At 57.4% G+C, this 57,671-nt stretch carries 47 protein-coding genes and 2 pseudogenes (2 of these 49 cut by a window edge); 24 read left to right on the plus strand and 25 right to left on the minus strand.

What is annotated here, in order from left to right:
* The 9 genes from QY049_RS22520 to QY049_RS22560 form a co-directional block, all read right to left on the minus strand.
* A protein-coding gene (locus QY049_RS22520; protein WP_128955136.1) for a fumarylacetoacetate hydrolase family protein crosses the window boundary here: on the minus strand, positions 1–250 show its start. The gene continues 599 nt to the left of window position 1, outside the view; the window shows 250 of its 849 coding nt (coding positions 1–250); it begins with the start codon at positions 248–250; its stop codon lies beyond the left edge, outside the window.
* A 40-nt stretch (positions 251–290) separates the two neighbouring features.
* Positions 291–1,562, minus strand: coding sequence for an MFS transporter (locus tag QY049_RS22525; RefSeq protein ID WP_128930004.1), 1,272 nt, complete (start codon positions 1,560–1,562; stop codon positions 291–293).
* A gap of 25 nt (positions 1,563–1,587) precedes the next feature.
* On the minus strand, positions 1,588–2,025 hold the full coding sequence (locus QY049_RS22530; RefSeq protein ID WP_128930003.1) for a nuclear transport factor 2 family protein: 438 nt from the start codon (positions 2,023–2,025) through the stop codon (positions 1,588–1,590).
* 6 nt (positions 2,026–2,031) lie between these two features.
* A complete protein-coding gene (locus QY049_RS22535) occupies positions 2,032–2,664 on the minus strand; it encodes a VOC family protein (RefSeq protein ID WP_128930002.1) in 633 nt (210 codons plus the stop codon).
* Between the two features lie 311 nt (positions 2,665–2,975).
* Positions 2,976–4,301, minus strand: a complete 1,326-nt coding sequence (locus QY049_RS22540; RefSeq protein ID WP_206733113.1) for a carotenoid oxygenase family protein — start codon at positions 4,299–4,301, stop codon at positions 2,976–2,978.
* A 13-nt stretch (positions 4,302–4,314) separates the two neighbouring features.
* A complete protein-coding gene (locus tag QY049_RS22545; RefSeq protein WP_276575769.1) occupies positions 4,315–4,446 on the minus strand; it encodes a hypothetical protein in 132 nt (43 codons plus the stop codon).
* Positions 4,447–4,461: 15 nt separating this feature from the next.
* Positions 4,462–7,917 carry an indolepyruvate ferredoxin oxidoreductase family protein gene (locus QY049_RS22550; protein WP_164933586.1) on the minus strand — a complete coding sequence of 1,152 codons (3,456 nt, stop codon included), beginning with the start codon at positions 7,915–7,917 and terminating at the stop codon, positions 4,462–4,464.
* A gap of 51 nt (positions 7,918–7,968) precedes the next feature.
* Positions 7,969–8,850, minus strand: a complete 882-nt coding sequence (locus QY049_RS22555; RefSeq protein WP_128930000.1) for an NAD(P)-dependent oxidoreductase — start codon at positions 8,848–8,850, stop codon at positions 7,969–7,971.
* Complete coding sequence (locus tag QY049_RS22560; protein WP_164933585.1) at positions 8,847–10,529, minus strand: FAD-dependent oxidoreductase; 1,683 nt, start codon at positions 10,527–10,529, stop codon at positions 8,847–8,849. The genes QY049_RS22555 and QY049_RS22560 overlap by 4 nt, the downstream gene beginning before the upstream one ends.
* A gap of 440 nt (positions 10,530–10,969) precedes the next feature.
* Here QY049_RS22560 and QY049_RS22565 point away from each other — a divergent pair, with 440 nt between their 5' ends.
* The 4 genes from QY049_RS22565 to QY049_RS22580 all read left to right on the plus strand — a co-directional run bounded on the left by QY049_RS22565 (position 10,970) and on the right by QY049_RS22580 (position 15,856).
* A complete protein-coding gene (locus tag QY049_RS22565; RefSeq protein ID WP_128929998.1) occupies positions 10,970–11,617 on the plus strand; it encodes a PadR family transcriptional regulator in 648 nt (215 codons plus the stop codon).
* 166 nt (positions 11,618–11,783) lie between these two features.
* Positions 11,784–13,124: a Na+/H+ antiporter NhaA gene (gene nhaA / locus QY049_RS22570; protein ID WP_128929997.1), complete on the plus strand. Its 1,341-nt coding sequence runs from the start codon at positions 11,784–11,786 to the stop codon at positions 13,122–13,124.
* Positions 13,125–13,436: 312 nt separating this feature from the next.
* On the plus strand, positions 13,437–14,441 hold the full coding sequence (locus QY049_RS22575) for an IclR family transcriptional regulator (protein ID WP_128929996.1): 1,005 nt from the start codon (positions 13,437–13,439) through the stop codon (positions 14,439–14,441).
* 458 nt (positions 14,442–14,899) lie between these two features.
* Positions 14,900–15,856 carry a fumarylacetoacetate hydrolase family protein gene (locus tag QY049_RS22580; RefSeq protein WP_164933584.1) on the plus strand — a complete coding sequence of 319 codons (957 nt, stop codon included), beginning with the start codon at positions 14,900–14,902 and terminating at the stop codon, positions 15,854–15,856.
* A gap of 233 nt (positions 15,857–16,089) precedes the next feature.
* Here QY049_RS22580 and QY049_RS22585 read toward each other — a convergent pair whose 3' ends face one another.
* Positions 16,090–16,833 carry an SDR family NAD(P)-dependent oxidoreductase gene (locus tag QY049_RS22585; RefSeq protein WP_128929994.1) on the minus strand — a complete coding sequence of 248 codons (744 nt, stop codon included), beginning with the start codon at positions 16,831–16,833 and terminating at the stop codon, positions 16,090–16,092.
* Between the two features lie 495 nt (positions 16,834–17,328).
* Between QY049_RS22585 and QY049_RS22590 the strand changes: the two genes are divergently transcribed.
* The 5 genes from QY049_RS22590 to leuD (QY049_RS22610) all read left to right on the plus strand — a co-directional run bounded on the left by QY049_RS22590 (position 17,329) and on the right by leuD (QY049_RS22610) (position 23,955).
* Positions 17,329–19,440, plus strand: coding sequence for an alpha/beta hydrolase fold domain-containing protein (locus tag QY049_RS22590; protein WP_164933583.1), 2,112 nt, complete (start codon positions 17,329–17,331; stop codon positions 19,438–19,440).
* 63 nt (positions 19,441–19,503) lie between these two features.
* Positions 19,504–20,412, plus strand: a complete 909-nt coding sequence (locus QY049_RS22595) for a fumarylacetoacetate hydrolase family protein (RefSeq protein ID WP_128929992.1) — start codon at positions 19,504–19,506, stop codon at positions 20,410–20,412.
* Positions 20,413–20,508: 96 nt separating this feature from the next.
* A complete protein-coding gene (locus QY049_RS22600) occupies positions 20,509–21,579 on the plus strand; it encodes a cupin domain-containing protein (RefSeq protein WP_128929991.1) in 1,071 nt (356 codons plus the stop codon).
* A gap of 316 nt (positions 21,580–21,895) precedes the next feature.
* Positions 21,896–23,305 carry a 3-isopropylmalate dehydratase large subunit gene (gene leuC, locus QY049_RS22605; protein ID WP_128929990.1) on the plus strand — a complete coding sequence of 470 codons (1,410 nt, stop codon included), beginning with the start codon at positions 21,896–21,898 and terminating at the stop codon, positions 23,303–23,305.
* 17 nt (positions 23,306–23,322) lie between these two features.
* Positions 23,323–23,955 (plus strand): 3-isopropylmalate dehydratase small subunit, encoded by a 633-nt coding sequence (gene leuD / locus QY049_RS22610; protein ID WP_128929989.1) that lies wholly within the window; start codon positions 23,323–23,325, stop codon positions 23,953–23,955.
* Between the two features lie 38 nt (positions 23,956–23,993).
* Here leuD (QY049_RS22610) and QY049_RS22615 read toward each other — a convergent pair whose 3' ends face one another.
* Positions 23,994–24,818, minus strand: coding sequence for an SDR family NAD(P)-dependent oxidoreductase (locus tag QY049_RS22615; RefSeq protein WP_128929988.1), 825 nt, complete (start codon positions 24,816–24,818; stop codon positions 23,994–23,996).
* A 594-nt stretch (positions 24,819–25,412) separates the two neighbouring features.
* Between QY049_RS22615 and QY049_RS22620 the strand changes: the two genes are divergently transcribed.
* Positions 25,413–26,315 (plus strand): oxaloacetate decarboxylase, encoded by a 903-nt coding sequence (locus QY049_RS22620; RefSeq protein ID WP_128929987.1) that lies wholly within the window; start codon positions 25,413–25,415, stop codon positions 26,313–26,315.
* A 72-nt stretch (positions 26,316–26,387) separates the two neighbouring features.
* The gene (locus QY049_RS22625) at positions 26,388–27,167 is read left to right on the plus strand and encodes an SDR family NAD(P)-dependent oxidoreductase (RefSeq protein ID WP_128955134.1); all 780 of its coding nucleotides are present in this window, start codon (positions 26,388–26,390) and stop codon (positions 27,165–27,167) included.
* A 54-nt stretch (positions 27,168–27,221) separates the two neighbouring features.
* Here the strand turns inward: QY049_RS22625 and QY049_RS22630 are convergent, their stop codons facing one another.
* From QY049_RS22630 to gcvA, 6 genes are all read right to left on the minus strand, one after another.
* Entirely contained in the window at positions 27,222–27,929 is a 708-nt protein-coding gene (locus QY049_RS22630) for an ABC transporter ATP-binding protein (RefSeq protein ID WP_128929985.1), read from the minus strand.
* Positions 27,922–28,677: an ABC transporter ATP-binding protein gene (locus QY049_RS22635; protein WP_128929984.1), complete on the minus strand. Its 756-nt coding sequence runs from the start codon at positions 28,675–28,677 to the stop codon at positions 27,922–27,924. The genes QY049_RS22630 and QY049_RS22635 overlap by 8 nt, the downstream gene beginning before the upstream one ends.
* Positions 28,674–29,618 (minus strand): branched-chain amino acid ABC transporter permease, encoded by a 945-nt coding sequence (locus QY049_RS22640; protein WP_206733114.1) that lies wholly within the window; start codon positions 29,616–29,618, stop codon positions 28,674–28,676. Before QY049_RS22640 ends, QY049_RS22635 begins: the two co-directional genes overlap by 4 nt.
* A gap of 61 nt (positions 29,619–29,679) precedes the next feature.
* Positions 29,680–30,552, minus strand: a complete 873-nt coding sequence (locus QY049_RS22645; RefSeq protein ID WP_128955133.1) for a branched-chain amino acid ABC transporter permease — start codon at positions 30,550–30,552, stop codon at positions 29,680–29,682.
* Between the two features lie 240 nt (positions 30,553–30,792).
* The gene (locus QY049_RS22650; RefSeq protein ID WP_237864941.1) at positions 30,793–31,863 is read right to left on the minus strand and encodes an ABC transporter substrate-binding protein; all 1,071 of its coding nucleotides are present in this window, start codon (positions 31,861–31,863) and stop codon (positions 30,793–30,795) included.
* Between the two features lie 270 nt (positions 31,864–32,133).
* Positions 32,134–33,009, minus strand: coding sequence for a transcriptional regulator GcvA (gene gcvA / locus QY049_RS22655; RefSeq protein WP_128929980.1), 876 nt, complete (start codon positions 33,007–33,009; stop codon positions 32,134–32,136).
* Between the two features lie 151 nt (positions 33,010–33,160).
* Here gcvA and QY049_RS39140 point away from each other — a divergent pair, with 151 nt between their 5' ends.
* The 4 genes and pseudogenes from QY049_RS39140 to leuD (QY049_RS22675) all read left to right on the plus strand — a co-directional run bounded on the left by QY049_RS39140 (position 33,161) and on the right by leuD (QY049_RS22675) (position 36,824).
* On the plus strand, positions 33,161–33,535 hold the full coding sequence (locus QY049_RS39140; protein WP_164933582.1) for an AraC family transcriptional regulator: 375 nt from the start codon (positions 33,161–33,163) through the stop codon (positions 33,533–33,535).
* A gap of 281 nt (positions 33,536–33,816) precedes the next feature.
* Positions 33,817–34,596 carry an HpcH/HpaI aldolase/citrate lyase family protein gene (locus tag QY049_RS22665; protein ID WP_206733115.1) on the plus strand — a complete coding sequence of 260 codons (780 nt, stop codon included), beginning with the start codon at positions 33,817–33,819 and terminating at the stop codon, positions 34,594–34,596.
* Between the two features lie 171 nt (positions 34,597–34,767).
* Complete coding sequence (gene leuC / locus QY049_RS22670; RefSeq protein ID WP_128929977.1) at positions 34,768–36,180, plus strand: 3-isopropylmalate dehydratase large subunit; 1,413 nt, start codon at positions 34,768–34,770, stop codon at positions 36,178–36,180.
* 9 nt (positions 36,181–36,189) lie between these two features.
* Positions 36,190–36,824, plus strand: a pseudogene (leuD, locus tag QY049_RS22675) (3-isopropylmalate dehydratase small subunit).
* Between the two features lie 647 nt (positions 36,825–37,471).
* Here the strand turns inward: leuD (QY049_RS22675) and QY049_RS22680 are convergent.
* The 7 genes and pseudogenes from QY049_RS22680 to QY049_RS22710 form a co-directional block, all read right to left on the minus strand.
* Entirely contained in the window at positions 37,472–37,798 is a 327-nt protein-coding gene (locus QY049_RS22680) for a helix-turn-helix domain-containing protein (protein ID WP_128929976.1), read from the minus strand.
* Between the two features lie 9 nt (positions 37,799–37,807).
* A complete protein-coding gene (locus QY049_RS22685; protein ID WP_128929975.1) occupies positions 37,808–39,139 on the minus strand; it encodes a type II toxin-antitoxin system HipA family toxin in 1,332 nt (443 codons plus the stop codon).
* Positions 39,140–39,749: 610 nt separating this feature from the next.
* Positions 39,750–40,855, minus strand: a pseudogene (locus tag QY049_RS22690) (IS630 family transposase).
* A gap of 63 nt (positions 40,856–40,918) precedes the next feature.
* A complete protein-coding gene (locus tag QY049_RS22695) occupies positions 40,919–42,268 on the minus strand; it encodes an alpha/beta hydrolase (protein ID WP_128929974.1) in 1,350 nt (449 codons plus the stop codon).
* A gap of 12 nt (positions 42,269–42,280) precedes the next feature.
* Entirely contained in the window at positions 42,281–43,447 is a 1,167-nt protein-coding gene (locus QY049_RS22700; protein WP_232995545.1) for a serine protease, read from the minus strand.
* Positions 43,448–43,455: 8 nt separating this feature from the next.
* Positions 43,456–44,031, minus strand: a complete 576-nt coding sequence (locus tag QY049_RS22705) for a M12 family metallopeptidase (protein ID WP_237864942.1) — start codon at positions 44,029–44,031, stop codon at positions 43,456–43,458.
* Positions 44,032–44,133: 102 nt separating this feature from the next.
* The gene (locus QY049_RS22710) at positions 44,134–45,222 is read right to left on the minus strand and encodes a hypothetical protein (protein ID WP_128955132.1); all 1,089 of its coding nucleotides are present in this window, start codon (positions 45,220–45,222) and stop codon (positions 44,134–44,136) included.
* 279 nt (positions 45,223–45,501) lie between these two features.
* On the opposite strand from QY049_RS22710, the gene QY049_RS22715 reads away from it, so the two are divergent.
* The 8 genes from QY049_RS22715 (at position 45,502) to QY049_RS22750 (ending at position 54,122) form a co-directional block, all read left to right on the plus strand.
* The gene (locus QY049_RS22715) at positions 45,502–46,827 is read left to right on the plus strand and encodes a hypothetical protein (protein ID WP_128929971.1); all 1,326 of its coding nucleotides are present in this window, start codon (positions 45,502–45,504) and stop codon (positions 46,825–46,827) included.
* A 76-nt stretch (positions 46,828–46,903) separates the two neighbouring features.
* Positions 46,904–47,866, plus strand: coding sequence for a helix-turn-helix domain-containing protein (locus QY049_RS22720; protein ID WP_128955131.1), 963 nt, complete (start codon positions 46,904–46,906; stop codon positions 47,864–47,866).
* The gene (locus QY049_RS22725; RefSeq protein WP_128929969.1) at positions 47,856–48,317 is read left to right on the plus strand and encodes a hypothetical protein; all 462 of its coding nucleotides are present in this window, start codon (positions 47,856–47,858) and stop codon (positions 48,315–48,317) included. The genes QY049_RS22720 and QY049_RS22725 overlap by 11 nt, the downstream gene beginning before the upstream one ends.
* Before the next feature lie 297 nt (positions 48,318–48,614).
* Positions 48,615–48,926 carry a type II toxin-antitoxin system HigB family toxin gene (locus QY049_RS22730; protein ID WP_128929968.1) on the plus strand — a complete coding sequence of 104 codons (312 nt, stop codon included), beginning with the start codon at positions 48,615–48,617 and terminating at the stop codon, positions 48,924–48,926.
* On the plus strand, positions 48,926–49,300 hold the full coding sequence (locus tag QY049_RS22735; protein ID WP_074274398.1) for a type II toxin-antitoxin system HigA family antitoxin: 375 nt from the start codon (positions 48,926–48,928) through the stop codon (positions 49,298–49,300). Before QY049_RS22730 ends, QY049_RS22735 begins: the two co-directional genes overlap by 1 nt.
* A 615-nt stretch (positions 49,301–49,915) precedes the next feature.
* A complete protein-coding gene (locus QY049_RS22740; RefSeq protein WP_128929967.1) occupies positions 49,916–50,992 on the plus strand; it encodes an AAA family ATPase in 1,077 nt (358 codons plus the stop codon).
* Complete coding sequence (locus QY049_RS22745) at positions 50,895–53,429, plus strand: S8 family serine peptidase (RefSeq protein WP_128929966.1); 2,535 nt, start codon at positions 50,895–50,897, stop codon at positions 53,427–53,429. Before QY049_RS22740 ends, QY049_RS22745 begins: the two co-directional genes overlap by 98 nt.
* A gap of 549 nt (positions 53,430–53,978) precedes the next feature.
* A complete protein-coding gene (locus QY049_RS22750; RefSeq protein ID WP_232995543.1) occupies positions 53,979–54,122 on the plus strand; it encodes a hypothetical protein in 144 nt (47 codons plus the stop codon).
* Positions 54,123–54,554: 432 nt separating this feature from the next.
* Here QY049_RS22750 and QY049_RS22755 read toward each other — a convergent pair whose 3' ends face one another.
* Complete coding sequence (locus QY049_RS22755; protein ID WP_128929965.1) at positions 54,555–55,811, minus strand: diguanylate cyclase; 1,257 nt, start codon at positions 55,809–55,811, stop codon at positions 54,555–54,557.
* A gap of 1,096 nt (positions 55,812–56,907) precedes the next feature.
* On the opposite strand from QY049_RS22755, the gene QY049_RS22760 reads away from it, so the two are divergent.
* Positions 56,908–57,671, plus strand: the 5' portion of a protein-coding gene (locus QY049_RS22760) for a GntR family transcriptional regulator (protein ID WP_232995542.1). 46 nt of this gene lie beyond the right edge of the window; 764 of the gene's 810 nt are visible here — the first part of the coding sequence; it begins with the start codon at positions 56,908–56,910; the stop codon falls past the right edge of the window.

The following is a 57,671-nucleotide window of genomic DNA, read 5'->3' on the forward strand; positions in this document are numbered from 1 at the left end:
GAGCTTTATAGTTGAAGCCAACGCAGAACACCCTGGCCCTAGCAGACAGGGGAGGAAGAAACTCAACGTCACCAATCTTCAGGTCAGGCTCGCGTGTCATAAGCTTTTCTGCGCGAGCCCAGCCTTCCGCAGCCACTACTTCATCGATATCAGATAGGCCTTTATCAAACGGCGACAGGGAGATGATGCCGTCGCCCTTCACAAGGCCGATGCTGACCGAGCCATTCCGAGCAAATCGAGCTACTTTCATTGAGATACCTTCTTTTTTTGAGGCGCTGATGAAGGCTGACTCAGCCGCTCTTTTCGCCGTTTTGGCTTAACGAGGCGGATGGGATCAAAGCAAAGATGACTGACGCCGCCAGCATCAGGGCGCTACTGGCGATGAGCGCGATGTCGTAGTTTCCCCGCAAGGCTTGAACCGCGGAAAACATCAGCGGGCCAATGGCTACGCCAATGGCGAACACGACGATAAACAGCCCGATCTTTTGCCCCAGCTGGGCAACGCCGAATTGCCGTGCGACAGTGTATGGGATGAGATCCGACTCTGCTCCCGCTCCAAGCGCAAGAAGAGCTGCGGCCAAATAAACCATAGAAGTCTGCCGTGTCGAGACCAACAGCAGTCCGGCAGCCACAGGACCGAGGCAACCAACGACCGCTACCAACCGTGGAGACCATCGATCAAGCATGGACCCGAGCAAGAAGCGGGCTACCAGCATCGTCATGCCGTATGTCGCCATCACAGCCGCCGCATCGACGGGCCGAAAGCCGCGATCGATCAACAACGGTGTCATGTGGACAATCATACCTTGAATGGCGAGCGTCATCAGTAGGAATGCCAACGCAAGCATCCAAAAAATTGGAGCAGACAAAAGCTCACCGAAGACAAGCTTGGAGGATTGCGCGGAAGCGGCGGACTTCTGAAAGCGCTCCTTGCCGGGAATGAGCCAGATGACGGCTACTGCGCCAAGGATTGCGACCCCAGCGCCGATCGCTGCGTAGCTGTTGCGCCAGCCGTATTCTGCAATGGAAAAGGTGGCGATCGCGGGCATTAACATGATGCCGGCGGCCGAGGCTGCATTAATGATGCCGAGCGCAAACCCACGAAAGGTCGAAAAAGTCCGAGTGACTATGTAGGTGAAAGCCGTGATCCCTTGCCCCGCGCCAAGGAGTCCGAGCAGGCCCATAAAGATTGCAAAACTTAAGGGATCACGTGGAAGTTGACCGAGTGCAATCAGGCCGAGCGCAAACAAAGCGAAAGAAAAGCCTGCAAAGACGCGCGGCCCATATCGGTCGACCAGCCACCCGACGATTGGCTGCGAGAAGCCGGAGCAGAGAGCAGCTGGCGCAAGAGCGGCAGCCACGCTGGCCCTCGACCAGCCCGTATCGTTGACAATTGGCAGCAGGAATGTTCCGAAAGTATAGATTACGATCGGCCCGAAATTGGTCAACATGCCAATTCCGGAACCGAGCACGACCTTTGTTGCCTCTATTCCACGTAGCTGAACCTGCGGCGACAGGTCGCCAACGGCCGGCAGCGCAGGCGTATTAACGCTCGTCATCATCTTCCTCCCCTTTTCAGCTCATGTTTTATTTTTTCTTGAGTTCGGTCACCGTTTTCTTTCTTGCGATCAACCAGCGCCCGTCGCTCCGATGCAGCTCGTCTTCGTAACGGCCAAATCCTGCTACGCCATCAAATGGCAGAGGAAACTGTTGAGGAGTGGTCTCACTGCGCTGGCTGAGCAGAGTTACGTACGCGTGAATAAGAATGCGATCTTCGTTCAGCCATTCCGATCTGATGTTGGAGATCAGGTGTCGGACGACCAGGTTGCGATCGCGGCGATTGATAAGATCAACAAGCATGCCCTTGCCGCGTACAAGGCCATCGCCGCGGTGCCAGACACCATCTTCTGTGAAGAGCCCTGCAGCGGCCTCGGCATTGCCATAGTCAAAATGCTCCATGAAGCTCAAGACCGTCGCTTGAGCCTCGAGGATATCCGCCGCTCGTTCTAGCCTATCCCGCTGCATGGGCCCTCAGATCTTAAGCAGCTGGTCTAATGGCTCGCCGGCGCGGAAGCGCGCCAAGAAATCCTTCGGGTCGACATCAATGCCAGAGGGATTGTTCTTGAAAGCGTCAGAGTCGATGAAGGCCTTGAGTTTCTCGGCGTCGTCAAAATTGTTGCAGCAAAGCTCAACGACGTTCTGGTCTGGATCTGAGAAATAATAGCTTGTCACTGGACCGTGGTTGGAAGCGCGGTGGGCTTGCAGACCAGCGCCGAGCAACAATTCCACGCGATCCAGCAGCGCCGCCAGATTTGCGTGACGAAATTGAAAGTGATTCAAGCCGGGATCGCGGCTGGGCGAGTCGGATAGCTCTGGCAGCTCGAATAGCGCCAGGACCTGCCCATGAACCGGCGAGCGGTCCAAGAACATGAAACAGGATCGCACGTCGCTAGCTCGGGTCTGTTTGGGCGAGCCGGCGAAACGGCGCCGGTTTTCCGGGGCACCGCCAGGATTTGTGATGCTCCAGCTCAATCCCAGCACAGATGAGTACCAGTCGCGCATCAGCTCGTACTGTGCAGTTTGCAGAACGATCTCCGAAACGCGCGGCGAAGGCAGCGCGGAGGTTGCCTTGTGCAGGTCGGCGGGTAGCGATTGGACGCTCATGGGGACAGATTCCTCATATGACACTTTTGACTTATAGTTCTAGGTTATCAGGGCTCGACGATATGTCAACTATTACATATGGCGCCATGCAGCATTTGTCTGGAGTTGAGCGCGGGCGCTTGTTCGTGAATGATCAAACGCCCGTCATGCTGAAGCGGCAACATGCAAGGCCGTCCAAGATCGCCGTCCCTGGCGCGACGGTCGCCTCACGAGCGAAATCAGCCACAGGCAGGTCACCACAAGAGATGTTACATCCTCTTGTGGTTGCCTGTGGCTGAGGTCAGCTGGTTGCTGTCCGTAGTGGAGCCGTGTCAGTTTGGTGCAGTGAGCTCGCTTGAAGGCACCGAGTTGCCGTGCAAGCCGTTGCGTAGCCGCAGCGGTAAGTGAGCGACTGCGACCGGGCCATCTGCAAAATGTTGAGTGTCCAAGATGACGAGGCCGCTCCGCCTTTCGTCGAGCCTGTTGACGAGCGCAATGACGTAGCCGTCTCCCTCCGGCGCATTAGGGGATCGGGGAGCAAACACCGGTTCTTGGACAGACGAGGTGGGACCGGGTAGCCAGCGCTCGCTCTTTCCGGTCGCTATATCCAGGTGAGCGAGGCCGTTGAGGAAAGCGTTGACCGAGGGCGGGCCACAGCGATCCGCGTCATACGGAGCGAAGGGGTCGATAAGGGCGAGAAAGGCATGACGATAGGGCCGCGTGGCGTAACGCTCGTCCACATGGGGGAACTCGCCCATCGTTTGGGTAAAGATCTCGGCCTGAGGAACGGGGCTGTTGCTAGATAGATCAAATGTCCATCTCGTCATGGCTTGACGCAGGGACCGGGGATCAGGCACGTGCCCACTATATTCTGGGAAGAACCAGAACACGTTGTCATTGACGACGGGCAGGTCGAGATAGACTTTGTGTCCTTCGTCCCATGCATTGATGGTGTGGCCCTGGAAGCCGTTCGTCGGCACTGTAAACCAACGAATATCTTTTCCGCTGCCGCGGCGGGGCAGAACCCCATAGATTTGGTCCACATTCGGCTGCCAGGCAAAGGCCGGTTCGCCCTGCTTCAGGCGTTCGATGTCCGACGTCAGCGAGCTCACGGGAAAGACGACATAGTTTTCCGTCACGGCGAAGTCGTGTATCATCGCTGCCCGCGGCGCATTAAACCAAGCTTCATGCACCACGTGTCCGCCGCGATCGATGACGTAATAGGCGATATCGGTGGTCGTCACACCCTTGGCGGCATAACCAAAGCCAATCAGCTCGCCATTGGTCGGATCGATCTTGGGGTGAGCCGTAAATGTCTGACTGGTCATCTTTCCGTCAAAACGGTAGTTACCGATCGTTTCAAGCGTATCTGGCCGCATCGCGACCGGCGGTCCGTCCTCCTTCAGCGCGAGCAACAGCCCATGGTGAACGACGACGTTGGTATTGGCCGTGCTTCGGATAGTACCGGCAACCGATGGATCGTCAGTGAACGGATTGCGGTAGGCGCCGTAGAGGGCGCGGCGCGCCGCCCGCTCCGCAACGAACTTGTCGGTCAGGACATATTTCGACGTAAAGTCGACATGACCATCCTTGAAACGGAAGGCGCCAACCATGCCATCGCCGTTAAAAAAGATGTCACGGCCAAGCTCGGCGGCCATTGTGGTTCGGGAGCTACACGAAAAAGGTGCCGTCGAGATCGGTTGGAATGCGTCCTTCAACGTCAAGATCGAACACGTGTGCCTCTACACGGCCAGGAGCGTCGAAGCCATGATAAATCGGATCGTCAGGGAAACGCTTCGTCATTTGTCACCTCGGTTTTCATGCCTTTAGCGTAGTGCGCGCGCTAGCGTCCAAGTGAGGCGCCGCATTTTCGTAACCTGCGAGCGCCTCCCCAAGGCGCCGCCGGAACAATTCGATCGCCTTTTGCTTCACGTGGCCGAAGCCACGCACCTCGAGCGGTAGCTCAGCAATGGCGACAGCCTGTGGAAGCGATGCCGCTGACAATCGACGGGGTAAGCGGTTCAAGGCATCGATGAATTCGGCGATCAGAGCACGCTCGGTGCGGCGCTCGGCGCTCCTTCCGAAGACGTCGAAGGGTGTTCCGCGCAAGATCTTCAAGGCCGCCAAGATTCTGAAGACGGGCAAGATCCAAGCTCCGAACCGGATCTTGCGCGGCTCTCCCGTTGTCTTGTCGCGGCGAGACAGAAAAGGCGGTGCAAGATAGATTGACAGCTTTGCGAAGCTATCAAACTGAGATCGGACTGCCCGCTCGAACTCTCCGCTCGTATAGAGTCTGGCAACCTCGTACTCATCCTTGTAGGCCATCAGCTTGAACAGGGATCGCGCAGCAGCCAGCGTTAGCGAATGGCCAGTATGAACCTTAGTCTCCGCCTCACGGATGTGGTTGATGACATCAAGGAAACGCTGGCTGTAGTCATTGCTCTGATAGTTGCGAAGAAATGTCGTAAGATCTTGGATCTCCGCCTCAGGGGTGCGCTGCTCAGTCTTTTCGGCCAGGCCTGCTGCAACAAAGACGAATTGAGGGTCGGAAGCTAACCGACGCCCCCACTCAAGCGCAGCGAGATTTGCCTCCTTGGCGGCGCCATTGAGTTCGATCGCCTGGTGGAGGTCCTCAAGGTTAAGGCCAAGCCAGCCTTTCTGATAAGCGCACCCGATCATCATGAAATTGGCGGCGATCGAATCGCCGAACAAAGATTGTGCCAAAGCCGTGAAGGGAAACACCGCGAAATGTTCCGGTTCAACTTGTGTGCTCAGCCGTCTCGTCAGCAAACTCGAATTCACGACGGCCTGACGATTAGTGACGAAATCTCCAGTGATGGACACGTCAGCATTGGCGAGGACGCGGCTCCGCCCTCGGTTGAGAGATGCCATCACGTCCGATGCATTGCCGACGATCTGGTCGCAAGCCAGGAGAAGGTCACAGTGCTCCGCTGGAATCCGCAAAGCATGAATGGGGCCGCCAAGATGAACGTGACTTGTAACCGCCCCGCCCTTCTGAGCCATTCCGATCTGGTCCAGCACCGCGGCCCCTCGACCTGCCAGGTGTCCGGCCATTGCCAGCACCGCGCTCGTCGTCACGATTCCGGTCCCACCTACGCCGGCAAGAAGAATGCGGCTGTGTTGCGGCGGCGCAGCGCTCACCAGGGGCAGCAATGGTTGGTCGATCGTAAGCTGCGGTTTTGGCCCGCGGTTCACACGGGCACCCTCGACAGTTACGAAACTGGGACAGAAGCCTCGAATGCAACTGAGATCGGTGTTGCAGCTCGATTGATTGATTCTTCGCTTCGTACCTAGTGGAGTGTCGACCGGCTCCACGGATAGGCAGTTTGACTTGATCGAGCAATCGCCGCAGCCTTCGCAGACCAGCTGATTGATGAAGACGCGGCGGCTGGTTTCCTTCAGTTGGCCACGTTTGCGTTTCCGCCGGCGCTCGGTAGCACACATCTGGTCATATACGATGATGCTTACACCCGGTTGGGCTCGCAATTTGAGCTGTACGGCATCAAGTTCGTCGCGATCCACCACCTCTCCCGCCAGGGAGTGGACCTCGGCATGCTCACGATAGGACGCCAGATCATCGGTGACCAAAATTATTGTGCTGACGCCCTCGGCCCGGAGCTGGCGCAGAAGCCGCTCGAGGGAAAGGTCGCCATCGACTGCTTGACCGCCTGTCATCGCGACAGCACTGTTGTAGAGCAGCTTGTAGGTGATGTTCAGCTTAGCAGAGACCGCCTGGCGGATTGCGAGCAGGCCTGAATGGAAATACGTGCCATCGCCCATATTCGAAAACACATGCGATTCGTCGGTGAACGGAGCGAGGCCGAGCCAGTGGATTCCCTCGCCGCCCATCTGGGAATAGCTGAACGTGTCAGGGCGATTGCGCGCGGCTAAACCGTGGCAGCCAATCCCAGCGAGAGCTCGACTGCCATCTGGCACGGCTGTCGACCGGTTATGCGGACACCCGGAACAGAAGAATGGACGCCGGGATGCGGGCACATCTGCAAATCCGCGTTGGTTCGTGTGCCGGCGCAAGCGTTCGCCTCGTGCTGCTACGACCTGATCACCGGATATCCTTGCGATGACCGCCGCGATCTGGACAGCAATCTGCTCGGGCGTTAGATCGCCCGTTGCAGAAAACATCGGGTGTTGCTCCGGTCCACATTTGCCCCAAACCGAGGGAGCCTGTGACCGGCCGTAGAGTATAGACTTTACTTGGCGCTCGATCAGCGGCGCCTTCTCCTCCACGATGACGAGCTCCTGCAGGCCTTCGGCAAAGGCTGTGAGGCCCTGAGGCTCTAGCGGCCAGATCATCGCCGGCTTGTAGAGAGCCAGCCCGAGCTCGATCAGCCGTGAATCGTGAAGGCCCAGCAGGTCGAGTGCTTCGCGCAAATCATTCCAAGATTTGCCGGCCGCGACGAAACCGACCCGCGCGTCCTTAGGCCTCACCGCGACGCGATCGAGACCGTTTGCCCGGACATAAGCAAGCGCAGCCGGCAAACGGAATTCATGCTGCCGCCGTTCCTGATCGAGCGGCAAGTCAGGCCAGCGGTTATGCAGGCCAATGTCCGGCACAGTGACGTCGGGCCGAACGGGCAAATTACCTAATTCTGCGGCCGGCACGGTGCGTGTACTGTCGGCCACTTCCGTCAGCACTTTTAGCGCAACCCAAGATCCCGTCAGCCGCGACATGGCAAAGCCGTGGAGTCCATAGCTGACGATCTCGCCGGGATCAGCCGGGTAGAGCAGCGGGAGGAGGAGACTGGCGACAGTCTCGTCGCTGTAGCAGGCGACCGTTGAGGATTTTGCCAGATGATCGTCACCCACGGCGACGACCACCCCGCCGTTCGGCGAAGAACCTTGCGAGTTGCCGTGCCTAATCGCGTCCGCCGCGCGATCCAGTCCAGGGCCCTTGCCGTACCACAACGCAAAAACACCATCGACCCGGGCGCCGGGTGATTGATGGATCTGCTGCGTACCGGCCACGGCGGTGGCCGCGAGTTCTTCATTGACCGCCGGCTGCACCACAATCTTTTGGTCGCTCGTTAGCCGCTTCGCAGAGGCAAACGCGGCATCGAGCGTACCAAGGGGTGAACCCCGATAACCGCTGACGAAACCCGCGCTCGACAAGCCATTCATCCGATCTCGCTCGGCCTGTAATAGCATCAGGCGGACGAGCGCCTGCACTCCGCCGAGGAGAACTGTTCCGCCGCGCTTGGAATAACGATCATCGAGCGAGATAGAGGAATTACTCATTCGCAACTCCATTGGATGCGCTGGCGCAAAAGACTTTCCGGCACGCCGGCATTAGCTCCGTGCGGTATCGATAGCGGAGCTGATCTGCACGCCGGGTGGGGCCGGCAAGTCGCCCGGAACGAACATGTCTCCCATCAAAGGCAGCGCCGGATCCACGCTATAATGCGTAAACTCGCGCACCCCCTCGTCATAGAGCACCGTGTCGTCAATCAGAAAGTTGCCCGTGAAGGCGCGCGCAGGCTTTGAGAGGATGGCATGGGCTGCGTCGGCCATGCTCTCCGGCTTGCGGCAATGACGCATTCCGTTCTCTCCGAGCAATGCAAATTGGATGGCAGCCGTCGCAATGGCGGTTCGGGGCCAGAGAGCATTGACAGCAATACCGCGATCGGCAAATTCCGCGCTCATGCCGAGCACGCACATGCTCATGCCGAACTTCGCCATGGTGTAGGCGGTGTGCGGCGCGAACCACTTGGGCGTCATGTCAAGCGGCGGAGATATCATCAAGACATGCGGATTAGCTGCCTTCATCAGGTGCGGAAGGCATGCCTTGGTAGTGATGAAGGTCCCGCGTGCGTTGACTTGAGCCATCAAGTCGAAGCGCCGGATATCCGTTTGTAGGGTGCCGGCCAGATGGATCGCTGATGCATTATTGATGCAAATGTCGATGCCGCCGAACGTCTTTGCCGCTTGGGCAACGCCGGCCTCGACGGAGGATTCATCACGGACGTCGACGGCCAGCGGCAACGCCCTGCCCCCAGCTCGCTCGATGGCTTCGGCGGCAGAATAGATCGTGCCGGGAAGATGCCGGTGCGCCTCGACAGTCTTGGCTGCAATTGCAACGTTGGCGCCGTCTTGCGCGGCTCGCAGCGCAATGGCGAGCCCAATGCCTCGGCTTGCGCCGGTAATGAACAGGGTTTTGCCGGTCAGACTCATGAGGCCACGCTGCCCATGCTCAAGGGAAGCGTTCTTAATGCCGACGTGCCCTGCACGCCGCCCGCGCCGCGGATGCGATCAATGAGCCGCGCCGGCTCTTCAGGAATAGCGTCCCCAATCCAGCTGATGTGTCCGTCCGGGCGGACCAAAGCGTAGCGGCGCCCGTAGACGGCGATGGTGTTTGGCTCCGGGATGAGCTGATGACGGATTGGCAGCCCAACCGCGTGCGCCGCACGGGTCAGACCGCCCACAGCAGCACCCACCTCCGATGCGAACTCCAGCAGCACGAACCCACGACCGAATAAGTCTAACGTGGAGTGGCCCGGCGAGAGCCAAACATGAGGTGCGCGGCCGCCGGCCTCGGCTACTTGCACGAAGTTCGCGACATCGGGCTCGGCTCGTTCGAACGATTCAGCGACGACGATCGGCGAATTGCGATAGACCGCCCCAAGATGAATTCCGAACGACCTCCATTCCCGCTGCATGGCCTGCTGGGTATAGGCTCCTGTTGCGCGCCGCGCCGTCTCGCCCGCAGGGCCTTGGTCGAGCAGCATCGGCTCTGGAGGAACCGAGCGCATCGCGGCTAGGTTCGCGGACGCCTGCGACACGTTGCGCATGGCGATCGGGCGCCGCTCTGTGTCGTAGCTTTCCAGGAGTGTGGGGCCGCCCCACCCCTCCAACACAGCTGCGATCTTCCATGACAGATCAACCGCCTCGGCAATGCCCGTATTCATGCCGTATCCGCCGGTCGGAGAGAGCTGATGGGCCGAATCGCCGACGAGGAAGCAGCGCCCGGAGCTGAACTTCGGCGCAGTGATCTCACGACGGGACCACGGCAACCAAGAGAGCACCTCGTAGTCAACATCGGCTCCGATTCCTCGTCGCACAAAAGTGTTGATCTGCGCCTCGCTCCAATTGGGCCAGGTCTCGTCGCCGAGCAGTTGAAGCCGCCAGGTATCGCGCCCGTCTATATTGACGAAGCTTCCCCAAACCCCCTCAGGCCCGACTAACACGTACCGATACGCCCGTTGGGCGAGCGTCTTCTGCGCCAGAGCCGGACACCGAACGAAGATGTTCGTGCTACAACTCAATACCTTGCTGTTTGTCGGACCAAGCGAGAGTCGCTGTGCGACTGTGCTGCTTGCCCCATCGCAGGCGGCAAGGTACTGCGCACGCACGCATAGTGGTTCGCCACCAAGCAGCGGGCGCACGTGAGCGATGACGTGGTCGCCCTTGTCCTCGAATTCCTCTAGGCGGTGCTGATACAGCAACTGGTTGGTCGAGTAGCTCGAAGCTGCGTTCTGGAGTACGGGGTCGAAAAAATTTTGAGGGCATAGCTCGTGCTTTTGCGGGCTAAACGGTGGCGGGACCGCGTGCGCTTTATCAGGGTAGACATCGCGCGCCAGTTCGTGGCCGAGGACCCCCGTCGCATAGACGATGCTGACCGGCAGATCGCGAGGAAACCCGGCCATTTCGATGGCCTCGACAATTCCCCAGCGTCGGCAGAATTCCATAGTGCGAATGCCGACATTGTCCATGCGAGGATGAACCATCCGGGCCGTCGGCCGCTCCTGCTCTATGAGCAGCGCTTCGACACCGCGCCAACCGAGATCGATTGCAAGCGACAAGCCGACCGGCCCTCCGCCGACTATCAAGACGGGCGTATCGATCGTTTCCACGGACATTCCTCCTGAATTGAACTGCTCGCCGGAGACCGTCTGGCCGCACCGGTCAATGGGCTGCGGCGCTAGAGGTGGTGTTTCGGCAGCGACCGAGGCTTTCCAAGAGGCATGCCCCTGCCCTGCATTTTTGAGAATTGGCCGGGCGCGCTGCTCTCCGGAACGTCCCTCTGCGGGCATGCCACTCATTCTTCAGAGGCCCTCGCAATAACCCGAACGCCGGCTGCGCAACGGGGCTTAGTGGGCATTCGACGCCGGGAAGCATCGATTTCCTCCATATGTCATATATTACATATGTGAGTAACAGGCGAATGTGCATATGTCAAATGTTGCCGATGGTAAAAGCTCGCCCTCCAGACTATGCAGGGTCAGGGCAAGGTCACTGAATGCTCCGTAAGAGCGTGATTGTGCTTGGAGATTAGGCGAGCTTGGAACTAGCGATGGCGAAGAAGAAGACGACCGTAAAACGGAAGGCCCCTGCGGCAACTCCTCCAGCAATTCCGACGCTTGGTTATGTCATTCTGACGAGCTTGGCCCACCATCCTCATACCGGTTATGAGCTGACTCAATTGATGGGCCCCCCGCGCAATTACATGTGGGAGGCCAAGCACAGCCAAGTCTATCCGACGCTGCAGCTGCTAGCGGAACACGGCTATGTCACGTTCGAGGACATTGCGCAGGAAAGCAAACCGGACAAGAAGGTCTACGAGGTTACGGAGCGCGGCCTCGAAGCTCTCAAGGAGTGGGCGAGAAAAGGTCCGACCCATGTGCCTGTCCGGGACGAGTTCAGCGTAAAGATGGCGGCATTGCGGTTGCTTCCGCCCAGTGAAGCTGTGGCCGTGCTCAACCGGCAAATCGAGCTCGTTGAAGGAGAGATAGCGGCCATCAACCTACACTTGGTCGATTTTGTTGATCGTTTCCGTTTGCCGGAGCCGGCACAGAGCAATCATCGCCAATTCTGCCTGCTATCTGCCATTCGACTCTCGCGCGACCTGAAGCTGACGGCTATGGAAGCCTATCGAAAATTGGCCGGCGAATTGTCGCGCGCCACTGAGCCAGCCAAGGCATCTAGAGCACAGTCAAAATGAAGACCCTCGGCAGTTTACAGCCATCTGCCGCTGGCCCTTGTTCCAGGGTCTCGTCCCGACGTTGAATTGCCACCATTACCCTGTATAGGGACGCATGGGTGTTCGCTGCATTGGGGCGGCGTCAGGTAACGCGATGGTCGGGCCGCCACGCGGACGATCTGCGCCTATGAACCACGATCCTAAATTCGGCGATCTTCCGACAGCTCAGCGATTGGCAGAACAGGCTGCGAACACACTTAACCGATTTCTGCATATTGAGGCAGTAAGCGGCGCGGTGCTTCTCGTTGCAGCAGCCGCGGCCTTGATCTGGGCGAATTCGACCGCGGCCCCGAGTTACCACCTCTTTTGGACTCTCCCTGTCACCATTGGCCTTGGTGAGTACGTCTTTTCCCAGTCGCTGCATTTCTGGGTGAATGACGCATTGATGACCGTCTTCTTCCTTGTTGTGGGCATGGAGATTCGGCGGGAGGTTCATGAGGGCGCACTGAGCCGCTTTGACCAGGCCGTTCTGCCGCTGATTGCTTCGGCCGGTGGCGTCCTCGTTCCCGCGCTTATCTATCTAAGCCTCAACAATGATGCTGCTCGGGGACACGGCTGGGCCGTGCCGACCGCGACGGACATCGCCTTTGCTGTTGGCGTCCTCGCCCTGCTTGGACGAAGAATCCCGGTCAATGTGCGAGTGTTCCTACTCGCTCTAGCGATCATCGACGACATCATTGCGATTTTGATCATCGCCGTCTTTTACACCGAAACTCTGCAATTAGGCGGCCTTGCTATCGCAGCCGTTGGCGTTCTCGGGGTCTTGGGATTCCAGCGGATGGGGATCGGTGCGGCATCGCCATATGTGGTGCCAGGTTTGTTGGTTTGGGTCGGATTGTTCGTTGCCGGGGTCCACCCAACACTTGCTGGAGTGGTGCTCGGGTTGATGACTCCGGCTCGCCCCATAGCGATGCGAGAACCTCCGCTGGAGGTGGCGTCGCAAGCGCTCGGACAGTTGAAAACTGGCGATGCGATGAAAACAGGAGATCTGCATTTGTTGCAGCAGCCGTTGCGCGACCTTCGCATAGCTCACCGTGAGATTTTGCCGCCCGCGTCGCGCGTGCAGATGGTACTTCATCCGTGGGTAGCTTACGGAGTGATGCCAATGTTTGCGCTGGCGAATTCGGGGGTCAGCATAAAGGGCGCGGATCTACCCGCTGCCGGCCTGCTGGTGACGATGGGCACCGCACTTGCTTTGATAGTGGGAAAGCCGCTTGGCATTTTCGGAGCGGCCTGGATCGCCGTACGATCGGGGTTCTGCTGCCTTGCTCCCGGGGTTTCTTGGGGCGGCGTCTTTCTCGTCGGACTGCTAGCGGGCATCGGCTTCACCATGTCCATCTTCATCTCGATGCTGGCCTTCTCCAGTGAAGGTTTTTTAAGGGCAGCAAAATTGGGCGTGTTGTTGGGCTCGGCCATAGCCGTGACGCTCGGCCTTGGCTGGGGCGCCTTCTACGTGCGACGTTCGTGACGTCGGTTCGTGTCCTTCCAGGCTCGGCACGGCCCGCGATATCGTCGCTGTCACGATCATCGGTCCGGTTTGTTGATCCGACGTAGCCTAGCAAAACCTGCCACCGCGCAGGGCGACATCGGCTCTTTTGCGCTTCCAGATCGGCTACTCCAGCAGAGGAGCTACCAAAGTTTGCGCTCTCACACGGCCATTCAGCCGGCAGTAATCTTGATAGGCTGCCCAGTTGTGCCTGGCGCTTGAAACAGCCCAGCGGCCGGTTAGTTTCTCTCGGGCTTTTAGCCACTCGCTCCCCAAGTCTCAACCGACCGCCGCTTGAAGCACGGCACGGAACCGAATAACGATCTTGATCCGAACCACGGCGCAGCCACCGCTATCAAAGACATGGCCCGAAAAAAGAACCTCCGCTCGGATCCGAAAAAAGCTAAGGGCCTTCCAGCTGGCGGCAGGCTCCGGTCAAAGGGAATGCCGCTGCGTGAACGGGAGGACGGGGAAGAGGCCGGCAACGGCATCCGTGCCATGCTCGTTGGTCTATCAATGCTACAGGCGATCGCGAAGGAGCGCCGGCCGCTTCCGCTTAAGGATGTTGCCACCGTCAGCGGACTCAGCCCGAGCCGGGCTCATAGGTATTTGTCAAGCCTGCTCGCGGCGGGCTTTATGGAGCAGGACGTCAGATCAGGCCATTACGCTTTGGGGCAAGCCGTTGTCGAATTAGGATTGGTTGCCCTCGGTCAATTGGATCACATTCGGATCGGCGTGGATGCGCTCGTCGCCTTCAGTGAGGAGACCGGCTTTGACGGACATCTCTCCGTTTGGGGCTCATTTGGTCCGACGGTGGTGCGTTGGCAATCCGGACGCTTGGGCTATCATTTCCGGATCGACGAAGGCCGCGTGCTCCCGCTCTTATGGTCGGCAACCGGGCGCGTGCTCATGGCCTATCGCGAGGGAGGGGAAATTGCCCCGCTGGTGAAGCAAGAGCTTGCCGTGTGGAATCGCGAGAACCCCGAACAGCAGATTCGGCGCCAGGACGTGACGCGCATGTGTGCGGCGGTTCGCGAGTTCGGTCTCTCAGCATCGGTTCCATCGCAGCAACGCAATGGTCTGCTCGACCCCGTATTTCCCACAGTCATCAGACTAGGATTGGAAACCACAGCAGCGCCGATTTTCGATCATCGCGGCCGTGTGCCAATGGCCCTCACGTTTTTTGGGTCAGTCCATGGTTCGTCCATCAATAGCGAACCTGCACTTCAAAAGAAGCTCCGCGCCGCCGCGCAAGCAGCTTCGCGGCGCCTGGGCGGCCTAGCCGAGCCGCCAACTTAGGAGCATTGGTCTCGCAAGAGCCAGCAGTTGGACGAATGTTGTGGAAGTCCAATCATTGGCTTGCCGCTCGACACGCCGCGCCGCAGCGTCCACATTCGGTCATGGAAGCCAATGGCCGCAGACGAGGTGAAGCCGAGCGCAGGTGGCGGGCTCGCTCCTTCACTCCCCTCCCGTCAGAGACTTGGCCGCGAGCTACGGTCCGGTCGCCTTTCCGAGGCCGCTCTCCTTACCGTCATGCAAGCCCCGACCTGCCATGCTTTACATCAGAGTATTCGGTGCTTCGCTGTGCAATTCGAGTAAAAAATTGCGCTGTTCCAGCGCTTGCAAAATTCCATACTATTTTGATTGGTGGGTTTGACGCCTAGTGACATTGCGTCGGTCGCGACGTGCAGCGTCGGATGCGCCTTGGTTTATGCACCTTAGGCGGCGGCTTTCAGCGGGATGCGAGGAGTACTTCGATGAAACTAGCTTTGTTCAACGAGTTCATACCCGGGGCAATCAAAGAGAATGAAATTGTCGACATCACAAAGCCGGTTTCCGCGCTCGCGAAATGCGGGCCTCAATACCTGATGGAAGGTCTGATGACTAACTGGGCGACCTACCGGCCGCTCTTGGAGGATTACGTGTCGCGCACGAAGGGCCGCCCAGTCTCCGAAGTGCGGCTGAGAGCGCCGCTGCCGCGACCATCTAAAATTCTGTGCGCCGCAGCGAACTATAAAGAGGGGATCGAAGGCAATATCAGCGATCTTGAGTTCTTTCACAAATCGCCATCTGCGATCATTGGCGATGGCGACACAATGATTCTTCCTAAGGTCGAAGTGACCATCGTCCATCACGAATTGGAACTAGGCGTGGTCATAGGCAAGACCTGCAAGGACGTCTCGGAGAGCGAAGCGTTGGATTATGTTTTTGGATACACGATCGTTCAAGACGGGTCCGCACGCGGCATATTGTCGAACGGTCAGATGTCATTTTTCACGCAAAAGAATTGGGATACGTTTGCGCCTCTTGGTCCCTTGGTCGTGACAAAGGATGAAGTGCGGGACCCTCACGATCTGCAGGTCCGGCTTTGGGCCAACGGCGAGCTACGGCAGGACTACCACACAAGTGACATGGCCCATCGAATCCCGGCGCTCATTCACAAGGCCTCGATGTTCAATACGTTCTTCCCAGGCGATATAATCGCGACAGGCTGCAACCGTCAGGGTTTAGGTCCGATGCAGCATGGCGATACCATCGTTCAGGAAATAACGGGGCTCGGTCGGCTGACGACGTTAGTGGAGGACCCTCTCAAGCGCAGCTGGCCATACGGCGTCGATGCCGAGTTTGCAGACTTCGTGAAGAAGCCGCGCACCCAGCGTGGCGCTCTGGGGCCGCCGCGGATCGTCCCCGCGAATTCGCGGCTGCCGACCTAGTTCAAGCGGTCCGACCCGCGGTTCGCACTGTCAGATCTTTCAAAAGGGCTGAGCGGGCTTGGCAGCGCGCCATGCCTGCTCTGTCGACACCGAGCCATCGCGGGCCTGTCTAGGCCCGATCTCATCTGCAAATTAGGCTGGTCGCCTTATCCAAGCGTGCCAGCCTTAGCCTAGCCGTCATGATCCAGTGTCGACTGGACAGGTGACAAGTTCCGTTCGGTAGGACCTCCCTATCACTGATAGGCCCGACCTCCGTCGCAGACATAGTTGCTGCCTGTGATGTACTGAGCCTCCGAACTGACCAGGAACAGCAAGAGATTTGCTATTTCTAGGGGAATTGCCAGCCGCCTCAGCGCGTACCTCGCCAGAAAAGCGTCTTGTTGCGAGGCTGACTTTCCGGCCAAAAATCGGTCCATCATCTCAGTATCGACGGCCCCCGGGCAGACGCAGTTCACTCGTATATCGGGCGCCAACTGGGCAGCAAGTGTCTTGGTAAATTGGATGACGCCGGCCTTTGCGGCTCCGTACGCCGCGCTGCTTACACCGGGTCGTATACCTGCCAGTGCCGACACGTTGACGATGGCTGCTGCTCGAGTCTTTCGAAGATGTGGCAATGCTGCTCTGCAGACCAGGTAGTGAGACGTAAGGTTGGTGCGAAGACTCGCGTCCCAACGAGCTAAGTCGATATCTTCTAGAACAGCGGCCTCGGCATTGCCGACGCAATTGATGATACCATCGAGACAGCCCATAAGGGCCGCGGCGTCGTTCACCGCGGCAAATGCTTGCGCCTCGTCGGTAAGATCCGCCGCAATAGCGTGTCCTCGCGTCAACCTGGCGACCTCTTTCAAGCAATCGAGCCGCCGTCCGACAACAGTCACCACCGCTCCTTCCTCGGCGCATCGCATGGCGGTGGCATGGCCGATTCCGCTTCCGCCGCCCGAGATCAAAATGTGACGTCCAGCCAGACGGCCAGCCATTATTGTTTAACCTCGCTCGCAGCAGGGTCGCATCGATTGGTGCACGTCGCACTGCTATGTGGCGGCGGTGCGCTTTGAACGGCCCCGCATAGTGGAAAGCTGCACCGAACAGGAGAGATCAGCTGTTTCATAGGTCAGCAAAAGTTGTGTAGCGGCGGGCGTATGCATGCCGCAGGGCTTGAGGGTATCGCCGGAACTTACAATCGGTGCGACTAGCGGAATAGGACAATACTGCGCCGCATACTTGTGCGACGGAAAGAGTTTGGCTTGGGGTTTGCCGCCAGGACTGGGCGCTGCTTGACAAACGACAGAATAGGAAACACGTTTACCAAAATGACAAGGCGGCAGCGCGACGTAGGTCGATGATTGACCGGGCAGTGAGTAGCCCGGAAAGCTCGCCTTAACCCGCAGCGCTCTGGTCGGTTCGACGACTGGTGAGCTTAACCTGCGAATAAAGGATATCGGTCACAGATGTCCAACTACGGGAGGATGGCTATGCGTGCCCTGATTGTCGGAGCCGGAGTGGCCGGACTGGCTACGGCGGTTGCTTTGCGTCGTAACGGCATCGACGTGACCGTCATCGAGCGAGCGGCGGAGTTAAGCGAGGTTGGAGCAGGTGTTGTCCTTGGACCTCATGCTATGCGCGTTCTTGAATCGCTGGGCATTGCGGCGGAGATAAAGCGCTCGGATGAGCCGCCCGAGACGATTACATTTTATGATATGGTGAGCGGTGAGGTACGCAATCGCACCCAACTGGGCGAAGCGGGAGCCAAGCTGTATGGCGCCCCGCTTTACAAGACGCATCGCCGCGATTTGATCGACGCTCTTGCAAGACATTTGGACGGAACGGAGATCCGGCTCAACTGCTCTGTTGTCGATGTGAAGCAAGATGATCGAAGTGTTACCGTCATTCTCGAGAGGGGTGAGGCTGTTCTTGGCGATCTCCTAATCGGAGCCGATGGCCTGCGTTCCAAGGTGCGAAGCGCAATTTTTGGAGAAAGCGAGTCGATATCTACGGGCCTCCTCGCCTGGCGGACCGTTCTACCAACGACGCTTCTCAGCAAAGCGCTAACATTGGATACCAATGTGTGGAGCGGTGCGGGTCGCCACGTGGTTTGCTATCCGATTCGTCGCGGCAAACAGTTTTATGCAGCCTTCTACGTACCTGCCGATGAGATCCATCGTGAGGACTGGGCCACAGCTGGGGATGTCGCGGATTTGCGCGCCTCATTTAAGGACGCCTGCAAAGACGTCCGAGAGATCACTGAGGCTGTAACCGAAGCTTTCATCACGGCGATCAATTATCGTTATCCCCTGCCAGAATGGCATCGCGGGCGAATAGTTCTGATTGGCGACGCGGCCCACCCGGTGCTGCCGACATCCGGCTCCGGTGCGGCGATGGCGCTCGAAGATTCGGTGGCGTTGGCGGCTTGTTTGCACCGGAGCGGGAGCAACTTGGAAGCCGCTTTTTCCGAGTTTCAAGCGCGGCGGAAGCCGCGGACCACTCGGTTGCTTCACCAAAGTCGCGGCGATCTTACGGCATTTCATGAAAAGGCACCCGAGCGTCAGGCGGCTTACGGACGGATGGGGCGGGGCATGCTGAAGCTCGACCAAGCTGGGTATGAGCGGTTTGCGTGGCTCTATGGCTATGATGAAGTCGCCGAATCAAACAAGCCATTCGACCTGTTTAACGCCAGTCCATTGGTGCGGCCGTCGCGGCCGGCCGCCGCCCGCGCGTTCGATCTTTGGTCGAATGCTCTCAAGTTCGAAGATGAAGACTGGATGAGCGAACGGGCTGCTTACGAGCGGTTCATGTCGAGTCTATGTGCGTTGCCAGAGGATGTGTCGGTAGAAACCGTCGACTGCGACGGGGTGCCTGCGTTATGCGTCATTCCCCCCGGCGGGAAAAGTGGTCCTGCCGTTCTTCATCTTCATGGGGGAGGATATGTGTTTGGTTCGGCTAAGAGCTCGGTTTTGCTTGCAGCTGGTCTAGCGCGCGCGATCGGTGGCTGGGCGTTGGTACCCGAGTTCCGACTTGTCCCGGAACATACGCCAATGCAAATGCAGGAGGATGTGCGAGCGGCCTTTGCGTGGCTTTCGCGGCGCGCAGACCCAGTTGCAGTCAGTGGCGAATGCTCGGGCGGTGGTCTTGCTTTAAGTCTCGCCGCAAAGCTCCGTCACGAGAATGTCACTCGGCCCGCCGCCCTTTATCTCCTGTCGCCCTTTGCCGATCTCACGCTGACGGCGGCCAGTATCGACGGCAATAGACGAACCGAGCCCTGGATGACCCGGCGGCGACTACTGACTTTGGCTGGTGCGTTCATCCAAGACCGAGAGCCCGATGATCCCGCCATTTCGCCGCTTCGCGGAAATCTTGCCGGGCTACCACCGATGCGCGTCTTTGCGGCGCGTGGAGAAGCCCTCGCTGACGACGCTCGTGCATTGGTCGCTGCTGCTAAATCGGCGGGCGGAGATGCCGAACTGCACTTGTTCGACGATAGCATTCATAGTTTTGCGCTGTTCGAGTTTCTGCCGGAGACGGACGAGTTCTTTCGCGCGATTCGGCGCCACGCCCACTCCAACACTTACGTCGGGGCGACGCCATAGGGTTAGGGCATAAGCCGGCGGCTTGGCTGCCCTAACCGCTCTATCTGGATAGGAGAGAATAATATGCGGCTCTGTCGTTTCGATGGAAATCAGCTTGGTATCGTGCGAGATGGCGAAATTCTCGTCGTTACCGAGGCGCTGGACGTGCTGCCCAGCCTCAAGTGGCCGTTTCCGCAGCACGACATCATGATCGAGCATTTGGACCGCGTCATCGCCAAGGCACAGGAGCTGGCCGGGCGCGCTCGACGCATTCCCGTGAGCTCGGTTCGGCTTGATAGCCCCGTCGCTAATCCGTCTAAGATCATCGCTGCCCCTGTCAACTATCAGCTCCATCTCGACGAGGGGACGAACAATCAAGAATTGCGGCAGGGCCGATCGGAGGTTCAGACGATCGACAGAGCCGGTCTTTTTTTGAAGGCCAATAGTTCGCTAGTGGGCCCGGGATCGCTGATCAGACTGGGCGATCCGACGCGAAGGCACGACCCCGAAGCCGAGTTGGGTGTTGTTATAGGTCGACGGGGTCGCAACATCCCGCAGGCAGACGCCTTGCAGTATGTCGCTGGGTACGCCGTTGCTGTCGACGCGGTTGTCCGTGGTCCCGAAGAGCGGAGCCTGCGGAAATCAATCGACACCTATTCCGTCTTGGGACCCTGGTTGGTTACGCGAGATGAGATTCCCGATCCCGGGGTTCTTGACCTTTATCTGAGCATAAACGGCAAGGAGAAGCAGCGATCGAATACGCGACACCTCATATGGTCGGTTCCCAAGCTGATCGCGTTCGCGTCCGCCTATTATACACTTCATCCCGGCGACATCATCATGAGCGGCACTCCCGAAGGAGTATCCGAAATTGTACCGGGCGACCGCGTCGTCGTTGGCGTACAGGATATTGGCGAAATGACGCTCCTGATCGAGGCCGGCGATTGGTCGGCGGACGAAATGCTCCGATCACCGCGCATAGCCAAAAATTAGAGGAGGCGCAGTCCTCGTCCTGCAATTTCATGCTAGCCGGCAGGTCTAATCAACCGCAGCGTGGCGGCAAGCTCGAACTAAAGTTGAGGAACCAAAATGTCGAACAGCACGGCTCAGCCAGATCCGAAACATGCCGATCCCACAGCCGAGCGGGCCGATCGTATGAAGCGGCTGAGTATCATTCCCATCTGGAATACCAGCGGGGTCGCCGAAGAGATGGGCTACAAGGCGCGCGGCCATGTATGGCGGTGGCGCGACTTGCACGCTGAGTTCGAGGAAGCTGTTAAGACATCATTGGCCGGGCCGGGCACTGAGCGCCGAATTCTTCTGTTTGAGAATCCCGGGATGCCACGGTCCGCAGCAGCAACGCCTACGCTCAATGGCGCGTTGCAGATGATCCTACCTGGCGAAGTCGCACCGGCGCACCGGCACACCTATTCAGCGCTGCGCTTCATCTTGTCGGGAAGTGGTGCGTTCACGGTCGTCGATGGCACGCGCGCGGATATGCACGAGCTTGATCTTTTGCTCACGCCTGGAGGGTGCTGGCATAGTCACGCGCACAATGGCGGGACGGAGCCAATGGTTTGGTTCGATGCGCTCGATACCCCATTCGTTTCATACATGCGAGCCGATTGTTTCGAGATGCATCCTAGCAAATCCTTAGAACCCTATACCAATACTGTGGGCTCTTACGAAGATATTGGCGCGCTCGGAATGCTACAAGGTCGGACGCGCGCGCAACCGCCGGCCTCGCCCCAGTTGGTGTACAAATGGGCTGCCGCCGAAGCAATGATACAAGCCGGACTGGACCGCGACGATGATGACCCGTACGAGGGTGTCGTTTACGAATACGTAAATCCTATCACGGGTGGGCATGTCATGCCGACAATCGCCTGTCACGTGAACGGATTCCGTAAAGGCTTCCACTCGAAGGCACGACGACGCACATCGAGTAGTCTTTGTGTTGTTGCGAAGGGAAGCGGTGCCACCATTATCGATGGCGTCAAGCACGAATGGTCAGAGCGCGATGTGATCGCAGAGCCGGCTTGGTCGTGGTGCGAATATATTGCGTATGAGAAATCGATTCTGTTCCGGACAAGCGATCAGCCTATATTGGAACCTTTCGGTTTGGCTCGCCAAGAAGATCATCCGAACGGACGTCAATAGGCAGCTTTCGCCTCTTGCAATCGTTGTGCCCGGCGTAGTTGTTTGCGCAGGCAATACCCGTTGGCTCGCTCCGCGTTTCCAGAAAGTTGCTCTTGTAGATAGCGCAGGCCTGATGCAGGCCGATCGTTCTATTTTGCGTGGACCGCGAGTACTTAAGCGCATCTGACGCACAGCATCGATTTGCTAGCCGGGCAAAAGGGGTGTTTGCAATTTTCTCCTATTGGGCAATGTCCGAGGTTCTTAACTTCCCAAAGCTCGTGTACGGCTCGCTCACCTCGTGAGAATTCAAGCCCCTTGGGACAAGTCGATTAGCGCCATGGCAAACAGCGAAACTCTGTTCGACAAGATCTGGCTGTCGCATGTTATCCGGGAGATTGAAGATGGCGTGTTTCTTCTTCATGTGGACCGGCACATGGTTCATGAATGCACATCGGCTGCCGCCTTCGAGGGCTTGAAGCGTGCTGGCCGCAAGACCCGTAATCCCGAACTGACCTATGCTGTTGTCGATCACATCCTTTCCACGGCGAAAGGTCGTACGGGAGAGACGTTCGCTGGTGGTCGGGAATTCGTGCAGCTGTTACGTGAAAATTGTCAGGCTCATAAGATTGAACTCATTGATGTTGACGATCCTCGGCAAGGCATTGTCCATGTAATCGCACCTGAGCTCGGCATCGTCTTGCCCGGCACAACACTGGTATGCGGCGACAGCCATACGGCAACGTGTGGAGGACTTGGTTGTTGGGCTTGGGGCATTGGCACCAGCGAGGTGGAGCATGTGCTCGCGACCCAGACAATCGTCCAGCGGCGGCCGAAACGCATGCGTATCAATTTCGAAGGCAAGCTCAACCGAGGGGTATACGCCAAGGATCTCATTTTGAGATTGATTGGTCAGATCGGCGTTGCGGCGGGACGTGGCTACGCTGTGGAATATGCCGGCAGCGTCATACGGTCTTTGTCGATAGAAGAACGCCAAACCATCTGCAATATGTCGATCGAGTTCGGTGCGAGAGCTGGACTTATAGCTGCCGATGACGTCACATTCGAATATCTCCACGATCTGCCTTATTCGCCCAAGGGAGAAATGTGGGAACAGTCATTGGCTTACTGGCGTTCGCTCCCGACCGACCCAGAAGCGGTTTTCGATCGAGAGGTCGATGTTGATTGCACGAGCATCGGCCCGCAGGTCACCTGGGGGACGACCCCCGAGGATGTTGGCAGCGTCAGCGATCCGATTCCTGATCCCGCGGCGGTTAACGACCTTGCGCGTCGCGCCGCAATGGACCGTTCGCTGACTTATCTCGGTCTTGAGGCCGGTCAGTCTCTCGAAGGGCTCACCGTCGACGTGGCGTTTATCGGTTCATGCACCAACAGCCGCCTTTCCGATATAGAGGCTGCCGCCGAAGTCGTGCGGGGGCGCAAGGTCGCTTCGCATGTACGCGCGCTTGTGGTACCCGGCTCAGCGCAGGTTAAACATGCCGCTGAATCTCTGGGGCTCGACAAAGTCTTCCTGGAAGCTGGGTTTGAGTGGCGGGAGGCCGGATGTTCCATGTGCGTCGCCATCAATGATGACTTTGTAGGACCCGGTAAGCGTTGCATCTCTACGTCGAACCGCAATTTCGAGGGGCGCCAAGGCCAAAAGAGTCGCACCCACCTAGCCAGTCCCGCCTCGGTGGCCGCCGCTGCGATTGCCGGGGCGGTAACGGACGTCAGAAGGTACTTAACCTAGGCCGCCGGAGAATTCGTATGGAGAAATACACACGTGTCGAGGGTGTCGCGGCCAGTTTCCCGCGCCCTAACATCGATACAGACGCGATCATTTCGGTCGCTTGGCAACGCAGCTTGAAGAGCAATCCGGGGGAAGGCCTGTTTGCGATCTGGCGGTATGATCTGCAAGGCCAAGAGGTGCCGGACTTTATCTTGAACCGCGCCCCCTTTCGCAAGAGCAAAGTTATTGTTGCGGGAGCCAATTTTGGTTGTGGCAGCTCCCGCGAGTTCGCGGTTTGGGCCCTGGTACGGTTCGGTATTCGCTGCGTGATTGCACCCACCTTTGGCGACATTTTTTACGAAAACTCGTTCAAGAACGGGCTGCTACTCGTCACGTTACCGCAGGCAGAGGTTGATGAGATCCATCACCACCTGGCGACCACGAACGATCCGACGATGTCGGTGGATCTCGAAAGCTGCACCATCGAATTACCGAACGACAGGACAATCGCTTTTAACATTCCAACTGCCCGTCGCGCAACGCTGCTAGAGGGCCTCGACGAGATTGGTCAAACGCTAAGATTCGTCGCCGACATTGAGGACTTCCAGCAGAAGAGCCGAGCGTGCCAGCCCTGGTTATACGCGCGACCTGAACCTCGGCATTCTCCCTGAGTGGGGCCGACGAACCAGAGTTGCGCGGTTAGGCGAATCTAAAGCGTTTTTGTCAGACCTGCATCCGCATCGATAGCAGCCCCTTGCAGGAGACGACCGCGATCTGACAAGACAAATCTAACCAGCGCCGCGATATCCTCAGGCTCGCCGATTCGCGCAATGCGCAACTCGCGGCTGAGCTGATATTCCATTTCGGCAGGGTCGATGCGTCGTTCGCGGCTCTCCAGCGTCAGGCGCTTTGTCAATCTGTCTGTCCTCACCAAGCCGGGATTGATACAATTGACCCTCACGCCGTCCCTAATGCCAAGCTCGGCGAGGAATTTGCTGAAACTATTGAGTGCGGCATTCACTGGCGAACCGATAGCGAAATAGATGTCGGGTGTTCGGCCGCCTGCACCGGCGATATTCACGACGGATCCACTCGTCTGAACAAGTGTAGGCCAGGCCGCCCGACAGAGGCGCATTGCACCAAAGAATTTTAGGCCGAAACCATCCTCCCAATCACTATCGGGCAGCTCCAGGAAGTGCCCCCGCGTGGTCGCACCGGCGTTGTTGACAAGAATATCAATCTTCTGAAAAGCGGCCAAGGCCCGGTCGATCGTCCAGGAAACGGTTTCCACGTTTCGCAGGTCGCCAGCAACGACCTCTACCCTTGTTCCAAATGATCGTGCGCGTTCGGCAACGCTGTTGAGCATGGCCTCATCCCGGGCGACGATAACGGAATCGACGCCTGCTTGCGCGAGCTCGAGCGCAATGGCAGCACCGATGCCTCGGCTTGCGCCCGTTACGATCGCAACCTTGCCCCGGAGGGACGCATCTTCGCCTCCCGCCAGGCGAGGCTCCTGTTTGGTGTGTCCTGTCATCGTGGAAGTCTCCGTGTCTGGTCGATTGAATGGGATTGTTGACAGAACCGGCCACACGCATCGGGACGCAACATTAGTCTGAGCTGCCCAGATGTGTGCCTTGCGAGCTCGGTTGAGTAAAAGGCCAGGCTCGACCGGCCTTGGCGCCTGTCGAGATCTACTCCATGTCGTCACGTCGGACACTGACCCAGCGAACCAAGAGACCACGCGCTTGGCTGAGTGCACTATGGCATGGCGCACCCTTTGGCTAGCTAAGGTGGCCACTCGTCATGCGACCTCGTCCATGAAAGAAGAGTGCGACGTTCTCCTCTGGCTTGAGCAGTACTAGCCCTGAGGCCCGCCGTGTCGCCACAGGATTTTGCGCGAGTACAGGGTTTTAGGCGCTGATCCGCTAGCAAGAAATTGCAATGCTATCGGGGCAGCCCATCGTGCAATTTTCTCCTAGTGATGCCGGCGCCTGTCGGTTGATAGTACACGTGCTTTATGAAACGTGCTGAGTCCAACGATGGTCTTCTGCACTGGAGCGACCTTCACTAACCGCTTTCACGGTTGTCGGACTCGCGTCGTTGCCGTACTCGCATCATTGGGTGTCTTTTGAAAGCTCGTATTCCTCTGCGCAAGGTCATGGAAGCCGGACGACCGCTCGTCCTTCCGGTTGCTCAAGATGCTTTTGCCGCCCGGCTGATAGGGCGGGCTGGGTTCAAAGCGTTTGCAATTGGTGGGTCGGCAATGCTTGCTGCCCGTTACGGGTTGCCGGACCTAGGCATTGCGGCGCTTGGCGAGATGGTCGCCGGTATTCAGGATATTGCGGCGGCCTCCGATCTACCCTTCATCACCGATGGCGATGACGGCTACGGTGACATCAAGAGCGTTGTTCGCATGATCCGCGCGTACGAGGCGCTTGGTGTTGGCGCCGTGATCCTGGAGGACCAGGCTCGCCCGAGCAAGCAACCCGGCGATAATCCTGCTCCTGCTGTTGTCGCGATGGCAGAATTCGAAACAAAGCTTCGGGCAGCTGTTGATGCCCGCAGTTCAGGCGACATGTTGATTATCGCCCGCACGGACTCCTTAACAACGCTTGGCCTAGATGGCGCCCTAAAGCGAGCGGAGCGCAGCTTAGCCGCGGGCGCGGATGGTGTATTTATTCCAGGATTGAAAGCACATGACGATCTCGTGACGGTTGGGAGTGCCTTCCGGGGGAAACACCAGCTGCTTGCCCTAACTGAAGATGGGAAAGCGCAACTGCCGCGGGCACAAGATCTCTTTGTGATGGGCTACGATCTTATCGCTTATCCGAGTTATTTGATGCTGCGGACCACAGAAGCGATGGCGAGCGCGCTCGCAGGGTTGTTGTTGTCCACGGCCGACGGGTCCCCTCTCCCGGCACTGGCCGATTTTCCGGCGGCTCGCGCGGCCTTTGCTGAGGCGGTCGGACTTCGAGACTGGCAGGCGCTCGACAAAGTTGCCCGGTCCCAGGCCTCTGCGCCCGCCACGTAACTCGTCCGCGGTTCCGCATTTTCGGACTGCTGCGATGGAAATCTCGGTGCTAGAGCAAGCAAGGATAGTTTAGTGCAGATTTCGCTGAAAAGCCGAACCGCAATCGTAACGGGCGGAAGCCGAGGCATTGGCCGAGCGATAGCTCTGGCGTTCGCCGAGGCCGGCGCTTCTGTTGCAATTCTCGCCCGAGATAAACAACAAGTGAGTGATACCGCCGACCAGATAAGTAGCACAACCGGTCAGCGCGTGATTGGAATCTCATGTGATCTCGGAAACAAATTGCAGATTGACCAGGCCTGGTCGAGGCTCTCCCCCGACTTCAGTCATGTTGACGTCCTCGTTAACAACGCAGGCAACGCTGCCCACGAGCCAATATCGGGAGTTGAGTGGGACGCACTCCAGTCCGATTTCATGCTGAAAGTCGGAGGGGCACTTTACTTAACTCAGCGTTGCCTCTCTGGAATGCGAGCAAGACGCTGGGGACGAGTTGTCAATATTCTCAGCATTGCGGCAAAGGCCGGTACCGGCGCCGCTCCGTCGGCGCTGAGCCGGGCGGCCGGCCTATCCATGACGAAGCTGCTGGCTAACGAATGCGCGCCGGATAACGTCCTTATCAACGCCATCTGCCTTGGATCGATCGAAACCGACCAGTGGAAACGAATGCACCGGTCCACCGCACCGCAAGCGAGCTACGAAGACTTCGTTTTGCAGAAAGGAAAGAGCGTGCGTCTCGGTCGGCTTGGAACTGTGACCGAGGTTGCGAATGTGGCCTGCTTTCTAGCCTCGGACCTAGCCTCGTTCGTAACGGGAACAGCCATTAATGTCGATGGAGGCAATTGTCCCGTACCGTAACCTCGGCACTGGTATCGTTGCCGGTAGGTATGTAATCGGAGGTCGTCTACCTCCCTAGCTGATGCCAACGAGGCTCGATAGAACGGACTTATTGCCCGCCAGATCGTTGCTTTTGCCGTTCCAAACCACTTGGCCTCGATCCAGAATTAGGGCCTGGACCGTTAGTGACAGCGCTAGATCAACATGGTGTTCTACGAGGATAAACGTCATATCGCTTTCTTTTCTGATGCGTTTGAGCGCTTCCACAAGCTGGTCAACAATGACCGGAGCCAATCCTTCGAACGGCTCGTCGAGAATAAGCAAAGCGGGATTGCTGACGAGCGCTCGGCCGACAGCCAGCATCTGCTGCTCTCCACCCGACAAATGATTTCCGAAGTTCTGCCGTCGCTCAGCAAGCCGGGGGAATAGCTCAAACACGGATTCAATGTTCCACTTTCCCCGATCAACCCTTGCAACGGAAAGGTTTTCCTCTACCGTCAGGGAAGGAAAGATCTCTCGTTCCTGAGGCACGTAACCGAGGCCCAGGCGAGCCCGCTCGTAGGTATCGATGCCTCCGATCTCGCCGCCGTCAAATGTGATCTTGCCGGAGGCCATTTGCGTTAGGCCCATAATGGTCGCAAGCAGGGACGTCTTGCCGACACCATTGCGTCCCAACACGGCCAATGACGACCCTCTCGGGAGCGAAAGAGCCACGTTTTCAATAGCCGCGGCGCCATAGCCATATCCTGCGGTGACAGCTTCCAGTCTCAGCAAATCAGTCATTGCGCGCCTGTCCGAGGTAAACCTCTCGTACCTTAGCATCTGCTCGAATCTCGGACGGGGTTCCCTGCGTCAGCACGCTTCCCTCTGCCAACACCGTGATACGGTCAGCGAAACCAAAAACGATCTGCATGTCGTGCTCGATGACGATGACTGCGAGGTCGGCGGGCAACCGCCGCAGCAATTCCGAAAGTTTTCCGCTGTCTTCTTTCGGCAAGCCAGCAGCAGGTTCGTCGAGAATGAGCACCTTTGGCTTGAGAGCCAGCGCCAGCGCGAGCTCAACGAGCCGCCGTTGACCATATGCGAGATTGGAAATCAATTGGCATGCCGAACCACTGAGGTTAAAAACGTCTAGGAGCCGCTCGAGTTCGATCAGAACCTGCTTGCGCCTATTGAGCGCGCCCCACAGTTTTGCGTCGATATGCATATTTGCAACGACCGCGAGGGCAATATTTTCGACCACCGTCATGGACGGGAATAGCGAGTTTATTTGAAACGTTCGCGCGAGCCCCAGAGAGACTCGGCGTTGCGGCGAATACCGTGTGATGTCACGTCCTTCAAGTCGGATCGACCCAGAGGATGGAGCCAACGCTCCCGTGATGAGATTTACAAGGGTGGTCTTTCCTGCGCCATTCGGACCAATCAGAGCGTGTCTTGCACCAATCTCAAGGCGGAAGTTGATATTACGCGTGACGGCGAGAGCACCGAAGCTTTTGTGCAGACCGACGATTTCGAGGACCGTATCATTCATGGTTTCCGCCTGCGATCGAGGAGATAGCCACCCATACGATCAATCCAGGGACCAACGCCTTGAGGTGTAAACCTGACGGCGAGAATGAGGAGTCCACCCAGCATAAACAACCAATTGAAGGGGTCTATCGCCGCGGCCCGATCAGAAAAAATGACGAAAATAATGCCCCCAATGAATGCGCCGGTCAGGCGCCCCATCCCGCCGATTAGCAACATGATGAGGACGTTTCCGGATAGCAGGAATGAGAGTGAGTCGGTTGCGACAAGCCCGGTGACTTGTGCGGAAATTGCACCGGCCACACCCGCTATTGCTGCCGAAATCGAATAGATGAGAAGCAACCGTGCGGCGACCGGTACGCCTAGCATGCGCATGCGTTGGTCGTTGTCGCGTATCCCACGCAGAACATATCCAAATGGCGAGTTTACCAAGATCCGGGCAAGGGCAAACACGAAGGCCAGCACGCAAAGCGAATAGAGATAGGCAGTATGGCCATAGAGGTCGAACGAGTAACGTCCCAAGATGGGTGCGACCTGATACCCCGCAAGGCCATCATCTCCGCCCGTTACTGATTTCCAGGTTGTCGCAACTTGGAGGACGACGGCACCAATGGCGATCGTGAGGATGACTTGAGTCAAGCCGCGAACACGAAGAACCAGCAAACCCGTGACGAAGCCGAACGCGCCGGCAGCTAGCCCTCCTACCACAAGGCCGGTCAAGGGTTCAGATAAAACATTGAGCGCAAAAAGGGCGGCGGCGTAGGCTCCGATACCAAAAAAGACGGCATGACCTAAACTTTCGATTCCAGAGTAACCGATGGCGAGATCGAGCGACAGAGCCAAGATGATCATGATGATGACTTGGGTGCCGAGCTGGTGATAGGCGCCCAAGAAGAAATAAGCGAAAATTGCAAGCGCCCACACCAGCGCATCGCTAAGTCCCAAGCGGTGGGATCCAAAGGACGCGGCGATGTCCCGTTTAGGTGTGTCCTTTGAGGGAGTTACCTTAAGCACGGCCATAAAGCCCAAAAGGTCGAATGGACAGAATGAGGGCCAGAAGAATGTAGATGCCGAAAGCGCCGGCCGCCGGAAAGAGATAGCGAAAATAGGTATCGAAGATGCTATAGCCGAGCGCGGCGATAAGCGATCCTTTGAGACTGCCAAAGCCGCCAACCGCAACGACGATCAAAACCATGACCATATAGTTCGTGGCATAGTATGGCTGCAGCGGCAGCATCTGCGTTCCAAGTACGCCGGCTATGGCCGCTAACGCGCACCCAGCAACGAAGGTCTGAGCGAACACCCGCCGCACATTGATCCCGACACAGCGAGCCATGCGCGGATTATCGACGGAGGCGCGCAAGCGGGCGCCAAAATCGGTCTGTTCGATGACGTACCAAATCAGGCCTGCGATTGTCAGGCTGACGATTGAAAGAAAGCTACGGTAAGCAGAAATCGATATCTCTTCAAAATGCCATGCTCCCGCCAGGAATTCAGGCGTTGGTAATGTATGCGTCAGCGAGCCATAACCGGCGTTGATCGAGGCGATCATTATGAATGTGAGGCCAATTGTCATCAGGATTTGACCGAGAGCACTCGTCTCATAGATCCATCGATATACGGTCCGTTCAAGAATGGCCCCGAGTATCGCCGTGATTGCAACAGCAATCGGAAGCGCGGCGAGCAAACCCAGGCCAAAATGATTGACGAGCGAGAGTGCAGTGTAACCGCCGATCATGGCGAAACCACAATGTGCAATGTTTAGAAGACGCATCACGCCGAGCGTGATCGTCAGGCCAGAGGAGATCAGAAAGAGGATCATCCCGAAGGACAGGCCGTCGATCAAAAGCGATATACCCGTCGTCCAGTAGCTATTCACTTGATCCCTCAAACACCGCCTGCATCACAAGCATGCTGCCAATGGCCATTACGTCCCGCCGCATTGGCCTGGAGTCATGCGGCCTGATTCTACTCCCCTATTTTCGCGCGCCTAAACGTCGTCAGCGCGAGGCAGGATTGGCCTCCTTCCAGGGATCTTTGAGATTCGGAATTACGGCGACCTGTTTATTTACGAGGACGCCGTCGATCTTCTCGACCTTTCGGATATAGACGTTTTGGATCAGGTCCCGTTCGACCGGATCGATCCGCGCGGGCTCTCCCAGGAGTACCCTTTGGCGGCCGCCAAGGCGTTTTCACCATCAAGTTTCCCGTCGGTTGCTTCGGTCATATGGGCGATCAGGTGTATGCCGTCCCACGCCTCAACGGTCCCGATATTAGGTATGGCGCCCTTCCCGTATTTTGCTTCCAGCGCATTGACGAACTCCTTATTCGCGGTGCTTTCTGGCGAATGAGGACCATAAAAGAGAGAGGAATATACACCGATGGCCAGTTCGCCGGTTTGTCCCAATGCCGCGAGGGGTGCCTCCTCGGTTTCACCGAGGCCAAAGTACTGCAAGCCCCGTTGTGCCAAGCCGCGCTCGAAATACCCTTTGAACAGTGCAACGGAGATGGGCCCGTTCGGGACGAACGTAAATAGAACGTCAGCGTTCGCGTCCTGCAGCCGCTGGAAGTAGCTGGAGAAGTCAGTTGTATCCAAAGGCACCTTTACGACATCGACGATCTTGCCGCCGAGCTTGCCGTAATTGGCATCATAAGCTGCAATTGCGTCGTGACCGGGGGCGTAGTCGACGGCAAAGACAACAGCTTTCTTCTTGCCCTGATCAATAGCATAGCGCGTGATGCCATACGCCAATTGCCAGATGGTGCAGCCCACTCTTAAAAAATATGGCGATTTACGTGTGGTATCTGCGGTATTTGCGTTGAAAATGACGAAGGGAATTTTCGCTTGCGTCACAACATCGGCAACGGCTACCGCGTTAGGCGTGAAGTCCATACCGCCGAGAAATTGTACCCCCTCTCGGGTGATCAGCTCTTGAGCGAGTTGTTTCGCTCGAGCGGGATTTGGGCCGCCAGAATCACGATAGAGGACCTCAACGGTGTGGCCTCCAAGCTTTCCTCCGTGCTTCTCGACATAGAGGTCAACGGCTCGTTTGAATTGGACGCCCCACTCGGCATAGGGGCCGCTAAAAGAGCCGATGATGCCGATCTTGACCTCGGCAGAATGCGCATCTGTAGAAATGGACAGTGAGGCAAGAACCGCCGCGAAGGCCAGCAAGCTGAAGCGCTTCATTGTTTCCGTCCCCCTATTTGTGCACCGCCATGCGCCGCAAGCAAGGCGACGACTGCGCCCATCGTTCGGCCCAGATAGAGGGCATTAGAGGAGTGCATTCTTGTATAATCTTGCGGGACGCCGGGACTGTTAGTCGCAGGTCGCGGAGGGCAGACCAGTTAAGGGCTGCTCACGCTATATTACGCGGATGTCACAAGGTCCATGTCCGGGGCTGAGAGTCGCTTCTTTCCCGTCCATTTCAGATCGATGGATCTGACGGTTGCCGCCGCCTCACCGAGCAGCCATTGCGCGGAACGCGACAAGTGCCGGCAAATCGCTCTTTTCGGTTGGATAAGCGAGATAGAATGCCATCTGGTTGCGGACAATGAGATTGAACGGTGCGATCAGTCGGCCGGTTTCGAGATCCCTTTCAATCAAGGGAAGATGCACAATTGCAATACCAAGGCCGTCGATAGCTGCTTGGCACGCGAGCCCCGAGTTTTCAAATCGTAGGCCCGTGTTGGCCGGGACCTGCGGCGCGCCTGCAGTCTGGAGCCATTGCCGCCAAAAATCCGGGCGCTGCAAGGAATGGAGAAGAACGTGATGATCGAGTTCGTGCGGATAGCGCGGGACCGGCATTCCATTCGCAAGCTTGGGGCCGCATACGACGATGAGCAGTTCGTCGAACAGATGTTTGGCCTCGAGCCCAGGCCACTGGCCCAATCCGTACTCGATCGAGGCATCGATGCCTTGCGCTTCAAAATTGGCAGGGGATTGTTGTGAGGTTGAGACCTGAATTTCCACCTGCGGATATTGCTCGCGAAACCTCGCGAGGCGAGGGATCAACCAGCGCATGGCAAAGGTGGGTAAACACCTAAGCTTTAGGACATTGTGTTTTGACGACGCGCAGATCTCGGACGTCGCGGACCTTATCTCGTCAAACGCAACCTGAAGCCGCTTATGATATCGTCGAGCCTCTTCCGTCAGTTCGATGCGACGATGCTTACGAACAAATAACTTTATTCCGAGGTGGGTCTCAAGTACCGCGATATGCCTGCTGACGGCCCCTTGGGTAATGCAAAGCTCTTCCGCCGCTCGACTGAAATTGCCATGACGCGCCGCAGCATCGAAGGCTCGTAGCGCATTCATGGGCAAGTATTGGCCCATAACCCATTATTCTCCCTAGGTTTTCGCTTATATCGCAAAAACTCATGCAAGTCATCAGTTAACTTGCTTTGCGCGGCATGCTGATCGCCTTCATCCTCAGCCCCGCGATGAAACTCGTCCACTGCAGCAAGAGTTGGACATGACTTGTGGGATGGAAACGGCAGTCGTATCGGCAGACGCATTCTCTGCTCCGCCCGGCGACCCTGACGGAAGCATTACAGAAGTTGCGCTCGCGTTTATTAAGAAGAGCCCTGAGATCAGGATTACGCTTCGCGATCTTGAGCGTCAGACGGGCGCAAGTATCTTTCAACTGATTAGGGCATTCCGAAGAGATTTGGGAGTAACGCCCCATGCCTATCTGATAAAACGGCGCGTCGCGCGCGGCGCTGATCTTCTTCTTCAGGGAGAGCCAGCGGCACAAGTAGCTTACGAGGTCGGTTTCGTTGACCAAAGTCACTTCACGAAGCACTTCAAGCGTGTCCACGGCGTGACGCCAAAGCGCTATGTTGCGGTAGCCACCAGCTAGCTGGCAAATCGAGCGCATGAGAAGTTCGCCACTGGCGACAGACCTTTTGCAAAAGCTTGTCTAGAGTTCTTGAGGGTCTAATCCGCTCCGGCGCACAACAAGGCGCGGTTGCCGGCGCAATCGGAGCAGTCAAGTGATCACGCGGTCAGTGGTGTACTTGTTGCGCGCGGCGTCGACGACATTCCGATGCCAGCAGCCGTCAACAGGATATCGAGGCCAGTCGTCATATTCACAGCAAAGAAAGCTTCCTTATGGCCCCCTTTCGAGGACTAAATCGCCGCATGGCCGAAAATGGCCATTTACTGAACGGCTATTGCGCGATCCCCGATGCGTTTTCGGCAGAACTTTATGCTCGACAAGGCTTCGACGTAATCACGCTTGACCTGCAGCATGGTCTCATCGGGTACGATGCCGCCGTCGCGATGCTACAAGCCATTACGGCCGTGGACGTGCTCCCGTTGGTACGCATCCCCTGGCTCGACCCGGCAATCATCATGAAAGCGCTTGATGCAGGTGCTCTTGGTGTGACATGCCCTATGGTCAACACGGCAGCGGACGCTGAGCGCCTCGTCCAATATTGCAAATATCCACCGATGGGCCAGCGCAGCTTAGGCCCCGTCCGTGCGGCGACGGCCTATGGCGAGGACTATGCTGCGCATGCGAACCGGGAGCTCAGCGTCATCGCTATGATTGAAACCGCTGAAGCCGTCGCCAACATCGAGAGTATTCTTGATGTGCCAGGTCTGGATGGTGTCTATATCGGACCAGGCGATCTCTCGCTGTCCCTGAACAGGAAGCCGCAGCTGGAGGAGTTTGATACCGAGGTGGACGCTGCCATCGATCGCGTTTTGAAGGGGTGCATTAAGAAGGGTCTGATTGCAGGCATTTTCGCACCTGGTCCCGAACAAGCGTGGCGCATGGTCACGCGTGGCTTTCGATTCGTCACGCTTTCCACTGACGCTCGCGCATTGGCGTTCCAGGCCAAGTCTTGGGTTGAGAAGTTTCGACTGCTCAGTCGAGAGCCGTCCCGTGTTACCGGTGCATCGGGCCTGAAGGGGTAAGGACTAAATATCAAAAAGTGGGCGACCGGACCATAAGCCCTCATCCGCTCGAAATTGCAATTTCTTACTAGTCGACGAGCTCCTCCTGCATCAAGACCGGTGTCGCCGATCACGCAATTGGCGTGAAGCCTACCCGCTCTTAGCGTGGGAGCAACTCGGCCATGGTGTAACATGATCCAACCGCGGTCTATCTTTGAAAAGATCTGGAACAGTCATGTCATCCGGGAAATGGGTGACGGCGTCTTCTTGCTCTATGTCGATCGCCACATCATCCAGGAATCGGCGAGCGGACAAGCATTTGATGGGCTACGGCGCGCCTCGCGATCTGTGCGTCGACCTGATCTCACTTTCGGTGTCACGGATCACATCGTTTCGACACGTCCTGGGCGCACGGTCGATTCGAACCCCGAGGGGCGCGAGCTAATCACCTTGATGGAACGGAACTGCAGCGAACACGGAATTGAGCTGTTTGACTTGGCTGATGCCAGGCAGGGTATCGAACACGTCGTGGCGCCGGAGCTCGGGCTTATCACGCCAGGGATGACTGTTGTTTGCGCAGACAGCCATACACCAACAAATGGCGCGCTCGGTGCCTATGCGTGGGGTTTTGGCACAAGCGATGTCGAGCACGTTCTAGCAACCCAAACCGTACTTCAGCGCAAGCCAAAGGCGCTACGGGTGACGTTCGCCGGACGTCTGGGAAAGGATGTCTGTGCCAAGGACCTCATACTTTACTTGATCGGCAAAGAGGGAACACAGGCGGCGCGCGGATATGCCATCGAATATTGCGGACCCGTCATTCGTGCGATGTCCATGGAAGGCAGGATGACGATCTGCAACATGTCCATTGAATTTGGTGGACGTGCTGGCATGATCGGGCCGGACGATACCACGTATGAATATATCGCTGGCCGCGACTATGCTCCCAAAGGTGCGCATTGGCAGGCCGCATTAGATCAGTGGCGCACTCTTAACACAGACGAGCAAGCTCTCTTCGACAAGGAAATCAGGGTTAACTGTAGCGAGATTGCCCCCCAGGTGACGTGGGGGACAACACCTGGCGATGTCGTAGGTATCGACGAAAACATCCCAGATCCCGTGTTGATTGGCGATCCTGTCCGTCGCGCCATGGCGGAGCAGGCGCTGCACTATATCGGCCTCAAACCTAATCAGCCTCTTGAAGGCATTCCGATCAACGTCGCCTTCATTGGATCCTGCACCAACAGCCGCCTATCGGACCTTCAGGCGGCAGCGGCCATCGTCAAGGGGCGCAAGGTCGCCAAAGGCGTGCGGGCGCTGGTTGTGCCTGGATCGACGTCGGTCAAGCGCGCGGCTGAGGCCCTCGGTCTAAACAAAGTATTTCTCGATGCAGGCTTCGACTGGAGAGAGGCCGGGTGTTCAATGTGTCTGGGGATCAACGACGACCAAGTCGCGCCAGGTGAGCGCTGCATGGCGACCTCTAATCGCAACTTCGAGCATCGCCAAGGACCAAATAGCCGCACGCATCTTGCAAGTCCGGCATCGGTGGCGGCGGCCGCCGTGACGGGTGTCATCACCGACGTTCGCAAGCTCGCGCACGCATAGAGGCGGCAAATGGAAAAGTTTGTGACGTTGGAAGGTGTCGCCGCAGTGCTGGCGGACCCGAATATTGATACAGATGCAATTATCCCTGCCCGCTTCATGCGTTCTGCGAACGCTAATTTGGGTAAGGCCCTGTTCGCCAACAGCCGATTTCAGGACGACGGATCCGAACGCGCCGACTTTGTGCTGAATATTCCGCCATTTCGGAGCAGCTCGATCCTCGTGGCAGGCGATAACTTTGGCTGCGGCAGCTCGCGAGAAGCAGCAGTCTGGGCGCTGAAGCAATTTGGTATTCGCTGCGTTATCGCGAGAGCTTCGGGGAAATATTCTTCGAGAACTGCTTCAAGAATGGCGTTCTTCCGATCACATTGCCCAAAGCCGACTATGAGCAAATCCTAGGCGCGCTTGCGAAAGACCCCGGGCGTGAAATTAAGGTCGATCTTGAGCGATGTGAGATCAGGATGTCGTGTTCGCTATCGATACCGTTTGTCGTGTCGCCTTCGCGTCGGACAGCATTGCTTGAAGGGCTCGACGATATCCAGCTGACGCTGCGTTATGTCAGCGATATCGACGCATTCGAGGCCTTCGACGGGGTCGCGCGGCCATGGATGCGTCGCCCCACGTCATCTTTTGGCCGATCGCCGTAGAGCTGATGACGTCAGTTTCGTGGTGGGAGCCTTGGCAATTCAAGGCTCTGTCGTCCGGTGAACGCTAGCGGAAACGAAAAGACGCAAATGGTTACGCATTCCACGACATTTGATGATACGAATCTCTTGGAGCGAGCTTGGGTTTAACGCGCATCCAGCCCGGGCTCGGCTTCTCTCCTATGCGAAAAGCCTCGCGACTTTCGCTGGGGATATGGAGCGCTGTCTTTGTTTGTGAACCCCACGGCTCAAGATTATGACATTGTCCTCCTGGGTACGAGGTCAGTTCTTCAGTTCAAGACATTCGTCCTCCAGTCAAGTTTGAACGAAGATCTTGCAGCAACGCCACGGGGAAGCCGACCGGCCGAAGATGTTCGAAGGCGACCAAGGTGGATGAAAAGAGGCCAAGATCTCGCAGAATTGCACTTCGACGCAACCTCTTGCCGCTGTTTTTTGCGATCAGCGTCGCTCCTTTGGTCGGCCAAGGGCTCGCCCGGCACACCGGCAGTGTCATCTTGAAATAGACCAGCGTACCGGATTTGCGCCTCCTCAAAACTCCAGAGCATTACGGACCGTTTGCGAACACGCCAAAGAGATTCCTCACGAATGGCCATTCGGAAGAATCTATTCGGTTCGAGACGCGCTCATCATCAATGTGGCCCGGCAGATTTCTCATCTTCGCGAGAGGCCGTTGTCGCCCCAGCAGCGATCGGAATAAAGCCGATTTGGAAACCGAATGCGCGACCTATTTTGTCTAGCGTTTGCGCAGTAGGATTGGCCGCTCCTCTTTCAATGTCGGCGACTTGGCGCGGTGTCAGCTTAAACAGTCGGGCGAACTCAATCTGGGTGAGCCCGAGGGCTTGACGCATCTCGGCGACAGCCTCCGGCAAGCGGAGAGTACCCGCGCGCGCTTTGGCTGCAATTGCGGCGCGACGATCTCGGATCTCCTCTTTCGTAGGTTTACGCCATCTGGCCATGAGGCTCGCCTAATCTGTCACATTGCGCAGTTTGGCAACACCGTTCGCCATATCTTCGTTGCGAATGATTGCATTCGTCACGACGGAGACCGGCACGCCGCACTTTCTTGCAATCTCTGGAAGGGCCCGGAGAAGATCTTCCTTAGCTGCCAAAGCGGACATCAATTTGTGGGCGGGCACCTTGGGGCTAGAAACTGTCTCACAGACGAGCCTCCAATCAGGATTGGTGTCCTGTCCTCCACCATCGAGCATGCACCCCCACCTTGTGGAACGGACGATGCCCGCTGTCGCGATCTTCATTGGTGCGAAATCGAACAAGGGGGCGAGACGTATGCTTCCATCCGGGAATTTTCTAAGCGCGGCGTTTCGACCATGATTATCGGGATTGCCCATAGCCAGGTTCAAGACATCTCGCAGCAGATACTCCGTCGTGTCCTCCAGCGGACACGACGAGACCTGTTGGATTGTTTTCAGATAAGTTTCGTGCCTGCTCTGAAATGCAAACTCCGCAACGCCAATCGCAGAGACCAGACTCTCTTGTCCGTAGCGGATTAGACCACCCGACGTCACCCTGCGGTCAAACCGTGGAATGACAAGCACACCATTGCCGTAGGTGCTCGTGCGTTCGACGTTGACGCCAAACTCTTTTGCGACCACCGAATAGCCCGATTCAGACTCCAGGATCCGCTGATCCACCGGCTCATCACTACGCAGAAGCTTTACGATGATAAATTCGAGGGCGTCCGCGTCCGGGACCATCGAATTCGGATACCAAAGTCCGTCTCGGGAGCGAGTCAGTGACACCTTGGGCCAGTCACCTTGCAGCCCACTCGAACCCGAGGCAAGCAAGGAAAAGCGATCAGCAACTTCGAGAAACGCATCGCTCCGATCGAGAATTTCTTCCATAGTGATTCCCGCGACCGATATGTCCTGAAGACGTTCGACCTCCTGATCATATGCTTCTTTGATGCGAATATTGCCGACGGGAGAACTCGCAGCTCTCATGAGAAGATGGACTTGGGTAGAAGGCGCCTCGACCGGAAGGTTCAGAAATCGCGCGATCCTCTCGGCGTGGTGACCTTGAGGAATTAGGTCCAGTAGAAAAGCTGGCCAGGTGCTTGCTGCGCGATCCACCAGATCGACTGGGGCGTTGATCGAGTAAGCATGTACGCCTTTAAGGGGACGGTCTTCCGCAAATGGAATGGCGCCGAACTTGGCAAAATAGCCCATTTCGTAGCTAGTTCTGGAAGGCGTCGTGTAGCCCTTTTCGGGGGCTTCCAAGTTGACAATGGCCGCCTCGTGCCACGTGCCTTCTATGAAAGTTTCTACAGTCAGGTCCATTTACAAATCCCTTTAGGGATGTATATGGCAGGTGAGCTCAAGAATCAACCCATTATAATGGAAGTATTAATAGCGGAGGATCCGTTCGGACACTGCAGTCGTTGCCCATCATGCTTTTGGCCTGCCGGATCTTTGCGCCGCCACCACGGACTGAGCGGCCCCTCAGAGATGCTCGCCCCGCGATCAAGTGCGGTGACGGCGCAGCCCTGTATTCAGCTCTCATTCTGATGGGCTTCATGCTGAAGAGCGGACCCGGCCAGAGGACCCAGAGGGCGCCTCCTTCGGCAAGACCTAAAAAGCGCAAAGGCTGGCTGTTATGATGGAGCGTCGCACGCTCAAACATCAAAAGCCCGAACGGACTTTTACCATCAACTGAGTAAGCGGCACTCGTACGACGAGATGCGCGCTATCCCGATCCAAACTGTGGTCTTCCCGGGCGCATGCATGTACGGTCCCCGATCTCACCACGGCCCGCTTCTCACTATCGTGCAAGACTGCTCGATTCCGCGAAAGCTGCGCGACATTTGCTGCCGTTACATAAAGGCTTCGAAATAGGAACGAGCCGCACATCAACGAGGATTAATGCGCACGCCCCCCTAGTCACGTGAATCTAAAGTTCGCCGCATAAAGTCTGCTGGGCTTTGTGGCAGAAGCGTTTGACGGAAGCCAAGATCTGGTCTGCAGACTTGGTCCATTTGAAGGGCCTCGGGTTATTGTTGTGCAGTTCGATGAAGGTACGGATGTCGGCCTCGAGCTGTCTGACGGAGGTGTGAACACCTCGCTGGATCTGCTTTCTGGTGAGTTCAGCGAACCAGCGCTCGTTCTGATTGATCCATGACGCGGAAGTCGGCGTAAAGTGGACATGGTTGTGCGGCCGGCGAGCGAGCCACGCCTTGATCTTAGGTGTCTTGTGGGTGGCGTAGTTGTCCATGACGATGTGGACCGCAAGCCCCTCGGGGATTTGAGCGTCGATTTCCTTGAGGAACTTCAAGAACTCGACCGCCCGATGACGCTTGTAGCATTTGCCAATGACAAAGCCGGAAGCGACATCGAGCGCGGCAAACAGTGTGGTCGTGCCATGTCGCACATAACTGTGCGTGCGACGTTCTGGCATCCCAGGCATCATCGGCAAGACCGGCTGCTCGCGATCGAGTGCCAGGATCTGGCTTTCTCATCAACGCTGAGGACAACGGCTCGGTTCGGTGGGGATAGATAAAGGCCGACAATGTACCTTGTCGACGAACAGTGGATCGCTCGACAACTTGAATGTCTGGCTACGGTGCGGTTGCAAGCTGAACGCCGACCACATTCGGCGGATCGTGGTGTGGGAAAAGCCAGTTTCCGCAGCCATCGAGCGGATCAACCAGTGCGTCGCGTCGGCCGGCGTCGTACGCAATGTCCGCTCGATTACCTCAGCAACCTGATCGTCGTCGATGGTGCGAGGGCGGCTCGGGCGGGCTTCATCAAGCAGGCCATCACAGCGATCCTTCTAAAAAAACCGACGGCGCCACTTGCCAACGGTGTGTTCATGGATGCCGAGTTCAGCAGCCACAGACTTGCTTGGCAGGCCATCCGCACATCGCAGGATCGCGCGGCATCGCTCAGATAGCACCGCGCGACACGATGACGACGAACTTGCCTCTCTAGGTACGTGCGCTCCTGCGGACTGAGCACTAACGGCGCGATCGGCCGGCCTCTCACACCTGCATTCCCCACAAGCGCTCTCCTCTACAAAGATTCGAGCCATCAACTAATGTGATGAACTTGCGTTCCAGATGACTAGTAAGGATACATCCAATAGGTCGCGTTGAGCTCGTTAGGCATCGAGCGCAAAGTTGGGGTCCGCTGCGGTGGCTTGAGGTGGCTAGATGAGGAGATGATCCGGCCGATATCGTCGAGGACCGCCCGGCTCGTTGAATAGGTACTATGATTGAGCGCGAACATTTCGCTTCCGACCGCAGAGACATCGATCGTCTCGATGCCCGAGACGAGAGTTGGACCGCTCTTAGTCACATAGCCCATTCGCGATTTCGACTGCGCCTTCTTCATCGAGGCGAGCAGAGCCAGATCAGTTGACGAGGCGTACACGGTCACCGCACCCGCGGCCGCTTTGATCTGGTTAGCCCGCTCCAGATAGAGGTCACGGTCGACGTCGGGTGCTGCGAAAATCAGCTCGGTAATGCCAAGCGCTGTTTGGCTCAGCGCTGCCTGCTGCAAGGCGCCCAATACCACTTCGCTGCCAAGGCTGTGTGCGATCAGGATGATCCGCGAAACGTTCCCCTCCGTCTTGATGAGCTTGAGAAGATCGAACAATCCATCGGTGGCATGCAAAGCACTTTCGCGGTCGTAATCGTAATCCGCCAACCCGCCTTTCGAGGGCCAGGAATAAATCATGACGCGGCCCTTGTAATTTGCATCGAAGGCAATCTGAGCGGCCTTGAACGCTGCATCCGAGAAAGGAACATTGTAGCCATGGACGAACAGCATCAGGCTGTCGGCAGGATTGGCGATCGCGGAGGCAAACTCCTCTCGTGAGAGCTTCGATAGAGTCTGGATTCGAAAGTGCTTTCCGTCCTGCTCGGCCTCTGTCCAAATGCCGTACAGATATGTCTTTGGCGTTTCGACTTCGCCCATCTTGTGAACGATCGGTATGCTCACAGTCACGCAGCCATAGGTATTCGTGGCCGAACGATCATAGGTGATCTGTTTCAGCTGCAGATTCGGGCCTCCCATCACCTCGCGGTTGGTCGCAAAATAAACGGGCACCAAGCCCTTGATGGCGGGCTTGTTGGGAGCCTCGGCGCCAGTTGGCGTCGGTTTCTCGGGAGGTGCTTCCTCACTTGCCTCACCCGTTGTGGGGCGATGATAGCCATAATCATGGCGTCTCGGACCATAATACCTCGGGCCGTAATACCTTGCGGCATGATGGTGATATCCTGTCAATGCACGCCCGTGGTGCTGATGCGTGTTTTGGGCTTGGGGCTTTGACGGTCTCGAGATAGGTGCTTGATGAGCGCAGCCGACGACAAACATGCAGACCAGAGCAATTAAAGCCGCGCGGAGCTGCCGGAACGACGAGAGCCAGTGCAGCGCATTTGAAGAATCGGCTCGCAATGTCGAGACGACCATGGCCCCTCCTCCTTACTTCGCAAGAACTTGAGATAGATTGACGGTAGCACCGAGCCATCCACGGTACCGATCGACGGCGGGTCCACTGGTCAGCTTGTAGGTGAAGCGCGCCTCTGCACCGCCATCGTTGATGGCGCAAGCAATGTTGCCGGCTCCGTTTGCCGTCTCGACATGCCAGGAGCAGCCGGTGATACGGTAGCCCGGCTCGGCTGGGAACGTCTCGGCGTAGTCGGCCGAATGCTCGGCAAACACGACGGGATGATCATCCTTGGTCTTGTCGACGGTGTATGAGCGCTCGATCTGCTTGAGCTCGACGAGTTGCGATAGCGGAACATTGACGATGAGCCGCCGGTCTTCTGGAAGCAACGTGTGAAGCGCGCCGGCCAGGATCTCGGGAATTTTCACGCCCTGATTGGCTTGCGTCTGCACATGGGTCGAGTTGAGCTTGCTCCAGTTCTCGAATGAGATTGTAGTGTCGACCCATTTGGTCCAGCAGACGGATGGTTGGGGGATAGCCGCAATCAGCTTGTAGAGCGGACTCGCGGCTATGACCGTGGCAGGAATGATGAAATTCACTCCGTTGACCTGGGCATCGTTCCATTTGACGATGCCGCCGACAGCGATACCGAGGAGCGCGCCGAACTCGTTGAACGCGGGACCTCCGCTGTTGCCGACGTTCATGACAGTATCGGTTTGCCAGCGCCCATTTGGGCTGGTTTGATTGCTGATCAGGCCGCTCGATATGCTCAGATCCAGGTCGAGGGGATAGCCGAGCAGATAGAGTTGGGTTCCCATTGGGGCCTGCTGGCTTTCATTGATGACCGGCATTGGGCAGCGCGATGCTCCGCCGCTGTTGCTGGCCGGCTGGGCCAACTCGAGAAGGGCAAGATCGTTGGCGTCGTCGCGGTGAATCGCGCTGACTTTGATTGGGTTTGCGTTGCGCGAGCCAAGGCGAGCATCGACCTCAAAGCTCTTGTAGTTTTCCTCGCGTCCGACCACATGGCTGTTGGTGAGCACGAGGTTGTCGCCGATCAGAAGGCCGGAGCCGCCTCCGACTTCCTGCTTGCCGTTGTACATAACGCCGACAAACTGGACATGAACAGTCCTGACGTTATAGCGCGCGGCGATCTGCACCGCGGCGCGATCGGCTAGCGCCTGCCCGGAGATGACAAAGAGCAAGGCGAGGGTCAGGACGGATAAAACGTTCTGACGGCTGCGATATCGAGTGGGCTGAGTTGTCCGCTTCCGTTCCATGCTGGATTACAATAGTTCATGATGGAATTGGGGTCGTATTTAGTGACTTTGTAGTCGCCGACCGATCCTGAAAATTTCTCGTTGCGGCACTGTTCCGGAGCATCGTCGCGGTTCTGCTCGTGAGTAAAGCCGAGCGCGTGCCCGAATTCGTGGACAGCGACCGCACGAATGCAGAATTCGCGCTTATTGATGCATCCTTTACTCCAATGATTGAAGCTGAAATTCAAGGTCATGCCCGAAGACTTGCCATCGAGATACTTGCCGACGACGTCGGTGTGCGCGCCCTCGTCGGCGATGCGCACATGGACGCCGGCTGCGCCCTCTTTACAGGCAGGCCAGGTCTTGGCGAACCAAACGCCTCCTTGTGCTGCGCTTTCCCAGGTCTCGGCCACGGCTTTTCGGACGAGTTCTGCATATTTCTGGTCATGAGGATTGAGGTTTTCCCAGCAGACCGGGATTTCCTTCACGTCCCATTTGGAGCTGCGGATCACAGTTCCGAAGAGCTCCATCTCCGACACCCCTGAGGGAAGCGCAGGCTGAGCCTTCGCGCTGCTGCAGGGGAGGAGCACGAGAAGAACCAGCAATCCGAGCAGGCAGTAACGAGTCATGTTTTATTGAGTAGGCGTTGGAGATGGCGGGAAGACTGGCACCGGCGCGAAGATAAAGCCGTTCGTCCGCGGGCCACCACCAGCCCTTGGCCGGCGGGCTGCGGCCCCCCCGCTCTCCGGCAACTCCTGCGACTTTTCCCCTCCCGGGATTGGTGTCGTGTAAATCGGATTGTCCTTTGATCCGAGCGCCGGCTGTTTGGCTGCATAGCTGGCCGAGCCAGACTTTGCTCCGTTGGCCAAGACGGCATTCGGCCCATTGATGTAGATACCGAGATTGCTGAATTGCTGCGCAGATGCGGAGGCTTGGATGGCGGCCGGTGTCCAGCGCGCCGATGTAAGGGAGTATTTGGCCTCGATGCCTCCGGTCACTTGGATCGAAAAAGTATAGGTCATCTGCGCTGGCTCAGCTATTTCCGATGGCATAGCCGGCGTCAGGTTGTTGGCGGCGATCAAAATTGCATTGTCGCGCAGCCAGGCCGCCAATGGCTTGGAGGCATCGACGGTGATGCGCTTGAAAGCGGCCCGTTCCGGATATTTGTTTTCGGCGAGAGCTTCGAGCTCGAGGAGCTCGGTCGGCGTTCCCCGGTAGCAGCCGCGCTCATATGTTGCCGGGCTAGATGCCAGCGGCAAGGTATCAGACGCAAGCTCGGCATTCTGTTTCAAGAGAAATGACCAGATCAGGTCGTAGGTGTCCTGCGCCGAAGCCGTGGGGCCGACATGGGTCACTTCGGCGGTGGTGGCACTTAGAACGCGCTTATAGTCGAAGGCGGTGCCGGACCCGACACCGCCGGTATCGGTTACTTTCAGTTCCAGGAAGAAGGTGCCGTATAGGAACGGGTCGATGTCGAAATGGGCGAAGCGGTCGAACGCCTCTTCCGGCCTGGTCTTGTAGATCTTGAGGTAGTGCTTCCGCCTTTCGCGCTCGATCTGATAAAAGGTGACGACCTCGCACCGGATCGATTTGAGAAAATATGGCAGTTCGCCGGCTGTGATCACGCCAGTCTGCGGATCGTGCACATAGTACAGGCTGGTGCATCCGCCCATCGCAAAGCAGGCGCCAAGGCAAGCCGCGGCCCGGCTGATCTTCCACATCGATTGTGCCCCCTGTCCGCTTCGCGTCGCTCGCGCGCGGATCTCCCGCCCAGATTGAAATGCTTTGCTCGTGCTTCGTCAAGAGTATCGGAAGCCATATGCAGCTTTTCGTTGCCATCGTATAATTCGATGCAGAGTTTCTGCGCGTTCTGACATTCAGAGCAACTGCGCCCGCAGCTAGATGATGAGACGCGCGTAAGTCACAGTCGGGCCGATTGCAAATAGCGAACCGTACGCCTATCAATGGCACATATTGGCGAAGTCGTTTGGACGAGTCGTTTGCCTGGGCCTGCGGACAGCCGCCTGAAGACAACGGAGTTCGGCAAGTGGAAGAAGGCAGCTGGTGAGCTTGCTCAATCACAGGCCTCGATGACGCATGCCAGAAGGGACGAACTGAGGAAGGCTCTGATCGAGCTCGACAAGTTGTTCCGCAAGGCGCCGCCGAGCGTGTACAAGGCTTACCGCAATCTTTCGGAGCGGCGTCTTGAAGAATCTGCCCGGAGTTTCGGTGACAGCGTCGGAGAAGGCCGCCTCCTTTGGTCCGTTTCCGAGGAGACCCCCGAGCAGGTTGCTGTGTCGCTTGGAGGTCTCATCCGGGCCATCGACCGCGTGCTGCTCGAGCGGCGGTCGCAATGGCCGATTGCATCGGGCGAGTGGCGCCTGGAGGCGCTCGGATGCTGGTTCATTCCGCGACAGGGCGTGAGCGCCGGCCGCCCTGCCCGGCGGAGCCAAGCCTATTCAAAGCGAGGCCTGCTATTTCATCGGATCCTGCCCACCTTCATTGACGGCTATGCCGTCGAGGTGGTCGATAGCCGTACCTTGCATAGTGCCGCTCAAGACCCCACGAATTGGAAAATGGGCGCCTGCCTTTTCGAGGCGCTCAAGCTTGAGGCGGAGTTCGCAACGGTAGACGGGGACAAGCGTTTCATCGTCAGCGGCGTCGATGCGCCGGCGGCGGGGAACGCGGTCTTGCTTCAGATGGCGAACGCGTTGCAGGAGAACTGCATCGCAATCGTCTGGCCCGAGCTCACGGTACCACCAGGACTGCGAGAAAAGATCGTCAAGTTCATCCGCGAGCGAGATGTGGCCGACCCGCTGGAGCCTCCGGAGATCGTCATTCCGGGAACGTGGCACGAGGTGGCAGGCAAGGAGATTGTGAATCGGGCCCGGATTTATGACGGTTATGGCGAGGAGCGGCTCGTCTACGACAAGATCGCCCCTTACGCCGATGACGACTGGGGGATCGAAAACATAACTGCTGGCGAGCGGATGTGCGTGCTTGCGACTGAAGGCGCCCTGATTGGCGTCGCAATTTGCCTCGACTTCTGTGACGTCTGCGACACGCCCTTCAGGGACCTGGATGTCGATGTGATGCTGGTCCCCTCGATGGGGAACGACCGCACCATGCAGGGCCACCAGACGACTGCGAGCCAGGTGGAAGTGAAGTTCGGCACGCGAAGTTTTGTCGTGCAACATCCCACCCACAACCGCTACGGGGATGGCCGGCTTGGTACTATATTACCCCTCCTCAAAGAGCCGAACGCTGTTTCCGCCCGGGAACTCGGTCAAAAGACCGTTTGGACTGCCTACAAATGGGGCCGGTGACACCCTAGATTCAGAGACTAAAATCAGAGTAAAGCGTTGTAAAATGATCTTAAGGGTTGTGACGTAGGGTATGGCCATGTCGGACGTAGCATTGGAAAAGATAGAGAGCGGCGAGGCCACCGCGACTGAGGCGCGGAGCGTCATTTCGGAATTCCTTAAAGAGGGATCCGAAAGCAGCCTGGAGCGTATTTACGCAACACTTGGGGCTTGGCTCTGGAATTCTCTGGAGAGCCGGCGCCGCGATCCGGAGCTGCGGGAATGGTTTGATATTCTGCGTCGGGTGAGCGCCTCGCTCGCGCCGAAGAATGCCGCCTATGCCGAGCGCTTCAGAGCGTTTTACGATCTTCTGCAGATGTCGATCAACACCGCCAAGGTTGCTCGTCCAAGCGAGGTCATGCACCGTCAGCATGTCGTCGAGATACTTCGGTTGTTGCGGGATGCACCGTCGCGTCAGCTGGAGAAGACGGTCATTGCTAAGAAACTGGATCTGAAGGATGCCAATCTCAGCCGCATTCTTCGCCTGATGACCAATGCGCGTTTTGTGGAACGAACGGCGGCTGGAAAGTTTGCTCATTTCGCGCTGACGCGCGATGGCCTTATGGCGCTTGAAAGGCACGAAGGGCCCACAGCAAGGGGCGCTGGCCAATTGGCGCAGCTTATGCGCAGGAAAATGGGTCTCAGAACCCACCCTGCCCTCACGGCTGAAGAAAATGTCGTTCTTCGCAGCCTGTTTGATTTGCCGAGCCCGATGCATCCTACGTTGCATGCGGCGGGACTAGTGATGCGTGACCCGCTTGGCGTCCGTCAGGTGATGGAGGACTACCTGCTTCATCCGCCGGCACCGACAGCTCCCGGCTATATGAAGGCGCGAACGAAGAGCTCGTATCATGGCTCGTCGGTGACGGTCGTGCAGGTGAAGAAAGCCGAAGGTCACGGCGCCTCCACATCGATTGAGGCGGTGAACAGTCCAAAGCCCGTCTCGTTCCCTTCGGGTATGCTGCACTTGAGCGCAGGAGAGGACTCCGAGCATGTCGAATGAGGATCTCGGGGCTTCGACAACGGAGCAGGCGCAAGGCGAATCGGAATCGCTAGTATTGTATGGAAACACCCTGCTCGATCGGTTGACCTTTGTTTCGACGACGTTCAGCTCGCTCATCATGAGCATGGGAAGGGTCGGGCGCGACAACCGCGAGGTGTTGGTGCCACTGGTCGAAGTCAGATTCGAAGGTCCCTCTGGCCAGGACGAAAGCGCCTTGAAGTCTTTCTTTTCGGAGCTCGTGCCGCTGGAAAACCTCGCCTTCGTCCTCGAAGACATCTCGGGTGATCTTGCAACTGTTTGCCACCAGCTGAGCGCTGTGAGCGAGGGACCGGTCAAGCCTGATCTCAGGCGGCTTGCCGAAACGAGCAGGTTCCTGCAGGACGCCAAAAGCAACCTGGACAAGTGTCTCGCCGATCTGGAGCGAATTGGTCAGCCGCCCAATCTTCCCTAGCGGAAGTCTTGAGAGCATCTGCGGCGAGACGATTCTTTTGCTTCTAACGCACAAAATTGTCCAGTCGCAATTGACCGCGTCATTCTGAGTTCGAAATGCGATTTTGATTTATCAACCGCGGGGCGTGCCTAGAAGCGTTCGCGGCGGGCTTCGGCTTCGCCGCGAAAGTGCGAGCCGATCGGATCGTGAATTAGCCCCGAGTGGCAAGACTATCTTACTGTCGGCGGGCGGCATGCGTTTCCCAAAAATGGAAATTCCCCTCTTCCATTTTTGGGAAATCGACGGTAGTATCCCTTCATGCTGGTGGTCGGCACGGACCTTGGTGAGCGCTATTTTGCCGAACGCTCTGGTCATCGGGGCATCGATGCAGCGCGCGCTCAATACAGGGCATGGCTGGCAATTGCTGAGGCTTCGGACTGGCGGACGCCGCAACAGGTGAAGCGATCGCATCCCAAGGCAAGCATCCTGAAAGGCGGACGCGTGGTGTTCAACATCAAGGCCAATGACTACCGCCTGATCGCCATGGTTCAATATCGTGATGGCGTGTTGATGATCCGCTTTTTCGGCAGTCATGAAGACTGTGACAAGGTGGACGCGGAGACGGTGTGATGAAGGCAACATTGATAATTATCCAGAACCAGGCCGATCATGAGGCGGCCAAGGCGCTTGTCGGCAAGCTGATGCAATCTAACGAGGCTGCCGATCGAGCGCGTATGGTAGCTCAGGCTCGCCTTATCGAGGCTTATGAACGCGCACGCTGGCCGCGCAAAGCGCCGCCGTTGCCCGATTTGCTAACCTATCTGGTGGAACAACATGGTTTGACGCGCGCTGATCTTGTGCCGCTTCTGGGCACTGCTAGTCGCGTCAGTGAGGTCATGTCCGGCAAGCGCGAATTGAGCATGACGATGGTGAAGCGTCTGCGCGAACGTTTCCATATTCCAGCGGATTTGCTGATCTCCGCGAGCGGAAGTGTTGCGGCTTAGGTCAATCGGGACCATGACTTTCGATAGGGGGCTACTTTGCTCGGCGGCCGTGAATATTTGCATCGACGCGAGAAAGTTCAGCGCATGCGATTCCAACGCCTTTTAGGGATTAGGGTCATCCATTGCTTGCAGCAGCTCGACTATGCACGGATACGAGCATCGGCGCCCCCGGTGGGCTTGATCCATTTGCTCACGATTCTCGCTCCGGAACAGGTCGAACGCCGGTATTGGACTGCGACTTGACGGCATTGAACAAAAAGTGAACAATCCCCTGACGACCCCTCTCGGATGGGCATAAAGCGCCAAAGCGCGCGAGGCGAGTGCTCGAAGGCTCTGCCGGACTTTCGGTCGGCGCTAGCTATGAAGGCTGGCTAGTTTTGTCAGAGGCAGGCAGTCAACAGGATGACGGGGAATGCTTGAGCAGGCAGAACAGACTCGACCAGTCATGACGGCGGACGAGAAGTCTTATTTGTTGCAGCTTTTCAATATGTTAATCCCCGCCGGATAGGCTCGCCGAGCGACCCCGGCAAGGAACCTTGGTTATCGGCGAGTTGTTCACAAGCTGGGACCATTTCTAGCAGCGTGGGCGCGCAATCCTGTAATAGGCTGTCTGTCATGGCCAAGAGCGACTTACTCATATCTCTCGTGCGCGCCGGTGTGACCGGCGATCGGCCAATGATGCGCTCGGCGGTCGAAGCGATTGTGGCTGATGAGCGCGCAAAGAGTCATCACGCGCTGGCCGATCGGCTTGAGCGAGCGCTGCAGACGATAGCTGTGACGCCGCCAAGTCTGGTTGCCTCTCAGCGGTCTCCGCAAGCTGCTGGGCGCGACACGATTTTAGAAGTTACGCCACGCATATCTCTCGATGAGCTGGTTTTACCCTTGCCTGCGCGCGCCGAAGGGATGCAGCTGATCGAGGAGCATGTGCGGGCAGACGTGCTGCGGGCAAGCGGATATGAGCCGCGGCATCGGGTTCTCCTGTCTGGTCCTCCAGGCAACGGCAAAACTTCCTTTGCAGAAGCGATTGCAGAGGGCCTTTCTCTGCCGTTTTTCGTGGTGCGGTACGACGCGCTCGTAGGAAGCTATCTAGGCGAAACAAACGCGCGTCTTCGCGCGCTATTCGACTATGCGCGAACCCAACCTTGCGTTTTGTTTTTCGACGAGTTCGATGCGATTGGAAAAGAGCGTGGAGATGATCACGAAACGGGCGAAATCAAGCGCGTTGTTTCGTTTCTCTTGATGCAGATCGATAAACTTCCCAGTTACGTGGTAACAATAGCGGCTACGAATCATGCTGAATTGCTTGATCGAGCCGTATGGAGACGTTTTCAGATAAAGATTGCATTTCCCGCTCCGCAAGTTGCGGAAATCGCACATTTCATAGAACGAATTTATATGGGCTGGCCCGAGCGCCCTTCGCTGTCGGCTTTTGAACTCGCGCAAAAGATTGACGCAACCTCCTATGCTGAAGTGCTTGATTTCTGTCAGAACGTTCGACGGCGACAAATTCTTGGTCTTGGTGAGATCTCGATCGATTCTGCGGTCAAGACTGAACTCGAATTTTGGTCATCGAGAGTAAAGCCAGAGAACCTGCATGGCGGCCGATCCAACGAAGCCTCTGCTGCGACTGACGCCAGGCAATCAGGCGGCAAGACCAAAAGGCAGGCCGCAACCGATCCCCAGGCCGGCTAAATTCACGGCTGCTGCACAGAATGCAGCATTTGGCCCCCGCTTCCGTCGCCTCGAACAAGTCTTGGGTCGAGACCCAAGCGGCTTAACTTTGCGATCAGACCCGTCCGCGCTGGCGCCAGAGCGGCTGCTGGTTTTTGAGGTTCGGGGGGCAGTTGCGAATTTTGCGAATGCGATCCGAAGAGTGCCTGGTCTGGAGCTCATCGATGAAGAGGAGCTGGAGGGCGATGAGAAGGACAAGTCGCCTGAGGCCTATCTTCTTGTGCCAGATGTCACGGCTTTGCAGAACATCCTGTCGCTCTGGAAGAGATGGGTATCCGGGCAAGCAATTGGGGAGGGGTTCGCACCCTGGCGGGATGTCTTTGCGACGCTCCGTGACATCAGAGTATGGGGGCCGGGAGATCGTGTTCAAGATGGTGATCGAGAGATCCTTGCGCACGAGATCGAGCTCATGGGAGATGAGGAAATTCTCCCCGTTGAGATCGAGCTTGTGTTTCGATCGTCGGAGGACATGGCGGCTTCGAACCAACAAGGAGTCATCAGCGAGATTAGGGCGGTCGGTGGCACTCTTGTGACGCAGTGCCGGATCCCGGACATCGCCTATCATGCCCTTTTGGCTAACCTGCCAGTTGCCGCGATCCGGCAAATTACCGAGCGCTCCGCGACCGGGTTGAGCGGCATGGACCCGGTCATGCACATTCGGCCACAGAGTATTGTTGCGCCGGTGCAAGTCGAAGACGCCAGTCAGCTCCAAGGCGGACTGGGACCGCTTCCTTCTGAAGGCCAACCAATTTTGGCCTTATTGGATGGCGTGCCCGTTTCCCAGCACCCTCTGCTTCGTGATCGAATGAATGTCGACGATCAATTCGATTTAGAGGGCGCAGCCGTCGTGGCTGAAAGGGCTCACGGCACAGCTATGGCTTCTCTGATCGTGCATGGCGACCGAAACACCAATGAGCCGCCGCTGGCGCGCCGCATCCATTGCATACCGCTCTTGGGGGCTGCTGATCAATTTCCTGAGGACCGGCTGATTGTCGACCTGGTTTATCAAGCTGTGGTCTCGATGCGGCGCAACGACGATCCGAGCGCTCCGTCAGTTGTGATCGTCAATCTTTCGCTCGGCAATGTCCGAAAGCCATTTCATGGGCGGCTGTCGCCCTGGGCGAGGTTGGTCGACAGATTGGCCCATCGATATGGAATTCTGTTCTGCGTGAGTGCCGGCAATCACGCCGGCTCATTCGAGATAGCATCCATCCCCACCATGGCTGCTTATGAAGCGACGGACCAGCCCGATCGGGCCAGACATACGTTGTCCGCGCTGTCGCGATTGATCACTTCTCGCCGGCTGCTTTCACCGTCGGAAACAGTGAACGGGATCACGGTAGGCTCCGCCAATATCGACGCCGTTAGCGCAGCCGATCGCCGTAGCGCTAGAGGCAGGGTCGATCCGTATCATCCGATGATCATCACCAATCCATCCAGCGGATTGGGTCCAGGATTTGCAAACGGCGTCAAACCGGATATTTTGATGCCTGGCTCTCGTGAGCATTTAACCATGGTGGCCAGTGGAACGGCGCTTGCTGTAAGGCCAAGTGGACCTGCTCGACCGCATGGGCTCAAGGTTGCAGCTCCGCCGCGCGAGGGCAGCAGCAATTGGGAGCATTACACTTCCGGCACAAGTGCTGCGGCAGCTCTGGCCTCCAGGACGGCTCACAGAATTCATGACGCTTTGGAAGACACGTACGGGCAGGACTTTCTGTCCCTGCCCCACCATCAGCGCGCCGCGCTTCTCAAGGCGCTGTTAGTGCATACAGCCTCGTGGCCGCAAGATAGCGCCGAGCTCATCAAGAGCGTGCTAGGTCCAGCTGATGCAAAGCAATTCGTCAGGCAGAAGGATAATATCCGGCGCTTCTTAGGCTACGGCGTTGTTAGTCCGGACGATGCAATTTATTGCGCTTCCGACAGGGCGACGTTTTGGGCCGTCGGAACGCTGGCGCAGGAGACAAGACGTTCGGTTGTTGTTCCGTTACCGGCTTGCATGAGCGGCCAATCTCTCCCCCACTCGGTGACCGCAACGCTTGCATGGTTCACGCCCGTGCATCCCGGTCGACAATCGTATCGCTCAGTGAAGCTTTCGCTTTTGGCGAGTTCAGATGAGATCGATCAGTTCCGCGTGCAGCCATCCAAGACGCAGCCTGATGTCAATCAGGCAAGCAAGGGGACCGTTTTCTCTCGGCGCTGGCTGGGCGACAAGGCGCCGGCTCTGACAGTCGATTCTGAAATCGAGCTGATCATTCAACGCGAGCCTGACAGAGGCAGCAAGATAGACGAGCAAGTTCCGTTCGGCGTTGCTGTAACCGTAGCCATGCCAGGCATCATTGAGGTCTACAATGAGGCTCGAGCGCGGATTGCGCCGCCCATTGCCGTTCCGGTCCGCTAGCTCGATTGTGCTCGACCTTTGAAAGACGGATCTCACCAGCGATGGGCCTGCCTAAGGTGCCCGGAGGTGCCGCATCAATCCAAGAGGTTGAAATCCCGGGCCAAACGGCGCAGCTTTTGCACCTTTGAAATTCTCAGGTTCTCAGGCAATGAAGCCCAAGGTCTCTGGTTGCTCGCCTTCGATTCCCGCAGCGTGGACGGTTTCGTGTTCGGCGCGAGCTATCCGGCCTTGAAGAATCTCATCTCGTAAGATCGGCGACGTCCGCCTCCTCTAATGCCGCTGAACTTTCGGGAATATGTCGTTGAGCGCACAGTTTTCAGGAGCAGGGACGATTTTTCATGACCGGCGTTTGCCCGAAGCCGGTGCTCCGGCCGGCTATGCCGCCCTCATCGACGCTTATCACCTCTCCGCTCCAATTCCACGGACGCTCTCGGCGATCGGGACCAAGCATCGTATCCTAGAGCAGGATGGCTGGCGCCTTTACACACCTCGGCACGCCCCAGAAGCTTCCCTTGAGGCGCATCTAACATTGCGCTGAAATACGAGGGCGTGGATCTTGCCGTCCTGAAGCGGCTTTTTCTTGCTGTGGCCGAAGGCGAAATCGTCGAGCTGGTCAAACAGAAGCTGACCGGTCTTTACAGGCGTCGCATCTGGTTCCTGTATGAGTGGCTGCTCGGTCGAGAGCTGAACTGAGAAAGATCTTCCGAATGAAGCCAGAGTTCTTCAAGGGTTCGACACGTTCTGCGCCGGCGTCGAGCGTTTAGTCGATATGCCCGAGAGGACGCTGAATAACCTCTTCGGCTTTCTTCGGCAAAATCAAGGTAAGCTATCAAACCGCGCACGAGCCAATGAGTTCGCGGCGCTGACCCAAGAGGAAGTCGAGAGGATTGAACAGTTATACGCAGGTTCATTTGGCAAAGCAGAGCCGTAGCCAAGTCTCTGCCGTGCAGCGAGCGAGTATCGCTTTTTCAGATCCTGGAATCTGAATATGACTGCTCAAGTGGATCAGACTCGACGCGAGATCGGCTACCCCAGCCCGGATCGGGGGAGGCACGGAAGCAATCGAGAGCTTAGCGTATGTCCCTGGCTTACGCAGCTTCCCACGGGTTTGCCCAAGCAGGAAAATCAAACCCCTCGTGCTGCTTCTGAGGACGACGCCATAAACGTCAATGGTTCAGTCAACGAGCGAACGGTGGCGTCGGCCACAAGTGGAGGCCAGACCTGATTACGTCCTTTGCCTTTGGCGGCATACAGGGCGTGATCGGCCGCAGCAATTAATTCCAGAGGAGACAAATCCGACGGCGAACAAGCTGCGACGCCAAAACTGGCGGTGACGATGCCTAAGAGGCTCCGGCCTTCATTGGGGATCGCAGCAATTTCGATCGATCGGCGAATGCGTTCGGCCAGCCGCACGGCATCCATCATCGCCATATCCGGCAGGATTATCAGGAATTCTTCGCCTCCATATCGGGCGACGAGGTCACCCGTCCTTCGTATCTCTGCCTGAAGTATGGCGGCGACTCGTTTCAGGCAGAGGTCGCCTGCAGCATGTCCGTAGCGATCGTTCAAGTGCTTGAAATGGTCGATATCGATCATGACAGCTGAAACGGGCGATGCTCGGCACTCGGGGCGAGACCAAACTCGCGACAGTTCATCATCAAGATGCAGCCGGTTTGCTAACCCCGTCAATGGATCGCGGCGTGAAGCGGCGTCCGCATCGGCGTGCCTGAGCCGATCTCTCAGCGAATAGAGGTAGGCTCTACGGAGATCGCGCTCCATTGTATAGTTTGCGATCAGAGTGATGTAACCGCAGATGAGGAGCTGAACGATGATGGTCACCGCTATCGGGGCGGAGATGTAGCTTGCGGATATGACGAACGCGGTGTGAAGCAACAGGATCGCGGCAGTCACGACACGAGCGAAGCGGAATTCGAGTCTGTGCAGTGAGACATTGGTGTAGAGCAAAGTTGGAATCACCACGTACTGGTAGTGCGCAGCGCTCTCGCTCGCCGTCAGGGCAAAACCGAGGTCGATCTGCAAGATGATGAGTAGCGGAACACTGGCTGCTAGGAGCTCCCGTACGAAGGGCCTCGGTTTGCGCGATACGAGCCAGGCGACCAATAGCATCCACGGAGTCACTATTGAGAAATGTACCCACATGGCCAGCCGCACGACGTCCGGGACCAGCAGCCAATCTCCGAGCAGAAAAAGGTTATAGAGGGGAGCCGAAACGAGCAGTCCGATCGTCAAGCGCTTACACCGCTTGTCGTGCATGTCGGCTTCAAATTGCCGTTCGATGTCCGGGGGGAATCTGATCGATCGCGTCCGTCGCCCGTTCACGCAGGCGTCGACGGAAGCTAATGTTACTGCGATCTCGTTCATTCCAACCTGCCACTCGGACAAGCGGCAGTATAGTTTCTATGCGTTACCGGACCACTTCGGCGAAGCGTAAATATTCCGTTTGATTTCCGGTTTGATCTTACCCTCTCCAGAATCTTGGCCATTTCAGCAGGAGATGAATGCCGTCGGTCCCGTATTTTCCCGGTGAAAGATCAGCAGACCAGTGGCGACTATTCGGCTGCTCCTCACCGTGGCTCGCCGAGCCGACCGCCCCTTCAGGCGTGTGCGTCCGCGGAGGGTTGTATTTGGGGCGCGGTGAGACGCGCCCGCGGGTCGGGCGGCATTAAGAATGGCAGCCCAGGCCAGAAGTCCATAGACGCAACCCAAGCTCCGAGGACGGGTGCAGCCGAACCAGATGGTTGACATCCTCAAGTCCGCTTTCCTGGAACGACAGCTCGGGATCTGGCACTTTCTTGGCGATCTTGCCGCAGCAATACCCTTCCGGGAAATAGCTGACGCTGCTCGCAAAAAATTAGGTTACGTTGAGGGGTGCCATGAGCGCAGCCGGAAGTACCGCATCAGAGGACATCGAACTGGAACGCCGGCTGTTCTATCTGCCGACGCTTCATCTCGATCCATGGACGAAGGCTTGTGTTGACGGTCGCGCAATCTACCTCGATGGGCTTGAGGCGTTCAAGATTAGGAGGGCTATGCCAGCATCTCGCGCATAAGATTGTTACCGAGTTTGTCGATGCATCTACGTAGAAAGGAGGACGCGAACCAGGAGTACGCCGGATCGAAGTGCGCCTCGACGAGATTGAGCGCGAAATCAGACGCGTCCATCCGAAAGCCGCAACTGGCTTCGCCAAACTTCGCGTTGCGCCTCCTTAAGTTGGAAGGCGGCGGACTTGGAGCCTTGCCACAGCGGCAATGTTCGCATCCTTAGTACAATAGCTCCAAGTTGACTTCGCTCTTGGCCACGAGTTACATCCACATGCTGGCAAACGGGAAAGAAAGACCTTTGAATCGAGATGCTCGGCCGTTGTCGCCCATCTCACGACGGCCCAAGAAAAAGAGCCCGCTCGGTCGTGCCGAGCACTTGGCTGGGCTCATTTTGTCCGTTGTCCGTCGCGATGGGATGAAGACCGGCGATCGCCTCATCGAGCAAAAGCTTGCCGATGCGCTTGGCCTGTCGCGCGCGCCAATTCGCCTAGGCTTAAAGGCTCTAGAAGAGGCGGGGTTCGCGCGCGGTGAATTGCACCGCGGCTTTGTCTTGACAAGAGACCCTACGAGCGTAGCCGCACAATCCACACTGGCGGCGGTAAGCCGCGCGGAAGAGGCCTACGCGACGATTGCAACGGACGTGGTCGCAAAGCGCCTTCCCGCCGATGTCACGGAAGCCGAATTGCTGCGCCGTTACGATCTAACACGCACCGAATTACAACGACTGCTGGATCGGATCGCAGCGGAAGGGTGGATCGCGCGCTCACCGGGCTACGGGTGGCGTTTTGCTGAAACTGTATCAAGTCCCGAAGCGCAGACACAAGTTATGGCGTTCCGCGCGGTGATCGAACCAGCAGCAATTGCTCAACCTGGTTACGCTCTGGCGCCAGAGGTCATCGAGCGACTTCGCGAGCGCCAGCTGCGCATTTTTGATGGCGAGCTGGAAAAATTCACGATAGGTGAAGTGTTTCAATGGGGATGTGATTTCCATGAGGAGATCGCGCGCGGTGCCAAGAATCCCTTCTTCGTCGAGTCACTTAAGCGCGTAAATTCGATTCGTCGCTTGTTTGCATACCGAAGCTTCGCTGATCGCGACGGCATGCGCCGGCACGTGAAGGAACACCTGAGGCTGCTCGACGTCCTGGAGGCCCGCCGGTATGCTGATGCATCGGCTCTGAT

This window comes from Bradyrhizobium sp. WYCCWR 13022 (assembly GCF_030435535.1).
In the GTDB taxonomy this organism is placed as follows: Bacteria; Pseudomonadota; Alphaproteobacteria; order Rhizobiales; family Xanthobacteraceae; genus Bradyrhizobium.

Coding starts and splice junctions, on each gene's coding strand:
- gcvA (WP_128929980.1), bottom strand. CDS start 33,009: ATGGGCCAATACTTGCCCATGAATGCGCTACGAGCCTTCGATGCTGCG.
- QY049_RS22540 (WP_206733113.1), bottom strand. CDS start 4,301: ATGGCCGCCGAGCTTGGCCGTGACATCTTTTTTAACGGCGATGGCATG.
- QY049_RS22615 (WP_128929988.1), bottom strand. CDS start 24,818: ATGACAGGACACACCAAACAGGAGCCTCGCCTGGCGGGAGGCGAAGAT.
- QY049_RS22635 (WP_128929984.1), bottom strand. CDS start 28,677: ATGAATGATACGGTCCTCGAAATCGTCGGTCTGCACAAAAGCTTCGGT.
- QY049_RS22730 (WP_128929968.1), top strand. CDS start 48,615: ATGCTGGTGGTCGGCACGGACCTTGGTGAGCGCTATTTTGCCGAACGC.
- QY049_RS22530 (WP_128930003.1), bottom strand. CDS start 2,025: ATGCAGCGGGATAGGCTAGAACGAGCGGCGGATATCCTCGAGGCTCAA.
- QY049_RS22685 (WP_128929975.1), bottom strand. CDS start 39,139: ATGGACCTGACTGTAGAAACTTTCATAGAAGGCACGTGGCACGAGGCG.
- QY049_RS22650 (WP_237864941.1), bottom strand. CDS start 31,863: ATGAAGCGCTTCAGCTTGCTGGCCTTCGCGGCGGTTCTTGCCTCACTG.
- QY049_RS22630 (WP_128929985.1), bottom strand. CDS start 27,929: ATGACTGATTTGCTGAGACTGGAAGCTGTCACCGCAGGATATGGCTAT.
- leuD (WP_128929989.1), top strand. CDS start 23,323: ATGGAGAAATACACACGTGTCGAGGGTGTCGCGGCCAGTTTCCCGCGC.
- QY049_RS22600 (WP_128929991.1), top strand. CDS start 20,509: ATGTCGAACAGCACGGCTCAGCCAGATCCGAAACATGCCGATCCCACA.
- QY049_RS22545 (WP_276575769.1), bottom strand. CDS start 4,446: ATGACGAAGCGTTTCCCTGACGATCCGATTTATCATGGCTTCGACGCT.
- QY049_RS22555 (WP_128930000.1), bottom strand. CDS start 8,850: ATGAGTCTGACCGGCAAAACCCTGTTCATTACCGGCGCAAGCCGAGGC.
- QY049_RS22535 (WP_128930002.1), bottom strand. CDS start 2,664: ATGAGCGTCCAATCGCTACCCGCCGACCTGCACAAGGCAACCTCCGCG.
- QY049_RS22740 (WP_128929967.1), top strand. CDS start 49,916: ATGGCCAAGAGCGACTTACTCATATCTCTCGTGCGCGCCGGTGTGACC.
- nhaA (WP_128929997.1), top strand. CDS start 11,784: ATGAACCACGATCCTAAATTCGGCGATCTTCCGACAGCTCAGCGATTG.
- QY049_RS22550 (WP_164933586.1), bottom strand. CDS start 7,917: ATGAGTAATTCCTCTATCTCGCTCGATGATCGTTATTCCAAGCGCGGC.
- QY049_RS22745 (WP_128929966.1), top strand. CDS start 50,895: ATGGCGGCCGATCCAACGAAGCCTCTGCTGCGACTGACGCCAGGCAAT.
- QY049_RS22710 (WP_128955132.1), bottom strand. CDS start 45,222: ATGTGGAAGATCAGCCGGGCCGCGGCTTGCCTTGGCGCCTGCTTTGCG.
- QY049_RS22755 (WP_128929965.1), bottom strand. CDS start 55,811: ATGAACGAGATCGCAGTAACATTAGCTTCCGTCGACGCCTGCGTGAAC.
- QY049_RS22680 (WP_128929976.1), bottom strand. CDS start 37,798: ATGGCCAGATGGCGTAAACCTACGAAAGAGGAGATCCGAGATCGTCGC.
- QY049_RS22720 (WP_128955131.1), top strand. CDS start 46,904: ATGTCGGACGTAGCATTGGAAAAGATAGAGAGCGGCGAGGCCACCGCG.
- QY049_RS39140 (WP_164933582.1), top strand. CDS start 33,161: ATGGAAACGGCAGTCGTATCGGCAGACGCATTCTCTGCTCCGCCCGGC.
- QY049_RS22595 (WP_128929992.1), top strand. CDS start 19,504: ATGCGGCTCTGTCGTTTCGATGGAAATCAGCTTGGTATCGTGCGAGAT.
- QY049_RS22665 (WP_206733115.1), top strand. CDS start 33,817: ATGGCCGAAAATGGCCATTTACTGAACGGCTATTGCGCGATCCCCGAT.
- QY049_RS22705 (WP_237864942.1), bottom strand. CDS start 44,031: ATGGAGCTCTTCGGAACTGTGATCCGCAGCTCCAAATGGGACGTGAAG.
- leuC (WP_128929990.1), top strand. CDS start 21,896: ATGGCAAACAGCGAAACTCTGTTCGACAAGATCTGGCTGTCGCATGTT.
- QY049_RS22525 (WP_128930004.1), bottom strand. CDS start 1,562: ATGATGACGAGCGTTAATACGCCTGCGCTGCCGGCCGTTGGCGACCTG.
- QY049_RS22725 (WP_128929969.1), top strand. CDS start 47,856: ATGTCGAATGAGGATCTCGGGGCTTCGACAACGGAGCAGGCGCAAGGC.
- QY049_RS22590 (WP_164933583.1), top strand. CDS start 17,329: ATGCGTGCCCTGATTGTCGGAGCCGGAGTGGCCGGACTGGCTACGGCG.
- QY049_RS22735 (WP_074274398.1), top strand. CDS start 48,926: ATGAAGGCAACATTGATAATTATCCAGAACCAGGCCGATCATGAGGCG.
- QY049_RS22695 (WP_128929974.1), bottom strand. CDS start 42,268: ATGGTCGTCTCGACATTGCGAGCCGATTCTTCAAATGCGCTGCACTGG.
- QY049_RS22565 (WP_128929998.1), top strand. CDS start 10,970: ATGGCGAAGAAGAAGACGACCGTAAAACGGAAGGCCCCTGCGGCAACT.
- QY049_RS22585 (WP_128929994.1), bottom strand. CDS start 16,833: ATGGCTGGCCGTCTGGCTGGACGTCACATTTTGATCTCGGGCGGCGGA.
- leuC (WP_128929977.1), top strand. CDS start 34,768: ATGATCCAACCGCGGTCTATCTTTGAAAAGATCTGGAACAGTCATGTC.
- QY049_RS22580 (WP_164933584.1), top strand. CDS start 14,900: ATGAAACTAGCTTTGTTCAACGAGTTCATACCCGGGGCAATCAAAGAG.